This window comes from Arthrobacter sp. 001422645, assembly GCF_059816125.1.
On record NZ_JCBANT010000001.1, the window covers coordinates 56,923 to 114,593 of the forward strand.

The following is a 57,671-nucleotide window of genomic DNA, read 5'->3' on the forward strand; positions in this document are numbered from 1 at the left end:
TGGAACACCTGCTTGCCGCGGACTGGCTGCAGCAGGGGTCGACGGCGGAACGGCGCGCCATCGCCCACAAGATCCTGAGGGTGCACGGCATCGGGGCCTTGCTCCGGCGCGCGGATGCGCCCGACTCCCCCGGCCGCGCCCCGTTGTGGGATCTCGGGGAAAGCCTGTACTGGCGCGGACTGGCCGCAAGGGTCCTGTCTTTGGCCGGCGGTTCCATTCCCAGCATCAGCCGGCGTGACGCCACCCTTATCCAGGCGGCCGGCTCGGCCGGCGACCTTCGGCAGCTGCGGGTCCTGGCGGCGGAATACCGGGCTTCCGGCCGGAGCGGGGAGCTGCTCACCCCACGGATGCTGGACTCGCTGTCCGGCGATTCGATCATTCGCCACTACGTCAGCGAGCGACTGCGGGCCGCGACCGGCGTTTTCCGGGCACCGCCCGCCGCGCCTTAATGACGGCACCCCCGCCGCCGTGCCGCCCGCTGCCGGAGTCGCCCGGGCGCAAGGGCACCGGCCCGGCTTGCTAGACTCAAGTCGGTAATTCGGACGGGCAGGAGCATTAATGAACTGGTGGCAGGCGTTTCCCGCTATCGCCGTGGCCGCACTCCTGCTCTTCTTTCCCGGGCTAATTCTTGCGCGGGCACTCGGCACCAAGGGCTTCGCGTCCGCGGCGATGGCACCCCTGGCGTCCTGCGGGCTCATCGGGCTTGCCGGCGTTGTCGGAGGTCTGCTCCGGCTGGACTGGGGGATTCTCAGCTACCTGCTGGTGACAGCCGTGTGCACCGGCCTGGCATTCCTGCTTCGGCGGTTCTTCACTGGCCGGGTTGCCGCAGTCGCGCCGGCCTCGGCGGCGCCCGTCGTCCAATGGGCGGCAATCCTGGGTGGCATGGCTGCGGGCTCCGCCCTCATCGTCAGCCGCTTGTGGCCGGCCGTCGGCAAGCCGGGAAACTTCGCCCAGGTGTACGACAACATTTTTCACCTCAACGCGATCCGGTACATCCTCGAAACCGGGAGCGCGTCGTCGCTGACGTTGGGCCGGATGCTCAACCCGGATGCCGGGATCGCCATCTACCCCTCCGTGTGGCATTCCCTGGCTGCCCTCGTTTCCCAACTGACCAACAACGACGTTTTCGTCAGCCAGAACGCCGTGATCGTGGCGGTCAGCGTGATCTTGTGGCCCTTCGCCTGCATCATGCTGGTCCGGGGCATCATTGGCCCCCGCGTTCTGCCGCTTGTTTTTGCGGGTGCCCTGAGCGGCGGTTTCTGGATGTTCCCGCTGCAATTGCTCCAGTGGGGCCCGCTGTATCCCAACACGCTGGCCTACAGCCTGCTGCCGTTGGCGCTGCTGGTCCTCGTGGGGCTGTTCAATGCCGGGCGCGAACGATTCATGGACAACGTCAGCCTGTGGTCCTTCCTGCTCATTTCGGTTGCGGCGTTGTTCTTGTCGCAGCCCAACGGTGTCACGGCGCTCCTGGCATTCTCCGTCCCGCTCATTGCCGCCGCGTGGTTCGCCCAGCTCCGCGCCCGCATCCGCGCCAAAGCGGGCGCCCGGGCAATCGGACTCGTGGTCCTCTGGGGGTTCGCCGCGGCTGCAGCCTTCCTCGTCGTCTGGCAGGCTTTGCTCCTCAGCTTTGACAACTGGAAACCCAGCCGGACGCTGGCCCAGGCGGTGGAAGACGTGGCGACGGGCACGCTCCTTGGCGGCAGCGCGACAATGGTCGCCTCCGTAGCGGCCCTCTTGGGAATCGTCACCATCATCGTGCGGCGGCGTGGTGGTTGGATGATCGCCTGTGCCCTGATCGCCGCCGCCCTCTACATCGTCGCGGTCTTCATGTATCAGGGCCGCTTCCGGCACTTCACCATCGGCAGCTGGTACCAGGACCCCTACCGGCTCGCGGCTTTGGTGCCCCTGTTTATGATTGTGCTCGCCAGCGTCGGCGCTGACGGCCTGGTGTCCGCCGTCAGGGGATGGCTTGGGCGCATGGCCGAGCGGCGATCTCCCGGCCGGCGTCTTGGCCTGCCGCAGTTCCGGGGATCCGGAAGCCTGTACGCCGTCGCGGCGGCGGCCATTCTTGCCCTTGCCTTTTCCACCCTGGTGGGACGCGTCCATGATCCCGGGCTGACCGCCGTGTCCACCAAAATCCGCGACACCTATTCATTCGTCCCGGGCTGGGCGGTTTCCAATGATGAATTCGCCCTGATGTCCCGGCTTGGCACGACTGTCCCGGAAGACGCCGTCATCGGCGTCAATCCGTTCAATGGCGGGGCGCTGGCCTACGCCGTCTCCGGCCGCCACGTTACGCAGTACCATCTTGCGCCGGGACCCGATGCCGAACTGCGCAAGATCGCGAAGGATATCACAACGGCGCAGACCGGATCTGAAACCTGCCAGCTCGCAGGGAAAGAGCACGTCCGGTACATCCTCGACTTCGGCCACTTCTACATGCTCAACTTCCCGGAGGCCAGGTCCTACCCCGCGTTCGTCGACGTCGCCACTGCCGCGGGAGCCAAGGTGGAACTTGTGGACAAGCAGGGCGCGGCCAAACTCTACAGGGTCACCGCGTGCTGACCGGGCACGGCCTGCTAGGTCCGGTGGGCCGGATCACAGCTGCCAAGGCCGGGCGCGGCTTTCGCCTAAGCTAGGACCATGCGTATTCTCAGCGTCGTCGGCGCAAGACCACAGTTCGTAAAGCTCGCACCGATCGCATCAGCCATTTCCGGCCGGGCAGAACACCTCATCGCCCACACAGGCCAGCACTATGACGAGCTCATGAGTGATGTCTTCTTCCGGGACCTGGGTATCCCCGCCCCCGACTTCAACCTCGGGGTGGGATCCGGCAAGCACGGGGCACAGACGGGCGCGATGCTCGGAGGCCTTGAGGAAATCCTGGAAGAGGCCAAGCCGGACTGTGTCCTGGTCTACGGCGACACCAACTCCACACTGGCCGCGGCCATCGCCGCGGTCAAGATGCACATTCCGCTGGCCCACCTCGAAGCGGGGCTGCGTTCCTTCAACCGGCGCATGCCGGAAGAACACAACCGTGTCCTGACGGACCACGCGGCGGACCTGCTTTTGGCGCCCACCCAGGTTGCCGTGGACCACCTGGCCAATGAGGGCCTGGCCGGCAAGACGGTCCTCGTCGGCGACGTCATGACCGATGTCCTGTACCAGGTCCGGTCGCTGCTGGAGCGCCGCAACGAGCCCCTGCCCCTTGATATGGAGCCGGGCGGTTACTACGTCAGCACCATTCACCGTCCCGACAACACGGACTCGCCGGCCCGTCTCAAGGCCATCCTTGACTCTTTGGCGTCCCTGGACCGTCCGGTGCTTCTGCTGGCCCACCCGCGCCTGGTCAGCCTGGCCGAACGTCACGGACTGACACTCGAGCAGGGAAGCATCCGGGCCTGCCCGCCGCTGGCCTATCCGCAGCTGGTCAACGCCGTGCGGAACAGTGAAGGCGTCGTCACTGACTCCGGCGGGCTGCAGAAGGAAGCATTCCTGTTGCGGGTGCCATGCACCACCATCCGTCCCGAAACGGAGTGGGTGGAGACCCTCGAATCACGCTGGAATGTCCTGGTCAGCGATGACCTGTCCATCCTGGCCGATACCGTGAAGCGGCCCGCCCCTGAGCCCACGGACGCCGCCCCCTACGGCGACGGCCACGCCGCAGAGAAGATCGTGGACGCGCTGCTGGAGTTCAACACGCAGTCGGGCAGGTAGCAGGACCCGGTACTGCCGGTGAGGGCGGGCGCTGACGGCAGGACGTCAGCGCCCGCCCCTGTTGTTTTTCGGTGCCTGGAGGGGCACCGTAGGGCACGGAGTACGGCTAAAGCAGCGCGGACGCTGCCATGAACCGCACCGGCGCCTCGGGGTCGAGCTGCGCTGTTGGGCTGGATGCAATCATGGTCTGCGGCCGTCCGAACCTGCGGCGCCCCGCGGCTGCCGCCAGCATCTCGGCCAGGGGTCCCGGGGTAAGGATGCTCCGGAGCAGCCGGGCATCCGCCAGGGACAGGGGCCGATCTGCCCCCGGCGCGGCGGCCAGGAGCGTTCGGGTCACCTGTGCGAATTCTGCGCGATCAGCGTCCGTCCAGCCGCCTTGTTCCCCACGCGGGAGAACCACGCCGAAGACGTGGACCCGGAGCAGTTTGGTGACCAGCGCCCGACGATGGGCTAAGGGAAGAGCGACGAACCACGGGTCGGCGACGAGCTCCAGGGCAAAGGCAAACAACTCGCCGATGTCCCGCCGCTGTCCGGTGACCCGGTCCCGCGCGTCGTCGCCCACGACGTACTTGCCTGTCCCGCGGGCATAGTCGATCCGGCCGCCACCGAACCAGAGTTTGGCAGAGAATATCTGGTCCTCCCCCGTGCGCAGGTCCGCGCTGAATTCCAGGCCCAAGCGCTGGATCTCGCTGCGCCTCAGGAGGCCGAGCGGGGCTGTGCGGTAGCTCAGGCGGTCCTTGACCGGGTCCAGTTTGAACCGCCTGCGGACCCGGACCGGCGGGGTCCGCACCGGTGCACCGCCGGCATGGCGCTGGGGCGCGATGACCATCGCGGACGAATGGGTGCGGGCCAGCTCCAGCCATTGGCGCAGGGCGCCGGGCTCCAGGGAATCGTCGCTGCCAAGAATGCAGACAAATTCAGCCGTCGCCCGCGCAAGCCCATAGTTGAACGGCCCGGCCGGGCTGGGTATCCCGTCGCGGAGTTCCAGGAACCTGGTGGCTGAGGCCAGTTCGGGCGGGACGTTCCCCGAAATCTCGTGCGGGGAGATGTTGTGGCACACGACAGTGGCCCGGACTCCATCGGGACCGTTCAGTTCAAGGCCGGCAGCGGCCACCGACGCGAGTGCCCTCGCCACAGGCCGCGTGCTGCTGTGCACAGCGATGACGACGTCCACCGCCGGGACTGCTGCACCGGTTGCATCCTTATCCATGCCTGCTCCCGGTGGCTCCGGTGCCGGCAAGCACGCGGCCGTAGACGTCCTCGAACAGCATGCCAACCGTGCTCCGGCTGAACCTGGCCCGGATGGGCGCGGCAATAGCCGACGGGTCGGCACCGGCGAAGGTCAGCCGGGCCGCCTGGATCGCGGCGGCCAGGGACTCCGGGGACGCGTCGTCCACCAGGACGCCGTTCGCCTGCGTCACGTAGTCGGTGAAGCCGCCGACGCGGGGGACGACGACGGGCCGTCCGGCGGAAAGTGCCTCCGCCGCGGACGTGAAGAAGTTTTCATGGGCCGTCGGAAGGAAGAACAGATGGGCCTGCTCGAAAAACCCGAACACCTCGGCCGGCGGGACCATGCCGACCAGCGTGACGTTCTCCCCGAGCTGCAACCCGGATATCAGGTCTTCGGCTTCCCCACGGAGGGGTCCGTCCCCCACCCAATTGAGGTGCACATCGTGGCCCGCGTCCCTGAGCGCTGCTATGGTCCTGATGGCCAGCAGGGGCCTCTTCCCCGGAACAAGCCCGCCGACAGCGACCAGGCGCAGCCGGTCGCCGCGGGGCAGCGGCTTCAACGGCCGCTCGTTGGCAACAACGCACGGAACCAGCACCGCCGCGTCGGGCCGCGCGAACGCCTGCAGCTTCTCGACCAGTTCCGCCGTCACTCCTGTCACGGCGTGCGGAAGACGCAGCACCCAGCGCAGCCAGGCGAAACGTGGCCACATCCCGGCGACATTCCGCGGGTTCGTGACACCGCTCCAGTGCTCGGAGTGAACCCACGGCTTCCGTGTCAGGACTGCCGGCAGGGCCGCCACGAGTGCCGAGGAAAAGGCCATCGTGTGCAGCACGTCCGACGTCGAGCTTTCCCTCATCAGTGTGCGAAGCACGGAGACGGCCGTCCACGGCCTGCGGGGGTTGAGGGAGACTCGCTGCACGGGGAGGCCGGCATAGGTTTCTGCGGCTGCGGGCAGCCTGCTGCCCAGCCGCACATGCACGACGCTGACATCATGCCGGAGCTGGATTGCTTTCGCGTGTTCCAGATTGAACGGGGCCTGCGCCGGCGAATCGTGGCTGGGGAACCAGGTGGTGACCACAAGGATTCTCATGGTTGGGTCCTCCCCACCGACGCGACGATCGCGGCCGCGGCCTGGCCGGCGGCGGCCAGTGAGGCGTTCTCCCCCACCCACTGCGAGCGGTGTCCCCGGCCGGTGTCTTCCTCTTCGAGCGCGGCGATCATCGCAGCCGCCACGGCATCCGGGTCATGGTCAACAGCGTCGCCAAGGCCGTTGTTGGCCACCACCGCGGCTCCCTCGCCGGGACCGGCGAAGATGACCCGGGCGCCGCAACCTGCTGCCGCGTAGATTTTGGTCGGCTTGGCGAAGTCGTAGCCCTGACCGGGTTTGATGCTGACCAGTGCTGCCACGGCCCCGCGGAGCCAGGCTGCAGCCTCCCGGGGCGGCACGACGCCGCCGAAGACCACGCTGCCGGGAGCGACCTCGTCCGCCAGCGCCCGGAGTGCCGGTTCGTCGGTGCCCTGCCCGAAGAAGCGGATCTCCGCCGTCGGATATTTCCGCTGCACCAGCGGCAACGCCCGGATGAAGACGTCGGCTCCCTGCCATTCCGAAATCGTTCCGGTGTAGGCGAAGTAGGGCCGGTCGCTGTCTGCGGCATCGCCCTGGGGATTGAAGACTGAGGTGTCCACCCCGTTGGCCACGACCTGCACCCGCTCCGCCGGCACGTCGAACCTTGCCACCTGCTCGGCAACCGCGTCGGAAATGGCGATGACGCGGGCGGCGCGCCGCAGGACGAATCCCTCGACACGGCGCATCAGGCTGATGACGAAGCCCGGCACGTCCGTTGCGGACAGCGCCTCACTCCAGACGTCTGCCGCGTAGTAGACGAAGGGCCGGCGGCGCAGCCAGGAGCTCAGGGCCACCATCAGCCCGGTGGTGGGCGGTGGCTCCGACACGACCACATCGGCCCGCTGCAGCAGCAAGCGGAAGAAGGCCGGCACGTCGAAACTCAGGTACTGGACGTAGCCGCGGACGTTGCCGCCGCCGTCGCGCAGCACGGGCCAGCGACTGATCCTGAAGGGAACGTTGCCGGCCGTGGCGCCGCCAGGGGCGCGGGTGGTTACCACCGACACGTCCGCCCCCGCTGCCACCAGCCCGTCCACCAGTGCCTGGAGACGAAAGGCCGCGGCACCCACTTCCGGCGTAAAGAGCCGGGTGGCCACCACAACCCTCAAACGGGGATGCGCCGTCACGAGGCGGCGACTTTGACCATCCGCCCGCTGCGCGCGGACTCCAGCACGGCTTCGGCAACGCGCAGCGTGTCCAGGCCCTCGCGCATGGTCACGACGTCGGTGCGCAGCCCCAGGACCGCGTCGCGGAACGCTTCGTGTTCCGTGCGCAGCGGTTCCGGTTTGGCGATGGCAAGACGGGTCATGTTGCCCTCCGAGACACCACGGAATGCCGCCATGGACTCCCACTCGGTGGCCACGGTGCCGTTCTCGAAGAACGTCAGGTCCGCGGTGACCGTATCGGCCACAAAAGCACCCTTTTCGCCGGTGACGATGGTCAGGCGCTCTTTCATGGGGGAAAGCCAGTTCACCAGGTGGTTCGTGATGACGCCACTTTCCAGCTGCCCGGTCGCTGCAACCATATCCTCGTGCGGGCGGCCGCTGCGCGTGGTGACCTGGGCGAAGATCGAATCGAAACGGCTCTGGGCGAGCCAGGCGGTCAGGTCGATATCGTGCGTCCCCAGGTCCTTGACCACACCGACGTCGGCGATGCGCGACGGGAACGGGCCTTGGCGCCGGGTGGCGATCTGGTAAACGTCGCCGAGTTCGCCGGCTTCGATCCGCTTCCGCAGGGACTGCAGCGCGGGATTGAAACGCTCGATGTGGCCCACGGCCCCCACGAGGTTTTTGGCCTCGAACGCATCCACGAGGCGCTGGCCGGCCTCCGTGCTTGCGGCAATCGGCTTCTCCACGAGGGTGTGGACGCCGGCGTCGGCCAAGGCCAGTCCTACCTCCTCATGCATGCCCGTGGGGACGGCGGCGACCGCCATGTCCAGGCCCTCGGCAATAAGCTCTTCCACCGAGGACAGCACGGTCAGTCCGCCGGCTACTCCGTGCGGATCGCCGTACGCGTCCGCTACGGCCACCAGGTCGACACCGGGCAGCTCGCGGAGGACGCGGGCGTGGTGCCGCCCCATCATCCCCAGCCCGATCAGGCCTACGCGCAGGTTCGCCATGTCAGGCACCGGCCTTGGAGACGGCGTTGACTGCAGCGACGATGCGCTCGAGGTCGTCCTGGCTCAGGGACGGGTGGACCGGCAGGGAGAGCACTTCTTTGGCCGCCGTTTCGGTATTGGGCAGGTCTTCGGTCCGGTTGAAGGACGGAAGGCGATGGTTCGGGACCGGGTAGTACACACCGGTTCCGATGTTGTATTCGTCCCGCAGTGCCTTGGCCAGTCCGTCGCGGTCCTCGGGCACACGGATCGTGTACTGGTGGTAGACGTGGCCTGCCCCGGCCTTGACCAGCGGCGTTCCCACGTTCTCCAGGTTAGCGTCCAGGAACGCAGCGTTCTGCTGGCGCTGCGCGGTCCAGCCCAGCACCTTGGTGAGCTGGACGCGGCCAATGGCGGCGTGCAGGTCGGTCATGCGGGCGTTGAATCCGACGATTTCGTTCTGGTACTGCTTCTCCATGCCCTGGTTGCGCAGCAGCCGCAGCCGGTGCTCGACGGCGGCGTCCGACGTCGTGACCATGCCGCCCTCGCCGGAGGTCATGTTCTTCGTCGGGTACAGGCTGAACATGGCGAAGGTGCCGAAACTGCCGACCTTCTGGCCGTTGAAGCTGGCTCCGTGGGCCTGGGCTGCGTCCTCGTAGAGGTCGATGCCGCGCTCCGCGGCAAGCCTGCCGAGGCCTTCGACGTCGAACGGGTGCCCGTAAAGGTGCACCGGCATGATGCCCTTGGTCTTCTCGGTGATGAGCGACGCGACGTGGTCCGTGTCCAGGGTGTAGTGGTCCAGCTCGATGTCGGCGAAGACGGGAGTGGCTCCGGTCAGCGCGACGGAGTTGCCGGTGGCGGCGAACGTGAACGACGGCACGATCACCTCGTCGCCGGGGCCGACGCCGGCGGCCAGGAGGCCGAGGTGCAGTCCGGAGGTGCCGGAGTTCACGGCAACGGCGGCGCGGCCATCGACCAGCACCGAGGAGAACTCCGTTTCGAAGTCCGCCACCTGCTTGCCTTGGGCCAGCATTCCGGATGCCAGTACGGCGTCGACGGCCGCCCGCTCTTCATCGCCGATGATCGGCTTGGCTGCGGGGATAAAGTCCAGGCTCATGCGTTGTCCTCTGCCTCTTTCAGGAAGTCTTCTTGCTCAACATATTTGGCCCCTGTCTCGGGGCAGACCCAGAACCCGTCCTCCTCGCGCAGCGGGAAGCCGGCCTTGCCGACCCACCCGAGCCGCTTGGCCGGCACTCCCGCCATCAGGGCGAAGGCCGGTACATCCTTCGTGACCACGGCGCCTGCGGCGATGGTCGCCCAGCGTCCGATCGTCACGGGGGCCACACAGACGGCCCGCGCCCCAATGGACGCCCCATCCTCGATGGTGACGCCCACCGGAGTCCAGTCGTGGGCGCTCTTCAGGGATCCGTCGGGGCTGATGGACCGGGGGTAGGTGTCGTTCGTCAGGACCACTGCGGGTCCGATGAAGACGCCGTTTCCCAGCCTGGCGGGTTCGTAGACCAGCGCGTAGTTCTGGATCTTGGTGTTATCGCCAATCTGGACACCGGTGCCGACGTAGGCACCGCGGCCGACGATGCAGTTTTCTCCCAGGGTGGCGTCCTCGCGCACCTGGGCCAGATGCCAGATCTTGGTGCCGGCGCCCAGCACGGCGCGGTCCGAAACATCAGCGCTCGGGGCAATGTTATTCATCGTGGATCTCCTGTCAAAGGGAAAAGTGTTCGGCGCGCGGACTCAGGTCAGGCCTTGCCGATGACACGGTACTCGACGCCGACCCATGCCTCCGGGCTGCTCACCCGGCGGCCGTCGATGAAGACCCGGACACCCGGCAGGTCCTGCGGGCCCAGCGTGCGGTACTCGGCGTGGTCCGCCTGGACCACGGCCGCGTCGACCGGCTCACCCAGATGGTACGGCTGGAAGCCCAGCTTCTGGAGTTCCTCGTCGGTGTACAGCGGGTCATGGACCAGCGCGGCGGCACCACGCTGCTCGAGTGCCCTGACGGCGTCGAAGACGCCGGAAAACGCGGTTTCCTTGACGCCGCCGCGGTAGGCAGCGCCAAGCACCACCACGCGGGCGCCGGCGAGGTCGCCGTAGGCCCCCTCGAGCAGTCCGATGGTGTAGGCAGGCATGTCGGCATTTGCTTCCCGGGCCGCGCGCACTACCGTGGCCGCCGGATCGTTCCAGAGATACAGCCTCGGGTAGACGGGGATGCAGTGGCCGCCGACGGCGATGCCCGGGGTGTGGATGTGGCTGTACGGCTGGGAGTTGGCGGCCTCGATGACCTGGTAGATGTCGATGCCCGCAGTGGCGGCATACCGGGCGAACTGGTTGGCGAGTCCGATGTTCACATCGCGGTAGGTGGTTTCGGCCAGTTTCGCCATCTCGGACGCCTCGGCGGAGCCCAGGTCCCACACGCCGTTCGGGCGTGCCAGATCCGTCCGCTCGTCGAAGTCCAGCACGGCCTGATAAAACTCGACGGCTTTCGCTGCCCCGGCGTCGGACAGTCCGCCCACGAGCTTGGGGTACTTGCGCAGGTCTTCGAAGACCCGGCCGGTGAGGACACGTTCGGGAGAGAACACCAAGTGGAAGTCCCGTCCTTCGACCAGGCCGGAGGCGGATTCCAGGGCGGGCTTCCAGCGGCTCCGGGTGGTTCCGACGGGCAGGGTGGTTTCGTAGGAAACCAGGGTCCCGGGCGTCAGGTGCTTTGCCAGTTCCGCGGTGGCCGCGTCCATCCAGCCGAAGTCGGGGTTCGCTTCGGCATCGACGAACAGCGGCACGACGAGGACAACGACGTCGGCTTCGGGGACCGCGTCCGCGTAGTCGGTGGTGGCCCTGAGCTTCCCTGCCGGCACCAGTTCGGAGAGTTTTTCCTGCAGGTGGGCTTCGCCGGGAAACGGCTCCGTACCGGCGTTGATGAGGTCCACGACCTGCCGGTTAACGTCCACGCCGACGACCTCATGGCCCTTGGAGGCAAACTGGACGGCCAGGGGCAGGCCGATCTTTCCCAACGCAATTACAGCAATCTTCACGATACTCGTGCCTTTTCTCTCATACCTGATGGCGGGGCCAGGGGACCTGTCTCCACACTAGCTGCTGCTTCGCCGCGACGGCGCAGCAGCAGGGTCTGCCGACTAGCTGCGGAGCCTGCTAACGGCCTCGCTGATCGGCCCGTCAAACAAAACATTTCCCTGCTCCAGCAGGACACCGCGGGCGCAGATCCGGGAGACCAGGTCCAGGTCGTGGCTGACGACGACGAGCGTCTTGCCCCGTTCTGCCAGCTCCTGGATCTTGCCGATGCACTTGCGCTGGAACGGTTCGTCGCCCACGGCGAGGATTTCATCGATCAGGAAGACCTCGGGATCCGTGTGGACGGCCACGGAGAATGCCAGCCGCAGGTACATTCCCGAAGAGTAGAACCTGACTTCGGTGTCAATGAACTCGCCGATCTCCGCGAACTCGACGATCGCGTCGAAACGGTCATTGACCTCCTGTTCAGTCATCCCCAGGATGGCACCGTTCAGGTAGACGTTGTCACGGCCGGAAAGGTCGTGGTGGAAGCCTGCGCCGACTTCGATGAGCCCGGCGACCCGTCCCCGGGTCCGTACGGTGCCGGAATCGGGGAGCATCACACCCGAGATGTGCTTCAGAAGCGTGGATTTACCCGACCCGTTGAGGCCAAGCAGTGCCACGGTCTCCCCCGCCTCGACGTCCAGTGACACGTCTTTAAGGGCATGGAATTTCTTGGAAAGATCGCCCCTCCTGCCCTTGGCCAGCCACACAACGGTTTCTTTGATGGAACGGGTATGACGGAGGACAAACTGCTTGCTGATGCCGGAAACTTCGATTGCGTTGGCCACTCAGAGCTCCTGTGCGAAGCGGCCCTCGAGCCGCCGGAAAGTGATTTGCCCCAGGACCAGGACAAGGAACGAGATGACCAGGCCCACCGGAAGCCACAGGCTGAAAAGGTCGGGCGGCATGGGTGAGGAACCGTTCGTCGTCGGGAACCAGAACGCATAGTGGAAGAGCTCGACACCGACCGTGATCGGGTTGGCTTGATAGACCGCGAACGCGACGTCCCCCAGCTGTCGCTGCACCATGGTCCACGCATACAGCACGGGTGAGGCCCACGTGGCGATCATCAGGAGCATGTCCACGATGTTCTCCGAGTCGCGGTAGTACACGTTTGCGGCACCGAAGAGCAGCCCCAGTCCGGCGGCCAGCAGCGCCACGATGGTGAACCCTGCAATCGCCGCAAGCAACTCGAACAATCCGGGGTGCCAGCCGGTAAAGATGCAGGCGATCACCAGAACCACGATCTGCGGGAAGAAGTGCACCGCCGAGACCCACACGGACGCGATCGGGAAGAGCTCCCGAGGGAGATAGATCTTCTTGATCAGGTTCCCGTTGTGCACGATCGACCGCGCAGCATTTCCCAGCGCCTCGGTGAAGAAGTTGATCAGGATGATGCCGGAGAACAGGTACACCGCGTAATTGTTCAGACCGTCCGGATTCCGGGGGCTCTTCTCGAGTCCCAGGAACACGCCCAAGGCGATGTAGAAGACGATGAACTGGACGCCGGGCTTGACGTAGGACCACAGGAGTCCCAAAACAGAACCCCTGTAGCGGACCTTGAGTTCCTTGCGGACCAGCAGTTTCAGCAGAAATCTCGAGCGGGCCACGTCGGCAAGACCTCTGCCAAGCCCCGGTTGTACCAGTTCCTGGGTGGTGGAACTCATCTACCGTCCCTGTCCCCGCTGTTGGCGTCGAACGTCTTCTTCCACGCATCCATGGAGGTGATCTCGGCGAGGGCGCCGCGATACTCCTGCTTCAGGGCGGGCCACCTGCGCAGCACCTCGCCGTAAACCTTCAGCCCTTCGGCCATGAGTTTGCGGACCCGGCTGGGATCCCGCTTGTACCAGGACGCAGCGGTCCCCTCGGCATTGGATACCAGGGCGCTGTCGAACTGCGACACCCGCCACCACTTGTTGTCCTGATGCGCCACGAGGGTCTCGGGATGAGATTTGCTGGACTCCGAGACCGGGAAACCTACTTGCCGGACCACTGTCTTCGCCACCCACGGCAGAAGCTGCAGATAGGACGGCACCGAGACACCTTTACCGCGGCGGGGAACCTTCGTCGACCTCACAGACGGGAAATCGTCAAAGCTCGGCTTGAACTGCGCCTCGGAAAACTGCTGCGCCATGGCCCGGATCTCCGGCAGCTTGGTGGGCAGCATGTCATGCAGGCCGGCCGGTCCCCGAAGCAGGTCCTTCATGGCCTCGATCCGGCCCTGGACGGTGTAGTACTGCATTGAAATGTTGTGCTTGAGGTCCAGCTTGATCGAGTTTTCCACGAGGCCGCCGCCGAACTCGTACGGGCTGTGCAGCAGCGCGTAAATGAAGCGGTTCCGGGTGTGGAAGTACGACTGCCACCCCACGAGGTCGTCCTTGTCGATCCAGGAAACGTGCCAGACGGCCGAACCGGGCAGGGAGACTGTGTTGAAGCCGGCGGCCTTCGCGCGGACGCCGTATTCGGTGTCATCCCATTTGATGAACACGGGCAGGGACAGACCGATCTCTCGGATGACTTCGGTAGGGATCATGCACATCCACCAGCCGTTGTAATCCACGTCCACGCGCCGGTGCATCCACGGAGTGTCCCGCAGGTTCCGCTGCGCGAAGTTGTGGCGCATTTCCTGGTCGGAGTTCGGTTCGGCGGGGCCGATGATGTACGGGTTGACCACCTCGCCGAGGGTGTGGAGGACGTTCCGGTCGTGGAGGTCGAACATGTGGCCTCCCACCAGGGTGGGCTTCTTGCAGTAATCCGCAAAGATGCCCAGCCGGGTGATGCTTTCAGGTTCGATAACGACGTCGTCGTCCAGCAGCAGGACGTAGTCGCTGTTGTTTTCCACGGCCTCGTACATGCCGCGGGCGAAGCCGCCCGATCCGCCGAGGTTGTTCTGGTCGATGATGCGGAGCTTGCCGCCGAGCGCACTCTCGACCTCGGCGAAACCGTCGGCTTCCGCCACTTTTTCGGTGCCTTGGTCGACGACGATGACCTCTTTGACCTGCTCCAGCGCCTCGGGATGCTGTCCCAGGATGCGGAGGTTGTTGATGCAGTAGGCCGTCTTGTTCAGGGTAGTGATTTCGAGGGTAATCGAGCCGGTCAGCCGTCGCTGCGCGTTGGCCTGCCATTCCGCTCCGACAAACTGCATCGCGTCAGTTCCGGCGGTCACGTCGAACCAGTACCAGCCGCCGTCGCCGAAGGGGGCCAGAGACAGGTTGAACTCCGTCTGGGCGTCGCCGACGACCCTTTTGGTCTCCACATGCTGCAGCGAACCGCGGGCGTTGGAGCGGTAGACGCTGACAGTGCCGCGTCCGGAGGTCCGCACGTTGAGGCGGATCTCTTCCACCGTCGTCCAGCGACGCCAGTAGCTTGCGGCGAAGGCGTTGAAGTAGGTGCCGAAGGAGATGCGTTCGCCCGCGCGCACTGAGGCGCTGGTCCGTGACGTCACGTCGTCGGGGTGGGCAGCCCGCGGTGCGTTCAGGACCTTGATCGGAGTTTTCGTCCGGCCAAGCCCGGACAATTCCGAGGAGACATCGGAGCTGCTGCTGACCACTCCGGAGTCCATGTAGAGCGGAAGCGTCTCAAGCCCGCGCTCCCCCGGGAGTATGACGCGCTGGACGGTCTGCCAGCCGGCGTCGTTCCCTGCTGCGGCCGGGACGGTCTCCTTAACTTGCTGGTCTCCGCTCACGCGTCCACTCCTCCGCTTTCAATTTGGGCGCCGGCCTCGAAGTGGGGGCGGATCGTGTTGTCGAACATGGTCAGGGCGGACCCGATGGCCATATGCATGTCCAGGTACTTGTACGTGCCGAGGCGTCCGCCGAACAGGACGTCCTTCTCGGCGGCCGCGAGGTCGCGGTATTTGAGCAGGCGTTCGCGGTCCGCAGCCGTGTTGATGGGGTAGTAGGGCTCGTCGCCCTTCTCCGCGGCGCGGGAGAACTCGCGCATGATGACGGTCTGTTCCGTTTGGTAGTCCCGCTCCGGGTGGAAGTGGCGCGGCTCGATGATGCGGGTGTAGGCCACATCGGCGTCGTTGTAGTTCACCACGGACGTTCCCTGGAAATCGCCGACGTCGAGCACTTCTTCCTCGAAGTCGATGGTGCGCCAGGAAAGATCGCCCTCGGCGAAATCAAAGTAGCGGTCCACGGGGCCGGTGTAGACGACGGGGATGTTTCCGACGACCTTGTTCTTGCTGTACTCGTGCGACTCGTCAAAGAAGTCGGTGTTCAGCCGGACCTCGATGTTCGGGTGTTCCGCCATCTTCTCGATCCACGCGGTGTAACCGTTGGTCGGCAGGCCCTCGTACTTGTCGTTGAAGTAGCGGTTGTCGTAGTTGTAGCGCACCGGGAGGCGCGAGATGATGCCTGCGGGCAGGTCCTTGGGATCCGTCTGCCACTGCTTGCCGGTGTAGTGCTTGATAAACGCCTCGTACAGCGGACGTCCGATGAGCTGGATGCCCTTGTCGTTCAGGTTCTGCGGGTCGGTACCGGCGAGTTCGCCGGCCTGTTCCTTGATCAGTTCCTGCGCCTGGCCGGGAGTCAGGTTGGCTCGGAAGAACTGGTTGATCGTTGCCAGGTTGATGGGCAGGGAGTAAACCTCGCCCTTGTGGACGCCGTACACCTTGTGCACGTAGTTGGTGAATGTCGTGAAACGGTTGACGTACTCCCAGACACGCTCGTTCGACGTGTGGAAGAGGTGCGCGCCGTAACGGTGCACTTCGATGCCGGTCTGTTCGTCCTTCTCGCTGTAAGCATTGCCGCCGATGTGGTGGCGGCGGTCGATGACAACGACCTTCAAGCCCAGCTCCGTGGCGGCCTGTTCTGCGATTGTCAGGCCGAAAAAGCCTGAGCCTACGATGACAAGGTCAGCGGTCACAAAATCTCCTGGTTCGAATGTGGGCAGCCCAACGTTGTGCATTGTCTGCTGGTCCAGCCTACCCGAGACAAGGCCCGAACCCGCGAATCGGGGTCCCCGGCCGGGCACGCCGCAGGCCCCGCAATTTGATTGTTCTCCGAGGTCAGCACCGCTTTCCACATAGCAGCATTTCCCTGTCGCCAGCCACCGCAGCCAAGCCCTAGCGTTGGATCCAAGCGGCGCCGCGGGAAAGGACCCTCAGCCGATGATGCTGCACTGCTCCCTCGTTCCGGCGCCGGGATCTTCCCTCCCTTCCGGCGTTCTGGAATTAGCCATCGAGGTGCCGCCCACGTGCCCCGGGCCGGAGCTGCAGTCGGCCATCTCCCGGCGCTACCGGACCGGGGAGCTGACCGTGGACCGCGTTCCGGTCGCTGCATGCACCGTCGGCGAGCGCCCCCTCGTCCACGGCGCGGTCTTGGTGGACGGGGCAGTGCCGACGGGGGGCGCAGTACTGACGGGCGGCGCGGTGCCGCTCGTGCTCGCCGTGCACAGCGGGCCGGGCGCCGGCCTGATCGTTCCCCTGCGGCGAGGCCGGTTCCGGATCGGACGCGGCGGCACGGAGATCGACATTCCGGACCCCGAGTTATCCCACGAACATGCGCAACTGGACGTCTCCGACTCCGCCGTCACCCTCCTCGACCTCGGCAGCGCCAACGGGATCACCGTCGACGGCCGGAAGGTGCAGGCGGCCACCATATCTACCGACGCCCTGATCGGGTGCGGGGGTTCGTCGATGTCGCTGGTTTTCGGTGCGCCGCTGGACTCCGGCGCCCTGCGCTCCGCCGGTTCCGACGTTTCGGCGCCTCTCGTGGTCAGCAACCCTGCGGCGAACAGCAACAGGGCGGCGCTCTTCCTGGCGGCCGGACTGCCCCTGGCCATCGGGACCGGCCTGGCCGCTGTGACCGGAATGTGGATTTTCCTGGCCTTCACCGCCGTCTCCGCGGTGTCGGTCCTGGTGCCGGTCGTGTCCGGCAGACGGCAACGCCGCGAACTCAGGGCGGCCGTCGCGGCGGCCGTCCTCGCGGACACGGATCGACGGCGGCGGGCCGCACCGTCCGCGGGCGAATTGTCCCTGCGGGGTTTGTCCGCGGCACCCGGCCCCGGCGAGGTTTCCACGACGCCGGGCCCTGTCTGGTTGCGGCTCGGACAGGCACAGAGCGCCGCGAACATCCGGCTGGAACCGCCGGACCCGGGTTTCCGGCCACCATCGCTGGGTATGGTCCCCGTAACTCTGGACCCGGCGACGGCGGTGACGAGCCTCCGCGGCCCGGAACCTGCTGTCGCCGGGCTGCTCAGATCTTTCGTGCTGCAGCTTGCCTCCTACCCCGCGGCACTGCGGACCAGGATCCTCATTCATGGGCCTACCCCTTGGCTCCTGCCGGCACGCTTCCTGGCCACGGCAACTCTCTCGGCGCATGAGGCCACTACCTTGGAAATTCTCGCGGACTGCCCGGACGGGGACTTTGAGCGCGGGCTGCTGATCATTGCTGACGCTACCGCCTCCCGAACACTGCGCGCGGTGGCGGCCGGCCGCGGCTGGCAGGTGGTCGACTGCACCGGCGAACCGGACGCCGGCGCGGCAATCACCCTCACTGAGCGCACCGGACGGCTTTCAACCGCCCGCTCCTCGCTGGAGTTCACTCCCGATCTTGTTCCGGCCGGCGTCTTCGACCGCAACTGCCGCCGCCTTGGGGCCAGGGCACCCTTGTCGGCTCCCCGGACGGGAATCCCGGGCGCTTGCCCACTCAGCGGGCTTCTCCCGTTTTCAGCGCGGGACATTTCCCGGCGCTGGAGCGGCTCGGCAGGCACGCCGGGGCTTCGGGTGGTGGTCGGCGTCGGACGTTCCGGTCCTCTGCAGCTGGATCTGCAGGCGGACGGTCCCCACGTCCTCGTGGCGGGCACCACAGGTTCAGGCAAATCAGAGTTCCTCCGGACCCTGGCGGCTGCGCTGGCGGCCGCCCATTCCCCCGGGCGGGTCAATCTGCTGTTCATTGATTTCAAGGGCGGCTCCGGCCTGCGGCCGCTGGCCGGTCTCGCCCACTGCGTTGGGCTCCTCACGGACCTCGATACGCCTGAGGTGGCGCGCACCCTGGTCTCCCTGGCGGCCGAAGTGCGCCGCCGGGAGGAACTCCTGGCCGCGTTCCGGGCCGCCGACCTCACGGCCTACGAGTTGCTTGATCCATCCGGGCCGCCGCTGCCCCGCCTGGTCCTCATCATCGACGAATTCAGGATGCTCGTGGACGAGGCCCCTGCTGCCCTGGCCGAGCTTATGCGGATTGCCGCCATCGGCCGCTCCCTCGGCGTGCACCTCGTGATGGCAACCCAGCGTCCCCAAGGCGCCGTGTCTGCCGATATCCGTGCGAACGTGACCAGCTGCATCGCTTTGAGGGTCCAATCGGACATGGAGTCCCTCGACGTCATCAATTCCCGGGTGGCGGCAGGCATCCCGATCACCCGCCCCGGGCGCGCCTACCTGGTCCGCGGAAACGGGGAGCCGGAGGAGTTTCAGACGGCCACCGTCACCCCACCCGGGCAAGGGACAGCCCTCGGCCCGCATGTGATGGAGGTGATGGAATTCCTCAACCGCCGGACAGCGGACCGGTCCACCCTCCCGGCGGAAGACCCCGCTGCACCATTCGCGTCAGCGGCGGCCCGGCTGACCGACGAAGTACGCGCCCTCTGGGCGTCGTCAGGCGGCGGCCCCCTGCGACGGCCGGTAGCAGCGCCCCTCCCCAAGCAGCCGGCCTTTCCCGTGGATGGTCGCCTCGACCGGATCAGGCTCGGGCTGTTGGACATCCCCGAAGAGCAACGGGTCACTGAGTTCGGGTGGGTTCCGGGCACACACGGCCATCTGGGACTGATCTCGGGCAGCACCGGCGGTAGCGACGCCGCGCTGCGGCTCATCGTGGATCAGCTCCTGAGCTGCGGGGACGAATCCCACCTGTATCTGCTGGACGCTGCCGGTGCGTTCAGCGCTGCGGTCACCTCGCCCAGGGTGGGGGCCGTTGTGGGCCTGCACGAACTCCGCCGGGCCGTGCGCGTCCTGGAGCGGATCTCGGAAGAAATGACCCGGCGCCTTAGCGCCGCGGACACGACCCACGCACCCGCGCTCGTCCTCGCACTGTGCGGCTGGGGAACGTGGGTATCGTCGATTCGGGCCAGCCCCTTGGCCTGGGCCGAGGACATCGTCCAGGACCTGATGCGCGACGGCGCCAGGGCCGCGATCACGGTGCTTGTGGCAGGTGAACGCGAGCTGGTGACCGCACGGTTCTTCGCCGCGATCCCCAACCGGATCTTCCTGCCTGCCGGATCGACGGACGAGGCCCTGCTCGCCTGGCCGCGGCTGCCCGACATCGACGCCGCCGCGGGCCGCGTGGTGGTTCTTGGGCCCGTGTCGCCTGCTGCCTCTACTGAGGGTCACGTGGGACAGCTCTTCGGGACCCTGCCCCCTGCCCTCCGGGACGGGGCTGTGACACCGGGGACCCGGCCCTTCCGGGTCGAGCCTCTCCCCGGGCTGGTTTCGGTCGCTGACGTCCGATCCCGGGCACCAGGCCGTCCTCCCCCGCCCGGCCCCCTGTGGCTTGGAGTCGGAGGCGACGAGCTCCTCCCGGCAGGCATTCACCTGCCTCGGGGCGCTGTCCTCGCCGTCCTCGGCGGCCACGCCTCCGGAAAGAGCTCGCTGCTTCGCGCCCTACCCGGCCTCAACCCTGAAGTCAGCTGGGTTCACGCTCCGCCCGTCACGGATCCGGAGCGGCACTGGTCCAGGACCCACGACGCCGCGCTCGCCGGCACACTGGATCCGGCAGCGGTTCTCTTGGCGGACGACCTCGATCTGCAGTCGTCCGAAACCAACAGCCGGCTGCTCCTGTTGAACAGCCTCGGATGGCGGGTGGTCCTCACGGCCGGCTACAACCCGGGCATCCGGCAACGTGTTCCACTGGTTCAGAACGCGGCCGCCCAGGGGCGGGGCGTGTTGATCGCACCGCGGGGACTAATGGACGGAGAACTGTTTGGAGTCCGGTACGAACCCGAGCCGAGTCCTCCGCCGGGGCGCGCGGTCGTGATTGCGGATGGGCGCTCCCGGGTGGTCCAGCTGGCGTTCGATCCTGCGGCAGACCTCAGCGGGTGAGGACCGTGAGGCGCGGGTTACAGGGCGGGAGGAGCTCCACCGGGGCGTGATGCGAACGCGATGACGCGTTTGTCAAACAGCAGCACGATGGCGAGGGCCGCCGGCACCAGCATGGCCAGGCCCGCCAGAGGGTATCCGCCCGACATAGTGGGAAAGCCGATGGTAAGGGTGAAGAGCTGCGCCACCAGCGCACCTGCCCGCGGCCACCGGTATCCGCGGAACAGGAAGGTGGCCACCGCAAAGAGCCAGGCGGAGAAGGCCACCAGGAGCACCATGGTGAACACCGCACCCCAGAAGGAGAGCACCGGGGCGCCGGTCAGCAGCTGGCTTCCGTACCAGATGGCCGCAACCAGCAGCGCCGCCGCCTCCAGCGCCACGACGATCGCAATCACCAGGATGCCGGCGGGCCGGGCGGGAATGCCGGGGCCTGCAGGAACAGGCTCGGAGGGGTTTTCAGAGGCTCTTGACACACTGGCACAGTACCGGACATAGTCGTCTAAATGTGAGGGCGCCGCCTGCTGATGTGATGCATCGCTCACGATCCCGAGGCATATTGAAGCGGGTTATCCCTTGTTTACGCAGCGTTAACATGACACGCTTTAAACCAGATGACCGAGGGGGCCCCAGAGGGCCCCTTTCTTATGAAGCCTCTAGTGAATAGTTTCACAAAGGCATTTAACGAGTGCCCAGGAAATGGAGTGACTGATAAGCATGGATTGGCGTAACCGCGCAGCGTGCCTTGACAAGGACCCGGAACTTTTCTTCCCCGTAGGAAACACCGGCCCTGCCCTCCTGCAGATCGAGGAAGCCAAAAGTGTGTGCCGGCGTTGCCCTGTTGTCGACACCTGCCTGCAGTGGGCGCTGGAGTCCGGCCAGGACGCCGGCGTCTGGGGCGGCATGAGCGAAGACGAACGCCGCGCCCTGAAGCGCCGCGCGGCCCGGGCCCGCCGCGCCTCCTAGGACCGGGTTCCTGACGCCGGCGCACCCGGCGGTTCGCTGGCAGCGACAGGACAGCAATGGCCGCAGACCTCAGTCTGCGGCCATTCGCGGTTTAACCGCCGCTAAACCCTGCGGCCGGCTACCGTTTGGCCAGGCTCAGGACAATCTGGACGGCCGTGCCGCCGCCTTCCCTGGCCTTCCACTGAATAGTCCCGCCCAGTTCGCTCATCACGAGGGTGCGCACGATCTGCAGGCCGAGGCCCTCCACATACGGTGTGGCCGGGATGCCAACGCCGTCATCCGCGACGGTCACGGTGAGCAGCTCTTCGCTGTCCTCGCTTTCGGAGCGGTCCGCGATCAGCCAGACAGTTCCGGTCCGGCCCTCGAGACCGTGCTCGACGGCGTTCGTCACCAGCTCGTTGATCACCAGTGCCAGCGGGGTGGCAAAATCGCTGGGCAGCTCGCCGAAGAGTCCCGAACGCGCCGTCTTCACCTGCTGCGACGGGGAGGCGACCTCGGCCGAGAGCCGGAACTGGCGGCCAATGAGCTCATCGAAGTCGACGCTCTGGGTGAGGCCCTGCGACAGCGTCTCGTGCACAAGGGCAATGGTGGCCACCCGTCGCATCGCCTGCTCAAGTCCCTGCTTGGCCTCATCGCTGACCATGCGCCGTGACTGCATCCGCAGCAGCGCAGCCACGGTCTGCAGATTGTTCTTCACCCGGTGGTGGATCTCGCGGATCGTGGCGTCCTTGGTGACGAGTTCCATCTCCCGCCGCCGCAGCTCGGAGACATCACGGCACAGCACCAGGGCACCGAAGCGCTGCTGTTCGTCACGCAGGGGAATCGCCCGCAGCGACAGGCTGACGCCGCGGGACTCGATTTCGCTGCGCCACGGCATGCGCCCCGTAACAACGAGCGGCAGGGTCTCATCCACCATGCGGCGGTCCTTGAGCAGTCCTGCGGTCACTTCGGCCAGGCTCCTGCCCTCAAGCGACTCGCCGTCGCCCAGCCGGCGGAACGCTGAGACTCCGTTGGGGCTGGCGTATTGGACGATGCCCTCGGCGTCGAGCCTGATGAGACCGTCACCGACGCGGGGCGCGCCGCGCCGGGAACCCGTGGGCGAGGCGAAGTCCGGCCACAGCCCGAGCGTCCCCATCCGCAGCAGATCGTAGGCGCACTGCCGGTAGGTCAGCTCAAGCCGTGACGGCATCCGGGAGCTGGAAAGGTCCATGTGGGTCGTCACGATCGCCAGCGTCCGGCCGTTGCGGACCATCGGCACAGCCTCGACCCGGAGGGCCATGTCGCTGCTCCAGTTGGTCTCGTTGGAGCGCTCGATCGTGCGGCTCTCCCATGCCTTGTCGACCAGGGGCTTCAGGTCCGAGCGGATCCCCTCCCCCACGAAGTCGGCATGAAACACCGTGTGCGTGGTGGAGGGGCGGACGTGGGCCAGCGCCACGTAGCCGAACTCCGGGTGCGGAAACCACAGCGCCAGGTCCGCGAACGCCAGGTCCGCGACCATCTGCCAGTCGCCGACGAGGAGGTGCAGCCACTCGGCATCCCCCGGCCCGAAATCAGCGTGCTCCCTGATGGGGTCCGTAAAGATTGCCACTACACCTCCAGTTGCGACGCCGGCAGTTGGCTAGCGTCGGACGATTGACCTCAAGAGCCTCAATGCTACCGACAGCGAGGCCATGTCATCGGCCTCGAGGGCGTTCACTTCGTCAAACATGCTCTTCGCCCTGCCCAGCTGCTCAACATTCTGGCTCTCCCAGGCCGCGAGCCGTTCCTCCGCGGGCATTCCCGGAGTGGTCGCCTCCAGCACCGCCGTCGTCATATCCGAGACGGTTGAGTAGAGATCGTCACGGAGGGCGGCGCGGGCCAGGGCCTGCCAGCGGTCCTCCCTGGGCAGCTTTGTGATGCGCTCAAGCAGGGAGTCGGCATGGAACCGGTTGAACACCGTGTAGTAGACGTGTGCGATGTTCTCGACGGGTTCCGGGCTGACGTGCACAATCTTGGCGATGTCCAGCAGCACGAAGCTCTCGAACAGTTCCGCCCAGCGGTGGGCCAGGTCCTCGGGGAGTTCCCAGCCGCGCGCCTTTTCGAGCCATTCGGTCACCCGGGCACGGTCGTCGCCGCGCAGGTAATCCAGCAGGCGTGCCCGCATCGGATCCATCAGCGGCTTGAACTCGCCCACGATCTCGGCAATGGGCCGGGCCGCGTTGCCCTGGCTCAGGACCCAGCGCACGGCCCGGTCCAGGAGCCGGCGGATGTCCAGGTGGACGGTGCTCCAGTGTTCCGTCGGGAAGGACGCGGGCAGCTCGTTGAGTTCCCCGACCATGATGTCCAGTTCGTAGACTTCACGGAGCGCCACGAACGCCTTGGCGACGGCGGCCTCGGTGGCCGAGGTCTCCTCCATGGCGCGGAACGCAAAGGTGATCCCGCCCATGTTGATCATGTCGTTCGCCACGACGGTCGCGATGATCTCGCGCCGCAGCGGGTGGGTGTCTAGTTCGGCGTCGAACCTGTCCCGCAGCTGCTGCGGGAAGTAGGCCCGCAGGGTATCCCGGAACCACGGATCTTCGGCCAGGTCGCTGTCCCGCAGCGCCGAGGCGAGTTCGATCTTGGCGTAGGCGGCCAGCACGGACAATTCGGGCGAGGTCAGGCCCTGGCCCTGTTCAAGCCGCTCCCGCAGCGTGTCCGTGGTCGGCAGGGCTTCAAGGTCCCGCTTCAGCCCGGCGTGGGTCTCCAGCCAGTCCATCAACCGTTCGTAGCTGGGGCTCCATTCGGAAACCCGCATCCGGTCGTTGAGCAGCAGGATGTTCTGGTCAATGTTGTCCTCGAGCACCAGGCGGCCGACTTCGTCGGTCATCGAGGCCAGGAACTCCGAGCGCTCCGCAGGATCCAGCTTGCCTGCGGCGACCATCCGGTCCACGAAGATCTTGATGTTGACCTCATGGTCGGAGCAGTCGACGCCGGCGGAGTTGTCGATCGCGTCGGTGTTCAGGATGACGCCCTGGAGGGCGGCCTCAATGCGGCCCCGCTGCGTCATGCCCAGGTTGCCGCCTTCACCGACCACCTTCACACGCAGTTCCCGCCCGTCGACGCGGATCGAGTCATTGGCCTTGTCGCCGACCACGGCATTCGTTTCCGTGCTGGCCTTGACGTACGTGCCAATGCCGCCGTTGTACAGCAGGTCGGCGGGGGCAAGCAGGATCGCGCGCAACAGTTCGGGCGGGCTGAGCCGGGTGGTTCCGTCGGGCAGCCCGAGCGCGGACCGGACCTGGGCCGAAACCGGGATGGACTTCGCCTGGCGGGCAAACACACCCCCGCCTTCGCTGATCAGTTCCTTGTTGTAGTCGTCCCAGGAGGAACGGGGCAGCTCGAAAAGGCGTTGGCGCTCGGCGAAGGAGACGGCCTCGTCCGGGGTGGGGTCCAGGAAGATGTGCCGGTGGTCGAAGGCCGCGAGCAGGCGGATGTGCTTCGAGAGCAGCATGCCGTTGCCGAACACGTCGCCTGACATGTCGCCGACGCCGACCACCGTGAAGGGCTCGGACTGCGTGTCCAGGTCCAGCTCGCTGAAGTGGCGCTTGACCGACTCCCAGGCACCGCGGGCGGTGATGCCCATGGCCTTGTGGTCGTAGCCGACCGAGCCGCCGGAGGCGAAGGCGTCTCCCAGCCAGAAACCGTACTCCGCGGCCAGGCCGTTGGCGATGTCCGAGAATGACGCCGTCCCCTTGTCGGCCGCGACCACGAGGTAGGAATCGTCGTCGTCATGCCGTACGACGTCGGCGGGCGGCACCAGCCGCTCGCCTTCCGGCGACGTGACGAGGTTGTCGGTGACATCCAGGAGGCCGCGGATGAACGTTTTGTAGCTTTCGACGCCCTCGGCCATCCAGGCGCTGCGGTCCGCGGCGGGATCCGGTAGCTGCTTGGCGTAGAACCCGCCCTTGGCCCCGGTGGGCACGATCACGGCGTTTTTGACCGTCTGGGCCTTGACCAGGCCAAGGATTTCCGTGCGGAAATCCTCGCGGCGGTCAGACCAGCGCAGGCCGCCGCGGGCCACCTTGCCGAATCGCAGGTGCACACCCTCGACGCGGGGCGAGTAGACCCAGATCTCGAACATCGGAGTGGGGAACGGGAGGCCATCGATGGCGGCCGGGTCCAGCTTGAAACTGAGGTGCGGCTTGTTCTGGTAGTAGTTGGTCCGCAGCGTCGCCAGGATCAGGTTCTTGAAGGTGCGCAGCACACGGTCGGCGTCGAGGGTTGCGACCTGTTCGATCGCCGCGTCCAGTCCGGCGAGGACCTCCTTCTGCCGGAGCCGGCGCTCGTCCTCGCCCAGCGAAGGATCGAAGCGGGCCTCGAACAGGGCGCTGAGCCCGCGGTTGACATCAGGGTTGGCCAGCAGCGTGTCAGCCAGGAACCCGTAGGAGTTGGTGTTGCCCATCTGCCGCATGTACTTGGCGTAGGCGCGCAACACAACCACCTGGCGCCAGTGCATCCCCTCGCGCAGAACCAGCCGGTCGAAGCTGTCCGATTCCACGGCGCCGGACACCGCGGCACCAAAGGAATCCGCCAGCAGCTGCCCCGTTTTGATCGGGTCCACCCCTGCCGGGTACTTCAGGCCCAGGTCGTAGAGGAAGAAGTCGCGGTGGTCCGACGTCTCGATCTCGAACGGGCGCTCGTCCAGGACCTCCAGGCCCAGGTTGTGGAAGAAAGGCAGGATCTGGCTCAGACTCTTGGGGTCCAGCATGTAGAGCTTGACCCGCGCGTCCTCTTCGAGCGTCGCACCGGCGCCCTGGGGCAGATAGACGTGGACGCCGGGCTGTTCCTCAACAGTCTCCCCGGCCCGCTCTGCGGCGGCTCCGTACTTCTCGAAGCGGGCGATGTCCTCCAGGGCATCCTCCACCTCATAGTCCACCCGGTAGGTCGCGGGGAAGGCCTCGGCCCACACGGCGGCAAGCTCCTGGGCGCCGTCGTCCTGAACGCCCTCGGCACGGGCATGCAGGACCTCGGCGATGCCCTCGCTCCACGAGCGGGCCGCCCGGACCAGGCGCTTTTCAAGGTCGTCGCTGTTGACGTTGCTGACATCGGCATTCTTGGGAAGCCGGATCCGGAAGAAGAGCCGGGCCAGGGCGGACTCCGTCATCCGCGCCTCGTAGTCGATGGACACGGCGTCGAAGGTCTCGCGCAGCTCTTCCTCGATGCGCAGGCGCACATTCGTGGTGTACCGGTCACGCGGAAGATAGACGAGGGCTGACATAAAACGTCCATAGATGTCCGGGCGGAGGAACAGTCGGGTCCGGCGCCGTTCCTGCAGCCGCTGGATACCCGTCGCGATCGCGGCCAGATCAGGGATTTCGATCTGGAACAGCTCGTCACGCGGGTAGGTTTCGAGGATGCCCAGCAGATCCTTGCCGGAGTGCGAGTCCGGCGGGAAGCCCGCGTCACTCAGGACGGCGGCGACCTTTTCGCGGACCACCGGAATGTCGCGGACGGATCCGGCGTACGCGGTGGTGGCGAAGAGCCCGATGAAGCGGCGTTCGCCGTTGACGTTGCCGGCGGCGTCGAAGCTTTTGACGCCGATGTAGTCCAGGTACGCGGAGCGGTGAACGGTGGAGCGGGAGTTGGCCTTGGTGATGACGAGGGCGCGCTTTTCGCGGGCCTTCCTCCGTCCGGCCTCGGTGAGGTGCTGGATCTGGTGCGGGGTGTCGGCTCCGCCGCGCAGCAGGCCGAGGCCGCTCTCTTCCCGGGGTTCCAGGACGTCCTCGCCGGATTCGTTCTTGAGGTCATACTCGCGGTAGCCGAGGAACGTGAAGTTCCCGTCATCCAGCCAGCGGAGCAGCTCCTGGGCCTGGCGGAGTTCGGCGATCTGCGCAGGGTTGGCCAGCTTGTCGAGGTCCTCCGCGATCTGGAGTGCCTTGTGCCGCATTTTCGGCCAGTCTTCGACGGCGGCCCGCACTCCGTCGAGCACCCGGCCGATGCCCTCCACCAGCGCCGCGCGCTTCGCGTCGTCGACGCGGTCGATTTCGACAGCGATCCAGGATTCCATGTGCGAGGCGTTGTCGCCCTGGGCGATCAGGTGCGAGAGATTCGGCATGGCCGCCGTGTCGCCACTGGAGATGCCCAGATGTGAGGGAACCCGTGCGACCTTGACGAGTTCCCCGCTCTCGCGGTTGCGGGTCACGACGAACAGCGGGTGCATCACGAGGTGGATGGGGGACTTCTGCCGGACCAGTTCGGCGTTGACCGAGTCCACGAGGAAGGGCATATCGTCGGTGACGATATAGACGACACTGCGGTCTGCCTCGTCGGCGATGGTGATGTTGGCGATACCCGGGAACCGCTGCGCCGCCGTGTCGCGGTGCGTCTGCGCCCGTGCGGCGAGCAGCTCCGCCGGGTAGGCGCGGGCATCCTCTTCAGCAAGGTGCTCGTAGTAGTCCTTCAGGTAGCCTGCTCCGGCACCGATCGAAACGGGTTGATCCTCCACGCTGGACCCAGACGACATCGACAAACGCCTCCATAAAGAAAATTCACGGCCGCTTCGTTGCGGCCCTCATGGCGAGCCTAGTCCTTTGGGCGGCGCTTCGCTGTGGAAGAAAATACAGAGGATCCGCGGTTTCGCTGGGCGGGTGCACAAACCAAGGCAGCGATACCCCGTCGGAGGGGCGAATCCGGCGCAGTCTCCAGTAAGAGGGACCCTGACAGCAGTGCCGCATCGGTCGAGACCGGATCCGCCGGGAGGAACCCCGAAACCGGGACGGCAGGGCCGTACCTCTCCCACGCATCGCGGAGTTGCCGCTCCGGGGAGCGACCTACCGCGGACTGGCGGACCTTGTTCAGCACCACCTGCGGACACACGTGCGGAACGGCCACTTCCAGCTCGGCGAGGCCACGGACCAGCCTCGGAACGCCAATCGAGTCCGCCGCCCCGACGGCGAACACCGTGTCCGCCAGCTCAAGACTCCTCAGCGTCGCGGCGTTCCGGCGCGGCGCCATGGTGTCGAAGCTCAGCTCTTCGTCGGATTCAAGGCAGAAGCCCGTATCGATGACAATAACCTCAGCTACCTGCCGGGCCCTGGCCAGCACAAGCGAAAGCGCCGCGGCGCGGAGCTCAGTCCAGCGGTCCGCACGGGTGATTCCGGTCAGCACGTGGAAAATTCCTGTTTTGGTGACCACCGGCACCGCCACCCTGAGCAGGGCCTCCCCGTCGAGAAGACCCTGGTCCGCCAGGCGGCAGGCCTGCGCGAGCCCGGCCGCCTCATCCAGCAGACCAAGCATGGCAGCAATGCTGGCACCGTAGCTGTCGGCATCCACCAACAGCACCGATTTTCCCTCGGCTGCCAGTTCTGCCGCCATGTTGGCCGCGAGCATGGTCCGGCCGGGCGAACCGGCAGGGCCCCACACGGCAATGATCCGCCCCTCGGCGGACCGCTCCGCCGCTTCCCCTGCTGTCCCGCCTGACCTTCCGGCGGCAGTGCTGCCGACGGCCTGTACGGCGTTGTCCCCCTGGCGGAGCCGCGGGTCTGCCGCCAGCAATGCGACAGCCGCTTCGATCCGGTTGGCCAGCGCCGCGGCGTCCACTCCGGTCAGTTCGGCGGCCACACCGATGCCCCGGAGCCGGGCCGTTTCCTCCGGTCTGTCGGTCAACGCAACGACGACGACGCCGACGGCGGACAGCCGGTCGACCAGCGACGCCGTCAGTTCCTCGCTGCCCTCAGCCACAACGGCGGCACGGGCCAGCCCGCCTTGGCAGGCCGCCAAGAGTTCCGCCAGTTCGCTGCACCGCCGCACCACGGATACCGGCCCGTGGAGCCGCTCGAGCCGGCCGACGAGGTCTTCGCGCGAGTCTCCGACGGTGACGACCGGGATGCTCACCGGCCCGCCCCTCCCGGGTTCCAGACCACGGAGATCTTTGCCTTGTTGGCCTGCGCTCCCAGCAGCTTCGGCATCTGCTCGTCCGCAACCAGCACCATGACGACGGTGGACCGGGCGGACCCCAGGGCGCTGCTGCCCGGCGTAATCTGGGCAATTTCTGCGCTGGGCAACAGCAGGGTGGGCTGGCTGAACCCGTTCCGGGTGTCGGGCAGTGCCACCCAGACGTCCACGCGGGAGCCCGCCACCGCCTGGGCCGGCAGTGCCTCATCGATGGTGACCGCGACCGGCTTCCGGTCCAGGCCGTCCGGCTGCCCGAAGCTCTCGCGGGGCACCAGCTGGTCCTTGCCGATTCTCTGGGCGGCAACGAGTCCTTCAGCCACACCGGTCGCCGGCGTCAGATAGTGCTGTTCGACGTCGCCCAGGCGGACCCGGACGCGGTTCAGTTTGTCCACGGTCAACGTTTCCCCCACTGCGATCGCTTCCCGTGCGGTGTACGCCTCGGCGGTCTGGTCCGCGGCTCCGACCAGGGAAATGACCCCCACAACGGAGGCGAGGACGAGCAAAATGCCAACAAGGAGCTTGGGATCTTTCCACGATGGTTTCTTCAGCCGCGCCCCGCCAGCCACCGTGCTCGCACTCATGCGCCCGCTCCCCCCGTAGTCGCCGCCCGACACTGGCCGGGCATGATCATTGTTACGCCTTCGTGCCCTGACGGGAAGCCTCGGGAACAAAGAAGTGCAAACTGTGGATAAAGGCCTCAGATGGAGCCATCGGTGGCAAAATGGTGTCATGCCCCGATTCCTGACCCTTGCCGACGTCGCAGAGCAGCTCCAGATCAATGCCCCGGCAGCTTACGCACTGGTACGCAGCGGCGAGCTGAAGGCCATCCAGGTGGGCGGACGGGGCCAGTGGCGTGTCGAGGAGAAGATGCTCGAGCAGTACATTGAGGAGCGGTATGCGGAAGCAAGCCGGATGATCGAAGAGGCCAAGTCCAAGACCCGCTGAGCCGGACGCGCCGCAGGCGGCGGTCCCGCCATTGCCCGGCTGCCTAACAGCCGGCTGCCAAGGAGCCCGGAGTCCGGGCCGACCTGATTCCCGCCAGCGCGGCTAGGGGAATGGTCGCCAGCTGCCGGACGTTGGCCGCCCTTCGCTCCTCGCCATCCCCGGTGACCGCCAAATCGAGGTAGTCGCGCCCGACCCGGTCAATCACGCCGTGGAGCGTCGTCTCCCCTGCCGGGCCACCCGAAATCAGCACCGCCAGGGCCGCGCGGTCCCGGGCCAGGCCGCGCAGGGCGCTGGCCAGGCCGAGCCGTTGCCGGACTCTGGACGGCTCGGGAACGGCCAGCCGGGAAAGTCCGAGGTAACGGACTGCCGACGCGTACGGAACCAGCACCTGATGCCGCGGTTCATCCAGCACCAGTGCCTGGCTCCCCGCGTGACTCAGAGTCCCCTCGAACGTCGACCCGGACGCCAGCCGGACCGTAATAGGCAGACCGAGCGAGCCGCGAAGCCTGTCCGCGAGCTCCACCGCCGCCTCCTCCGTCCGGGTGCGCTCCGTGATTTCCGCGTCGAGATCCAGCCGCTCTCCGGCGGCCAGTTGAGTCTCCAGATCGTCAAAGAGGGCATCCCAGCGCATGGCGTCAGCGTAGGCGAGCCGGTCTTAGCGGGTCAACCGCATCCGCTCGGATCAACTGTAGACAAAATAAGCCAAAGGGGATCAAACTACTTACAACAGCACCAAACAGCACCAAACACTAACCAAGTGCAGTCACGTCGATGTGAGGCAGGCACAACATGAGAGCAGCGGTAACCCCGGGATCCACGCCCCGGCAGGTGCTTCGAGCAGACGCGGCCATGGCCATCGTCGTGTTGTTGCTGGGATTGTTCCTCGCCGGTACGGGCAGCAGCATGGTGCAACGCTGGCGGATCTCCTCGGCACGCCACGAGTCCCTCGGGTTCGAAGACCAGCTGGGCCTCGTGGCGAACACGGCCGGCCTGATCGTGACGGTCTGGTGGGCCATGTCCCTGGTCATTGCTGTTACCGCGGCGCTCCTGGAACGGTCCGGGAAGGTACGTGCCGCCTCGGCTACCGGGAAGTTCGCCCCCGGATTCATGCGCCGCCTCGCCTTGGCCGCCGTCGGACTCCAGCTGCTCACCGCACCGCTGGCCACGGCATCACCCGCGCCGTCCATGTCGACAGCGTCGTCGCTCCCTGTTGCAGCCTCCCCCGCCCCCTCGGCGTCTGCCGCGTGGACCCGGACGCCGGACCCGGCCGCGACTGGCGCTCCGCCCGGCGCGCCCGCCGTTGCCCATCCGCAGTGGCGCCCGCTCCCCCCGGTCATTGAACCCGGCCCGTTGGCGGGCGGGCCGCGGCGCCTCCAGCAGCCCGCCGGCCGGGGGGTTGAGGTGACAGTACGCTCAGGGGATTCGCTGTGGGGCCTGTCCGCGGCCCGGCTGGGACCCTACGCCTCCGACGTCGACATCGCCTTGGACTGGCCCCGGATCTACCGGGCCAACAGGGACGTCATCGGCGACAACCCCCATCTCCTGCGGCCCGGCCAGGTACTCCGGGTTCCGCCGGCGCCCTAAACCCGATAGCTGCCAGCGCCACCATGAACCACCGTGATCCGCACCAGCCACCCACAACAGCAAAGGAAGCCCCATGAGCGCCATGCCCCGCCCCCGCGCCGCCGCGGAACCCCTACTCTCCGCGTCATCCCCCGTGCGCCTGGTCCCTGGCAGCGAAGCTCCGGCGGACCGCCCGGACACTCGGCCCGTTGCGCCGCCACTTCTGCACGCGGCCGTCGAAGAACGGGAGATCTGTGCCATTTCCCGTAGCACGGTTCAGGCCGCCATCGAGGTGCTGGCGGGCATCCGGCCGGCGCAGCAGCTTGCCCGCAGGCTTGACGAGCGCTGTCTCGCGGCCCTGCAGCACCGGGCAGCACTGACCCGCAGGGTCCCGTGCGGGGCGTCGCCCACCGCAGGACGGCTGCACCGCAATCCTTCCGTCCGCTCGGTCCGGGCCTGCCAGGTATCCGCGGATGTCTATGAAGCCAGCGCCGTTGTGGCTGAGGACTTGCGGGTCCGGGCGGTCGCTTTGAGGCTGGAGCGCAGCAGGCTTGCCTGGCGGGTCACTGTGCTGGAAATCGGGTGACCGCAAACGCACGCGTCACCGGAAGCACGCTGGGGGCTGACTGACCGAAGCGACGGAAGGAGGAGACAGCAGCAATGAAAGAGGACCGGAACATGTTCCGGTCCTCTTTCACGGTGACTCTCACTGCGGCGGCCGTCTGGCCTCGCGTCAGCGAAACAGCCCGCAGGCGGCCGGCTAGCGCCGCTTCTTCTTGTTCGCGCGGCGGGGGGCGTCCTGCGCCGCGGCCTTGGCGGGGTTGCCGGAGCGTCCGGAGGCCTTCGCCTCGACACGGGTTTGTGCGGAACCGTCCTCGCCGGGGGCCGTGTACTGCAGCTGGGCCGGCTTTTCGGGTGCTTCCAGTCCCGCCGCCCGGATCTGCGGTTCGTGATGTTCGGTGTGCTGGCCCGATTCGTCTGCCACCACAACGTCCTCGGCGGGGGTCACTTCAACCTCAAGGTTGAACAGGAAGCCGACGCTTTCCTCCCGGATTGCCTCCATCATGGCCTGGAACATGATGAAGCCCTCGCGCTGGTACTCCACCAGCGGATCGCGCTGCGCCATCGCCCGCAGGCCGATACCTTCCTTCAGGTAGTCCATCTCATAGAGGTGTTCCTGCCACTTGCGGCCAATGACCGAAAGGACCACGCGCCGCTCGAGCTCGCGCATGCTCTCCTGCCCAATGGCATCTTCGCGCTCCTTGTAGACCAGGCGCGCATCGGAGAGGATCTCTTCCTTGAGGAAGTCCACGGTGATCCGCGACTTTCCACCGGCCTCGTCGATGAGGTCCCGTGGCGTGACGCTCACGGGGTAGAGGGTCTTGAGGTTGGACCAGAGCAGGTTGAAGTCCCAGTCGTCTCCGGTGCCCTCGGCCGTGGCCTCGTCGATAAACGCAGTGATCGTGTCTTCCAGGAAGTACTGGACCTTCTCGTGGAGGTCGTCGCCTTCGAGGATGCGGCGGCGGTCGCCGTAGATGGCTTCGCGCTGGCGGTTCAGGACGTCGTCGTACTTGAGGACGTTCTTGCGCTGTTCGGCGTTGCGGCCCTCCACCTGGCCCTGGGCCGAGGCGATGGCGCGCGAGACGAGCTTGGATTCTAGCGCCACATCGTCCGGCACGGAGCTGTTCATCAGCCGTTCTGCCGCGCCGGAGTTGAACAGGCGCATCAGGTCGTCGGTCAGGGACAGGTAGAACCGGGACTCGCCGGGGTCGCCTTGGCGGCCGGAACGGCCGCGAAGCTGGTTGTCGATCCGGCGTGATTCGTGCCGTTCGGTGCCCAGCACGTACAGGCCGCCGAGGCCCAGGACTTCCTCATGCTCGTCCTTGACGGACTGCTTCGCGGCTTCGAAGGCCTCGGGCCACGCGGCCTCGTATTCTTCGGAGTTCTCTTCCGGGTCCAGTCCGCGCTTGGCCAGTTCCGCGACGGCGGTGAACTCGGCGTTGCCGCCGAGCATGATGTCGGTACCGCGGCCGGCCATGTTGGTCGCCACGGTCACGGCGCCCTTTCGCCCGGCCTGCGCCACGATGGCGGCTTCACGGGCGTGGTTCTTCGCGTTGAGGACCTCGTGCCGGACGCCCTCCTTGGCGAGCAGCCGGGAGAGGTATTCGCTCTTCTCGACGCTGGTGGTGCCCACCAGAATCGGCTGGCCCTCCGCGTGCCGCTCGGCAATATCCTTGACCACCGCGTCGAACTTGACGGCCTCGTTCTTGTACACCAGGTCCGGCTGGTCGATCCGCTGCATGTCGCGGTTGGTGGGGATGGCAACGACGCCGAGCTTGTAGGTGCTCATGAACTCGGCGGCTTCGGTCTCGGCGGTACCCGTCATGCCGGCCAGCTTGTCGTACATGCGGAAGTAGTTCTGCAGCGTGACCGTGGCCAGCGTCTGGTTCTCGGCCTTGATCTCAACGCCTTCCTTGGCCTCGATCGCCTGGTGCATGCCCTCGTTGTAGCGCCGGCCCGCAAGGATGCGGCCGGTGTGCTCGTCGACGATGAGCACCTCGCCGTCGAGGATGACGTAGTCCTTGTCCCGCTTGAAGAGTTCCTTGGCCTTGATGGCGTTGTTAAGGAACCCGATCAACGGGGTGTTGGCGGACTCGTAGAGATTGTGGATCCCCAGGTAGTCCTCAACCTTTTCAATGCCTGCCTCGAGCACGCCGACGGTGCGTTTCTTTTCGTCGACTTCGTAGTCTTCCTCGGGCTTGAGCCGGGTGACCACCTTGGCGAATTCGCTGTACCAGCGGTTGGTGTCGCCCTGGGCGGGGCCGGAGATGATGAGCGGGGTTCGCGCCTCGTCGATGAGGATGGAGTCGACTTCATCGACGATGGCGAAGTTGTGGCCGCGCTGGACGAGTTCCGACTTGTCCCATGCCATGTTGTCGCGCAGGTAATCGAAGCCGAATTCGTTGTTGGTGCCGTAGGTGATGTCGGCGGCGTACTGCTCGCGGCGCAGGGCGGGGTCCTGGTTGGAGAGGATGCAGCCGCTGGTCAGTCCCAGGAACCGGTAGACGCGGCCCATGAGGTCCGACTGGTATTCCGCCAGGTAGTCGTTGACGGTGATGACATGCACACCGTTGCCGGCGAGGGCGTTCAGGTAGGCCGGGGCGGTGGCTACGAGCGTTTTACCTTCACCGGTCTTCATTTCGGCGATGTTGCCCAGGTGCAGGGCGGCCCCGCCCATCAGCTGGACGTCGAAGTGGCGCATGCCCAGGGTGCGGGAGGAGGCTTCGCGGACGGCGGCGAACGCCTCGGGCAGGAGGTCGTCCAGCGTCTCGCCGTCAACGTGGCGTGCGCGGAGACGGTCGGTCTCCTCGCGCAGTTCAGCGTCGGTGAAGGTCTGGAAGGAGCTTTCAAGGGCATTGATGGAATCGGCATAGTTCCGCAGTTGCCTCAGGGTTTTTTTGTCACCCGTGCGGAGAAGTTTTTCGATAAGTGATGCCACGTGAAGTTGCTCCCAGTCTCAAGCTGCCGAATTCTGGCGTGTTTAGTCTACGGGAGAGACGCAGGGCCGGTTACGCCTGTTCCCTCAGAGCGGATACACCGCTTCCTGCCTTGGACACAGCGTCCGCGAGCGCCGGCGCCAGGTCCCCTTTCGGGGACACAATAACCCCGTCCAGTTGCAGCCACTCTGCCATGAGCTGCAGTTCCGCGGCGAGTTCGACGGCGGTGTCGTCCGGAGCGCCGGGCTCCGCGTGGGCTGCCCTGGCCAGCAGGAGGCCGTTGGCCCGGTCGGCCTTGAGGTCGACGCGGGCCACAATCCCGTCGCGCAGCAGGAACGGCAGCACGTAGTAGCCGAAACGGCGCTTCGGCTCCGGGGTGTAGATCTCTATGCGGTAGTGAAAGCCGAACAAGTCCTCAAGACGCCGCCGCTCGAAGACCAGCGAGTCGAAGGGGCTCAGCAGTGCCCGGCCCGTGGCCGCGCGCGGGAGTTTGGCCTCAGCGTGCCGGTAGACGGGTTTGTTCCAGCCCCGAACGGTGACGGGTCGCAGCCGGCCGGCGTTGACGAGGTGTTCCACGGCAACGGCCGACGCGCGCATGGGCGTCCGGAAGTAGTCCGCAAAGCACCGCAGCGTACCGATTCCGTGGGCGCGGGCAGCGGCATCAATGAGGCGAACCAGTGCGGCCGCCTGGTCCTGCCCGGTGTCCGCATTGGCTGCAGCGCCGGAATCATCGTCCGGCCGTTCGGGCAGGACCCTTGCGGTGAGGGTGTAGCGCCGTTCGAAGGATTCCGTGCGGGACGAGGCCGAGATGAGGCCCGCCTCGAAGAGGTGTTCCAGGACCCGCTTGACGACGTTCCAGTTCCACCCCCAGTTGTCCTGCTGCATGTCCTCCACATGGCCCAGGCGGACGGTGAGTTCGGCGGCGGTCATCGGGCGGCCGGCGGCAAGCGCCTCGAGCACCCTGGCGGCGACACCGCTGCGCAGCTCGGGGTCCATGGCGTGTGCCCCCACCCATTTCCGGCTCTGCCACAGGACCAGGTCCTGGAAGTGGTCCGGGCGGATGAAACTGGCCTCGTGGGCCCAGTACTCCATCATGCGGCGCGGGTGGGTGCCGGCCATTCGCTGGAGGATGGAGCGGTCGTAGTTCCCGAGGCGGGAAAAGAACGGCAGGTAGTGGCTCCGTGACAACACATTGACGGAGTCGATCTGCACCAGCTGCAGGCGGGCAAAGGTACGGCCCACCGCCCGTGCGGTGACGGGTCCGGCGGGCCGTACTTTGTCTAGTCCCTGGGCTGCCAGTGCGATCCGCCGGGCCTGCGGGAGGCTCAGCACTTCCTGCACGTCAGTCCTTTCGTTGAATGGTCAGCACCAGCTTAGGCGGTGGCCGGCACATCCTCGGAGCGGTAGGCGAGGATCTTCTCTTCCAGGGCAGACTCCCCGGGCTCGCAGGTCTGGTCCAGGGAGATCACTCCATAGGTCCACCCGTCGCGGCGGTACACGACAGACGGCGCCTTGGTCTCCTTGTCTACGAAGAGGTAGAAGTCGTGGCCCACGAGTTCCATGTTGTCGACGGCGTCGTCGAGCGTGAGGGACGACGCGGGGAAGACCTTCCGGCGGATGAGCACGGGTGAGTCTCCGGCCGGGATATCGTTCTCGACCTCGTAGGGCGATTTTTCGGCGGGAGCCTCTTTGGGCTCCAGCCAGTGGTTCGCCTCTTTGTATATGGGCTCGCTGGTGCTCGCGGGCTCAAGTGTTGCCGTCGCCTCGGTGACGGACTTGGGGGTGTGCCTGCCGTGGTGGACCTTCTTGCGGTCCTTCGCCCGGCGCAGGCGCTCAAGAAGCTTGTTGTAAGCAAGATCGAACGCGGCGAATTTGTCTGCGGCGCTGGCTTCGGCACGAATCACGGGGCCACGGCCCAGGACAGTCAGCTCAACCGTGAGCATCTCGTCGGTCTGCCGGGCCTTGGTCTCCTTGGAAACCTTCGCGTCCACCCTCTGGACTTTGTCCCCCAGCGACGCGATCTTCGAGACCTTCTCGTCGGCGTACTCGCGGAACCGGTCTGAGACCGTCAAATTGCGTCCGCTGATCATGAACTCCATGGTGCCCTCCAAATGACTTCGGTGACACGACGGCGGCACTTCCTGGGGCTGGTCTGACTGACAGTCGAGCCCCTTTCCGAGCCGCTATCGACAGGTACATCTGTTCTTGGTACCCATCTTCGACGTTAGTTCATAGACACCTCTTATTCATCCTTTTTTGGTTTATTTTTTTCCTTGACGGGCCCGTTCCCTGCCATCTCGGGGTCAGCCGGGCCGAAGTCCAGCGCGACCGGCGGGCGTGTCGCAGCAAGGACGACGGCGCCCCTCACCAGCGCCCCGGCCGCACGCAGCGCCCGGGCCGCCTCGGCCAGCGTGGCGCCGGTGGTGAGGACATCGTCAACGATGATGCAGGGCTGTCCGTGCACCACTGGCGCCAGGACTCCGCGGCGGACCCGCATGGATCCTCGCACCCGCTGCGCACGCTCCCCGCGGCCCAGTGCCTTCTGTCCCCCGGCACCTCCGAGCGGTCCGGGCAGACGGCAGCGGGCACCGGCTGTAAGCACGGGCACCGTCAGCTGCGGCACTGCAGTCACCGGTACAGCCGCCTGCCCGGCCCGTGCGGAGGCGGACCCCAGGCGGGTCGTCCGGAGAGCGTGGGCAGTGGACAGACCTGATGGCCGGCCCGCTCCCGGCACCCGGTGCAGCCCGGCCCTGCCGAGCAGCACATGGACTGGACTGAACCCCCTCCTCCGGTAGGCGCTGCCGCTGGTTGGAACCGGTACGATCAGCAGTCCCGGAGACTCCCCCGCGGCGGCCCGGATGGCCTCCGCCAGGCCCTTCGACAACACTCCGGCGAGCTGCCTCTGGCCGTGTTTTTTGAAGGAGAGCAACGCCTGCGCCAGCTCCGCGCGGTAGGCGCCGGCAGCCACGACCGGCAGGAGCACCGAGCCGTCCACGGCCACCAGGGCGGGGGCCTGCGCTTCTGCCCGGAACGGTGTGCGCATCAGCAGCCGGAGCTGCCGTTCGCAACCGCCGCAGAGCGCGAGGTCCTCAGCCCCGCAGCACACGCAGTCCACCGGCGCGGCGAGCGCCAAAACTTCGGCCGCGGCTGCGGCGGTCAGGTCGGCCACGCGTGCCAGCGGCCGCCGGTAGGCACCACGGTGTCTTGCTGCAGCCGTGGCCGCCGGAGTCAGATCAGGGTCCGCAGCCCGCTGTGGCAGGGGCCGTCCGGTGTCCCGCCCGGCCGTTGAATCCGCCTGGGCCGGACCGGAACCAGGACCAGGACCAGGACCGGCATCGGTCCCGCCGTGCACAACGTCGCGCAGTTGTCTGGAAATCACCACATGACAAGGTTCTCCCGGCGCGGCCCGCGGCGGGAGGCCCGGGAACGCCATGTGGAGAACCGCAGGCCCCGTCCGGACAGGCCACGCCCGGACAGGCTCCGCCCGGACACCGCAACCCGTCAGTCCCGACCGGGCCTCGACATTCCGCTATCCCGGATAGGACGGATCGATCGGTCCCTTGATTTGCGGGGACCAGCCGTTGCCGAGCCGCTGGAAGATGCCTTCCGTTGACTGGGCGTAGATTTCGTCCGCGCCGTTGCCCGCGCTGAGGGCTGTCAGGCCGGGCCAGGGTGCCAGCTGCTGGGGCTGGGACGAGGTGAGGAACAGTAGCTCGGGAGTCACTGTTGCGTTGGAGGAGCCCTTCATCACGGCCACTGTGGTGTCGTCCACCCACACGCCCTGATCCGGGTTGCTCGTCGCCAGAAGTGTCATCGGCTCGGTCAGGTCTTTGGGCGTGCCGTCTGCAGCCCGGACAATGCCCGCAACCTGGACCCGGCTCTTGCCGCCCTGTTCCGTGATGATGAGGGCGCGGGTGCCCTCGCGTGAGACTTTGAACTCCTTGACTGACCGCCCGGCAAGCCACGCCGGCGACACGGTCACGTTGGGCACGCCCGCTCCTATGGCCACGCCGACGGGCCGGAAGGCGATCAGCTCCGTCTCGCCCTTGGCTCCCGGCCCGGCTGTCCAGACCCAGTCGTACCGGTCGAAGGAGGGCCGCGTGAGGGTGGCGCGGCTGGTCAGCGCCCTGGCGGGCTGGCCGGGCACGATGGAGTACAGCGTGCCGCCGCCGGCGTTGAGGAAGGCCGCTGATTGTGAGACCGGGGACTCCGCCGGTGACCGGGGCGCCAGTGCCACGACGGACCGGATGTCCGGAAGCGGCGAGATCCTGTTGTTCTCATACCGGACAAGGCCGTTGTTGTTCACCGCGATCTGGCGGTCCGGCACGTTCTTGTCCCGGACCGGCGGGAGCACCGAACCGTTGTCCTCCACGCGCACGAGGTCCTGGTTGGCCCGGAGCTCGACGTTGATGACATCGGGCTGGCTGCGGAAGGTGAGGGCAAGCTGGGTCTGCATCCGCAGCCTGTCCTCGTTGGAGGCCTCCACGAGGTCCTTGGCCGTGAGGTCAACCTGGGCGGCCCCGGAAACCACAGGGACCGACTCGCGGGCCAGCTTGATGCCGGAGGGGAAGGCGCTCACGACGGCGCCCTTGAGATAAGGGGCCGGACCGCCGAGCAGCGCGCTGGTCATGGCCTTGACAGTTTTCTTCTTGATGAACCACCGGACATCGGGCACCGCGTAGGTGAAGGTGGGGTCGTAAAAATAGATCGGGTACGCGCCGTAGATGACCTTGAAGGTTTCTTCCGGGATCGCCGTTCCGTCCGGGAGCTCCGCAATCCGCCACTCCCCGTCCACTTGGGTCAGCGTCGCGGGAATGTTCTCCTTGGTTCCTTCCGGCAGCTGGGTGGCAACCCCATCCGCGTCGACGGAGTAGGACACGTCCAGTTCGTAGTTGAAGACGTTTTCGACGCCGGTCGGCACCACGCGCGCGGAGCGGAAGACGAGCACCCGCTGGTCCGGTTTCCAGGTGACCGACGACGCCTGCGTCAGGTACTGGCGTGCCACCGCGTAGTCGTCCTCGTAGCCGCTGCCGGCGAGATAGAAGTCCTCGATTACCGCTTCCGGGCTGGCCCCCGCACGCGGCGCGGTCGGAAAGAACACAGGAGCGTTTTTGGGGTTCCCCGCGCTCTCGTCCGTGCTTTTCCCCACCGGGCCCGAACGCGGGATCTGCGCGCACGAGGTCAGCAGGAACAGCAGCACCGCCAGCAGCGCTGCCGCGGCGCGCCTGGCCTTCCCTGTGGGACCGCTCATGAGCCCTCCTTCGTTCCGGTTCCCGCCGTGCCGGGGTCCGTCGCGCCGGGGCCGGACCCGTCGCCGGGGCCCTGGAACGCGCTGTCGGCGCGGGGGGCCGGCGAGTGGTCCAGCAGCAGCATGGTCCGCGCGCTCCCCCCGCTGTGAAGTCCGACGTCGACCGGCTCCAGCTGGAGGGGGGATTTCGTGATGGACTCACCCTGGCGCAACGGGAGGGTGAGGCGGAAGTTGGCACCGCTGCCCTTGCTGCCCCACGCCTGGAGCCAGCCATTATGGAGTTTTGTGTCCTCGGCGGCGATGGACAGTCCGAGGCCGCTGCCTCCGGTGGTGCGCGCACGCGCCGGATCGGCGCGCCAGAACCGGTCGAATACCCGTGCCGCTTCCGCGGGGGTCATGCCGATGCCATGGTCCCGGACGGCCACCGCAACGGCGTTGTCATTGGCGGCCACGGAGATGTTCACCGGGCGGCCTTCACCGTGCTCCAGGGCGTTCAGGATGAGGTTGCGCAGGATCCGGTCGATCCGGCGGTCATCCATGTCCACGATGATGCTGTCCGGCGGCGCGTTGAGGCTCACCACTGAACCGTACTCGGCAGCCACCGGGGCAACGCCCTCCATCACATGCGACACGAGCTGCCCGATATCGCCCGGTTCGGCGTCGAGCGTTGCCACGCCGGCGTCGAAGCGGGAGATCTCCAGCAGATCGGCCAGGAGGGACTGGAAACGCTCCACCTGGTTGTAGAGCAGTTCCGCGGAACGCTTGTTGATGGGATCGAAATCCTCGCGTGCGTCGTAGAGCACTTCTGCAGCCATCCGCACGGTGGTGAGCGGGGTCCGCAGCTCATGGGAGACGTCCGAGACGAACCGCTGCTGCATTTGGGACAGGGTGGCCAGCTGGGTGATCTGTTCCTGCAGGCTGGCGGCCATGTGATTGAAGGAGGCCCCGAGCCGGGCCACCTCGTCCTCGCCCTTGACCACCATGCGTTCCTGCAGTTGCCCCGCCGCGAGTTTCTCGGACACAACTGCCGCATGGCTGACCGGGCTGACGACGTTCCGGGTCACATACCAGGCCACGGCACCAATCAGCAGCGCCAGTACGGCGCCGCCGGCCAGCAGCACGTTCTGGATCTCGTCGAGCGTCTTTTGTGCCGTATTCAGGTCGTAAATTAAGTACAGCTCATAGACCGTGCCGTTGAAGGTGACCTTGTTGCCGACGGCTATCCCGGGCCGGTCTTCGGTGCCCACGGGGAACTCCGTGGAGGCCCAGAACTGCTCCTTGCCGGAATCCTGCACGGACTTGCGCAGTTCCGGCGGGATAACGCTGATGGTGAGCTGGTCCGAGGCCCGCGACTCGACCCAGCGGTTGCGGGGTTTGGTCTGCTCCGGCATCGCCTCAAAGACGTAGCGTCGCTGGATGACGGAGCCGCGGCCTTCGACCGCGTTCAGTGTGTCGTAAACGAGCGTGATGACGCTGGACTGATCGGTGACCTGGGCGCCGTCAAAGGTGTCCTGGACCTGCTTGACGTTGTAGCGCGTCTCCGACTCGGCCTGGACGAGCCGTTCCTGGAAGAGGTTGTGGGCGATCTGGTTCGACAGGTACGCGCCGACCACGGCGAAGGACGTGATCGCCAGCAGAAGCGTGGTCAGCACCGTTCGGAACTGCAATGACCGCCGCCATTTGCGGTGCAATGAGCGGAGCAGGTAGCGCAGGCCCGGGAGCAGGCCGGCGGCTCCGATCCGGACCAGCCTCGCCACTCGCACGCCTACAATCCGGGCGCGCTTCACCCAGAGCCGGGTGCGGAAGCGGGTGGCATGCCAGCGGGCGGCCGGACCGTTCCGGCGGGGGCCGGGTGCCGCCGTGCCGGGTTCGACCGTGCCGGGTTCGACGGCGGCGGGTTCCACGGCGTCGGGCGCGACCGTGCCGGGTTCGACCGTGCCGGGTTCCACGGCGTCGGGCGCGACCGTGCCGGGTTCGACGGCGTCGGGCGCGACCGTGCCGGGTTCGACGGCGTCGGGCGCGACGGCGTCGGGTTCGACGGCGTCGGGTTCGACGGCAGCGGGCGCCGCCTTGCCCGGCTCGCGGAGATCAACCGAAGTGCGGGCGGCGTTCTCGGCAGCGGCCCCGTCCACGGGGGCCCTCACCGGCCCCGGACCTCTTCCAAGGGGGCCGTCCGACGGTTCAGGACCCTGCTTTATAGCCGACACCACGGACCGTCAATACAACTTCGGGGGCTTCCGGGTCGCGTTCGATCTTCGACCTCAGCCGCTGGACGTGGACGTTGACCAGCCGCGTGTCGGCAGCGTGCCGGTAGCCCCAGACCTGCTCCAGGAGGAGTTCCCGGGTGAAGACCTGCCAGGGTTTACGGGCCAGGGCCACCAGCAGGTCGAATTCCAGCGGTGTCAGCGAAATGCGCTCGGTGCCCCGGCTGACGAGGTGTCCGGCAACGTCGATGGTGACATCGGCGATACGCAGCGTCTCCGGCGCCTTCTGGTCGCCGGGCCGGAGCCGGGCCCGGACCCGGGCGACGAGCTCGGCCGGTTTAAACGGCTTCGGCACGTAGTCATCGGCCCCGGACTCGAGGCCGCGGACCACATCGGAGGTGTCTGCCTTGGCGGTGAGCATCACGATCGGCACATCGGAGTCGGCACGGATCTGTCGGCAGACTTCAATGCCGTCCATGCCCGGGAGCATCAGATCCAGCAGCACGAGATCCGGCTTGGCGGAGCGGAACACGTCCATCGCCTGCGCGCCGTCAGCGCAGAAGACGGGCTCGAACCCGTCATTGCGCAACACAATACCGATCATCTCGGCCAGCGCCTCGTCATCGTCCACTACCAGAATGCGTGCCTTCATATGTATATATTCCCCTATTGAAATGGCTTTGTCGTATTCACCGGTGCCCGGGCATGGCGCCGACCGTGTCCGGAGCACTCCCGGTGCCGCCCGCGGGGGCGCTGTGACAAACTGCCGCCAGTACCGCATGCTGGCAGGAGCCCGCCAACCGGCCAGCAACCCAGGAGGATTCTGTGAGCACCCCAATCTACGAGCGTGCGCTCGGCGCTGACTTTGCCCGGTTGCAGCCGCAGCTGCAGGAGTACTTCGCGCTGGCTCCGGGTTCCGGCCGCTACGGCGTCGGCGAAGGAGTGTTCGAGGTGGTTGGCTGCCGGCAGAAGTGGCTCCGCCCGCTGCTGCGCCTGGCCAGCGGCGAGGAGTCCTTTTTCCCGGAGTACGGCGAGGGCGTCCGGTTCCGGATCGAGAACCACGCCCACGTGGACCCGTTCGGCCGCTCCAGCCTCACCGCCCGGCGCGAGATCTTTTTCCCGGACATTACCCGGTTGTTCCACGACACCACCAGCTTCGATGAATCCAGCACCCGCCACGGCCTGGTGGACTACGTCGGGCGTTACCGGCGGCTTGTCACGGACCTCAACCTCAGCGTCACCGCCGGGGGCAGGCTCCGGGGAGTGTCAGAGGCCTCGCGTCTCTTCCTGGGACCGCTGCGGATTCCCCTGCCGGCCGCCCTGGACGCCAAGGCCTACGCCGAACAGTGGTGGTCGCCGGACGAGGGCGCGGCAGGAAAGCACAGGATCCAGGTGAAGGTGATCCAGCCGCAGCTGGGGCTGGTCCTGGTCTATGCCGGGCACTTCGACTATCGGCTGGAACCGTACCCCGGCGGCCTGTCGGCCCCGGGGTACCTTCCGGACCGCGCCAGGCCGGACCGCTGGGAAGGGCGCAGCTAAGGCGGTGCCGCCCCTGCCCTAGCCAAGCGCGAGCTGGTTGAGGCCGTCGGCGACCTGGGTCAGCCGCGTCAGCACAGCCGTCGCGGACGACGGCGAATGGCCGGCCAGCCCGCCCGAGGGCGTGACCCGCAGGGCACTGAGGGTCGAGGCCGGCAGGCCCAGTTGGCGCCAGGGCCGCCAGACGGTCTCCACGACGTCGGCGACGCGGGGCGGCGCAGCAGTGACGTCGGAGACATCGACAGCACCGGCCCACAGCCGTTTGCCCGCCTCCACCGCGCCGGCGAGGGTTTCCCACTGGCGCGAGGTCAGCGCGCGCAGGGGCACGGCGATCCCGTCCGCCCCGGCCGCCAGGATCCGGTCGAAGGGCGCCTCGACTTCCGGGACGGCGACCACCACCTCGACGGCGCCGGCCGCCCGCAGGGCATCGATGACCAGCTGCCACGCATCGGTGGCTTCCCTGCCCGGCACGGAGCGCAGGGTCCGGTAGCCGCTGGACGTGGGAATGGTGCCGGCCAGCACCGAGGCGATCTCCGGCTCGTCGATCTGGACCACGATGCGGGCCCCGGGGGCCGCGGCAGCGACGCGGCTGAGGTAGCCGCCGGCACCCGCCGCCAGGGAGGCCGCGAGGTCGCGCCGGGCACCGTGGTCGATCAGGGCACGCTCGCCGTTGTGCAGATGCAGGCCCGCGGCGAGACTGAGCGGGCCCCGGAGCTGGACTTTGATGTCCAGCGCCGGGGTGTCCTCGGCGCCGATCACGTCTGCGAGGATGTTGATGTCGGTGGACAGTGCCGAGCGTGCCCGCCTGAAGTCCTTGCCGGGCCGGTCCACGATCCGCCAGCCGTAGGGCTGCACGTCCACGGAGAGGTCCACCAGCAGGGAAGCGGTCCGGCCCAGCGCATCGGAACCGACGCCCCGGTCCGGCAGTTCCGCAAGGAAGGGCAGGTGCGGGCTGCCAAGCTCACCACGGATGATGCGCGCGGCCTCAACCGGGTCCTCGCCGGGCCAGGGGCCCAGTGCGGTGGCGGTAACCTGCTCCGGCTGCGCTGTCTGAGGTGCGGCCACGGCTAGGCGGTGGCGGAGATGGTCGGGCCGGCGGGGCCGGTTGCTTCACCGGCGGGCCGGGGGCGCAAGGACTGCGTGGCCGGGTGATCGGCGGCCAGTGCCGCCTCGTGGCCTTCGGCGATGGCTTCGTGGTGCCGGATGACCTCGCCGATGATGAAATTGAGGAACTTCTCAGCAAAGGCCGGGTCCAGGTGGGCCTCGGCAGCGAGGCGCCGCAGCCGTGCGATCTGCGCCGTCTCCCTGCCCGGGTCTCCAGCGGGAAGCTTGTGGGTGGCTTTCAGGAATCCGACCTTCTGGGTCGCCTTGAAGCGCTCGGCCAGCAGGTAGACAAGGGTGGCATCGATGTTGTCGATGCTGGAGCGGATCGACAACAGCTCCGCCATCACCGCGGGGTCCACCTGACCGGCCAGCGAACTGGCCTCGGGGTCATAGGAATCGGCTTCAGGATGAGTCTGGTTCTGCTCGGTCATTGACCCAGTCTAGGGGCACCTGCGCTAATCACTTCTGCTGTTAAGCGCCGCCTGGGCGGCTGCCCGGGGAACCTTCCTGTGCCCTTTCCCTACCTGCACAAAGGGACATGCCCACCGTTCGCAGCGAACGGCGGGCATGTCCCTTCAGGCAGTTGCCGGAGCGGCCTAGCCGTGAAGGACGGCGCGGAATTCCTCGCGGCGCCGGGCCTGCTCGTCCGGATCCGGTACCGGCAGGGAGGCAATGAGCTTCTTCGTGTACTCGTGCTGCGGGTTGCCCATCACTTGGTTACCGAGGCCCTGTTCCACCATTTTGCCCTTGTAGAGCACCCCGACCCAGTGGGACAGGATATCCACGACAGCGAGGTCGTGGCTGATGAACAGTGCGGCGAAGCCGAATTCGGCCTGGATGTCCTTGAACAGCTCCAGCACCACGGCCTGCACCGACACGTCCAGGGCCGACGTCGGCTCGTCGGCGATCAGCAGCTTCGGGTTCAGGATGAGCGCCCGTGCGAGCGAGGCGCGCTGCCGCTGACCGCCGGAGAGCTCATGCGGGAACCGGTCGGCGTAAGCTGCCGGCAGCTGGACGGCTTCCAGCAGTTCCCGGGTACGTTGCCGGGCCTGGGCCGGGGTCGGGTTGGTGTGGATGATCAGGGGTTCGGCAATGCAGTCCCCGATGGTCAGCTGCGGGTTGAAGGACGCGGCCGGGTCCTGGAACACGAACCCGATCTCCTTGCGCAGCGGCTTGAACGTGCGCTCCTTCAGGTTGAGCATCTCGTAGCCCAGGACTTTCAGGCTGCCGCCGGTGGTCCGGTTGAGTCCGGCGATGGCCCGCCCGATCGTCGTCTTGCCGGAGCCGGACTCCCCCACGAGGCCGAAGACCTCCCCCTCGGACAGGGTGAAGTTGACCCCGTCCACGGCTTTGAAAGCGGGGCTTCCCAGCCGGCCGGGGTATTCGATGGTCAGGTTCTTGGCCTCGACCAGCACCTTGCCGCCCTGGTGGGCGCGCTCGGTCATGCCGGCCGAGGCGGAGTTCCGGCCCAGGTGCGGGACCGCGGCCAAAAGCTTCTTGGTGTAATCCTGCTTCGGCTCGGCGAACAGCACCCGCGAGGACGCCTCTTCGACGACGTCGCCCCGGTACATCACGACGACACGGTCGGCGAGGTCCGCCACGACACCCATGTTGTGCGTGATGAGCACGATCGAGGTGCCGTACTGGTCCCGGAGATCCCGCAGGAGTTCGAGGATTTCGGCCTGCACCGTGACGTCCAGGGCAGTGGTCGGCTCGTCGGCCACGATGAGCCCCGGGTTAAGAGCCAGTGCCGCGGCGATGACGACGCGCTGTTTCTGCCCGCCGGAGAACTGGTGCGGATAGTAGTTGACGCGGGTTTCCGGGTCTGGGATGCCCACCTTGCGGAGCGCTTCGATGGCGCGGGTCTTGGCTTCCTTGGCGCTGACCCGCGCACCTCCCCCGTGGCCGGCATGGGAGCGGATGCCTTCGGCGATCTGCCAGCCGACCGTGAAGACCGGGTTCAGGGCGGTGGACGGTTCCTGGAAGACCATGGCCACGTCCCGGCCCCGGATCTCCCGGAGCTTCGCCGGGCTGACGCTGATGACGTTGCTGCCGTTGATCAGCACCGCGCCGGAGCTGATAGCGGTTTCCGGCAGCAGGCCAAGGATGGTCTTGGCGGTGACGGTCTTCCCGGAGCCTGATTCGCCCACGATCGCCACGACCTCGCCGGGGTTGACCTGCAGGCTGACGTCCTTGACGGCGTACACGTCACCGGCGTCGGTGGCGAAGGTGACCTTGAGGTGGTCGATGTCGAGGACCGGGCCGGCGCCTGTGCCGGGCTTGTCGATGTTGATGGTCATGAACTTCTCACTTCTGCGTCGAGTGCAGCCTGGGCGCCGGTGGTGGAATCCGGGCCGCCCTTGCCGGAGACAGCCTTCTTGCGGCCCCGCAGGCGGGGGTCGTTGAGGTCGTTGATGCTCTCGCCGACCAGGGTCAGCCCGAGGACGGTCAGCACAATGGCAAGGCCGGGGTACACGCCGGTCCACCAGATACCGGATGTGGTGTCCGCGAGGGCCTTGTTGAGGTCGAAGCCCCACTCCGCGGCCGACGTCGGCTCAATGCCGAAGCCCAGGAAGCCCAGGCCGGCGAGGGTGAGGATGGCCTCGGAGGCGTTGAGGGTGAAGATCAGGGGCAGGGTGCGGGTGGCGTTCTTGAAGACATGGAGGCGCATGATCCGGATGTTGGAGGCGCCCACAACCTTCGCCGATTCCACGAACGGTTCGGCCTTGAGCCGGATGGTCTCGGCCCGGATGACACGGAAGTACTGCGGGATGAAGACGACCGTGATGGAAATCGCCGCCGCGAGGATGCCGCCCCAGAGGCTGGACCGGCCACCGCTGATGGCAATCGCCATGACGATGGCCACGAGCAGGGGCGGGAAGGCGTAGATGGCGTCCGCAATCACCACGAGGGTCCGGTCCAGCCCGCCGCCGATATAGCCGCTGACCAGGCCCAGGATCACACCGATGAAGATCGACATGACCACGGCCACAACAATCACGAGGACAGCCGTCTGGGCCCCCCACACGACCCGGGAGAAGACGTCATAGCTGCCGACGGTGGTGCCCCAGAGATGTTTCCCGCCCGGTGGCTGCTGCGACGGGAAGTTGCCTTCCGCGTCAGAAATCTGGGAGAAGCCGAAGGGCGCGATCAAGGGCGCGAAGATCGCGGTCAGCAGGAAGAGCGCGGTCAGGACGAGCCCTCCCACGAGCATGCCCCGCTGCAGTCCGACGCTCTTGTTGAACTGCGAGATGATCGGCAGGCGCCGGAACCAAGGTCCTCGGGGGTCCTTGACGGGTTCATTGACAGCAGTGGTGCTCATATCAGTACCTCACGCGGGGGTCGATCAGCGCGGCGACAATGTCCACGAAGAAGTTGGTCACGGCCACGATCACGGCAAGGAGGACCACGATGCCTTGGACAGCCACGAAGTCGCGGGCTGTCAGGTAGGTCGCGAGCTGGAAGCCCAGGCCTTTCCATTCGAACGTTGTCTCGGTCAGCACCGCGCCGCCCAGCAGCACGGCGATCTGGAGCCCCATCACGGTGATGATGGGAATGAGGGCCGGTTTGTAGGCGTGCTTGGTGAGGAGACGGTATTCGCTGACACCGCGGGAGCGGCCGGCCTCGACGTAGTCCTTGCCGAGCGTGCCGATCACGTTGGTCCGGACCAGGCGCAGGAAGATGCCGGCGGTCAGCAGGCCGAGGGCGAGGGCAGGCAGGATGGCATGTGCCATGACGTCGGCCAGGGCTGCCATGTTGCCGCTGCGGATGGCGTCCAGCCAGTAAATACCCGTGGGGGCCTCAAGCGAGGTCAGGGCGAGCTCGGTGGCGGGCGTCGCGCGTCCGGCGACCGGCAGCCAGCCCAGCCAGACCGAAAAGGTCAGCTTGAACAGCAGGCCCGAGAAGAAGACCGGCGTGGCGTAGCAGAGGATCGCGAAGACGCGCAGGCCGGCGTCCGGGCCCTTGTCGCGCCGGTGTGCGGCGATCAGTCCCAGCGGGATGCCCACAACCAGGGCGACCAGCAGGGCGTTGATGGTCAGTTCCAGGGTGGCTGCGCCATATGTGACGAGCATCTCCGCGACCGGGCGGTTGTCAGAAAGGGTGGTACCGAAGTTGCCCGTAAGGAGCTGGGACAGGTACTCGAAGTACTGCACGAATATGGGCCGGTCGTAGCCGGCCGCGGTGATTCTCTCCGCGAGCTGTTCTGGCGGGAGCCTGCCGCCCAGGGCGGCGGTAATCGGATCGCCGGTGGTGCGCATCAGGAAGAACACCATGGTGACCAGGATGAGGATGGTCGGGAAAATCAGGAAGAACCGGATGAAGATGTATCGGCCCAGTCCCCCGCCGGTCGATTTCTTCTTCATCGGCAGGAGGCCTTCGCCGTCGGTTGGCGGCGCCTCGATAAGTGTTGTCATTGGTACCTAAATGTGTGTTCCGCGAACCTTGTGGGCCACGGAATCGGTTGTCCTGTATCAGCACCAGAGGCGGGACGCCGTGAGGGCGCCCCGCCTCGTTGGCTGGTCAGAACCGGATGGGGATTGACCTACTTGGAGATAACACCAAGGCGGGTCTTGAAGGAAGCATCCAGAGTCTGGTCAACGCCCTTGACGTCCTTGCCGGCGACCATCAGCTGGGCGCCCTGCAGCAGCGGCAGCGTGGACAGGTCCTTGGCGACGGCGGTCTGGGCCTCGCCCAGGACCTTTTCACGCTCGGCCTTGTCGACGGTGGTCAGCTGCTTGTTGATCAGGTCCGTGACAGCCGGGTTTTCGTAGTGGTTCTTCAGGAAGTTGCCGGGGACGAAGAACGGCGTGAGGTAGTTGTCGGCGTCGGAGTAATCCGGGAACCAGCCGAGCTGGTAGACCGGGTAGACGTCCTTGGTGCGGTCCTTGTTGTACGTGACCCACTCGGTGGACTGCAGCTCAACCTTGAACAGGCCCGACTTCTCCAGCTGTTCCTTGACCATGGCGTACTCGTCGCCCGAAGACTTGCCGTAGTGGTCCGGGTTGTACTGGAGCTTGATGGTGACCGGCGCGGTGACTCCGGCGTCAGCGAAGACCTGCTTGGCCTTGTCGAGGCTGGGCTTGCCGCTTCCGTCGCCGTACATTTCCTTGAGCGGCTGGATGGCACCGACGAAGCCGTCAGGAACGACGGAGTAGGCCGGCACGTACGTGTCCTTGTAGACCTGGCTGGCGATCGCGTCGCGGTCGACGACGTGTGCCATGGCCTGCCGGACGGCAAGAGCCTTCGCGGGATCGGCGTCGGCGCTCTTGGCGCCGAACGGCATGGTGTCGAAGTTGAACACGATGTAGCGCAACTCGCCGCCCGGACCCTTGTGGACCTTGACCTTGGAGTCCTTTTCGAGGTCCGCGGCGTCGGTGGCCGTCAGGCTGCGGCCCGCGACGTCGATGTTGCCCTGCTGGACGTCCAGCTTGAGGTTGTTCGAATCGGCGTAGTACTTGATCGTGGCGCCGCCGTTGGCCGGCTTGCCCAGCAGGCCCTGGTAGTCCGGGTTGACTTTGAGGCCGACGAGCTCGTTCTTCTTGTAGCTCTCGATCGTGTAGGGGCCTGCGAAGGGCTTGCCCTTGACGATTTCGTCGTCGGTCATCAGCTTGTCCGCCGGGAAGACCTCTTCGTCGATGATCGGCCCGGCGTTGGCTGCGAGGACGCCCGGGAAGACCTGGTCATTGCCGGCCTTGAGCTTGAAGACCACCGTGGTGTCGTCCTTGACGGTGACCGAGTCGAGGTTGCCCAGTAGCGAGGCCGGGCCGTTGTCATCCGCGATGCTGACCACGCGGTCGATCGAGAACTTCACGTCGGAGGACGTCAGTGCGTGGCCATTGGCGAACTTGAGGCCGGGCTTGAGCTTGACGGTGTATTCGGTGGGGCTCGTGAAGGAAGCCGACTCGGCAATGTCCGGAGTGGAGTCAGCAGTGCCTGGCTTGGAGTTGAGCAGGAACGGATAGATCTGGTTCATCACCATAAAAGAACCGGCGTCGTACGAGCCGGCCGGGTCGAGGGTAACAACCTTGTCGGTTGTGCCGTACGTAATGGTGCCTCCGCCGGCCGCGCTGCCGGACGCCGTTCCGCCGCCGGAAGGTCCGGTGCAGGCGGTCAGTGCGAAGGCGGATACCCCGGCGAGCGCGATGGCGCTCTGCAGGGCCTTTTTGTTCATTGCCATCTGTGAACTTTCTGTTCGATGAGTACTGGTGCTCGCCCTGACGTACTTGAGACGACTCGGAGGGCGGCACGCTGTCCTGATCCCTCGATTCAACCAGACGACCAACAGGTGAATCGTTACATCTTGTGAGATGAGACACAAAATTTACACGAACGGGCGGAACTCATCATTATCTTCTGGAATCCCGCGTGAATTTCGGCAGAGTGCCGGGGGCTGCCGCGCGGCTCAGGCACTGCGCGGCCCAGGCGCTGCGAACCGACGAAAAGAGGCCGCGCACCAGCGGTGCGCGGCCTCTTTCGATGGGCCATGGGATGGCCTGCGGCGGTGTCATCCGATAACGGGTGGCCTAGAGGGCCGCCCGCTGCAGCGAACGCGCCGCGTCGATGGTGGCCTGGCCCAGCACCCGGCTGCCCTGGTACAGCACCACGGTCTGGCCGGGGGCCACCCCGCGCAGGGGCTCCGTCAGGGTGACGACAAGGCTGCCGGACTCCATATGCGCCGTGGCGGGTACGGGGTCACCGTGTGCCCGGACCTGGGCATAGCAGTCGAATTCCTCGCCGGTGTGTACCTCGGCGATGGGCAGCCCCGCCCAGGAGACCTTGATGCCGCGGATCTCGTCGATGGCCAGGAGCGCCTCGGGCCCCACCACCACCTTGTTTTCCTTGGGGCGGATTTCCAGCACAAAGCGCGGCTTGCCGTCGGCGGCCGGGGTGCCGAGCTTCAAACCGCGGCGCTGGCCGACCGTGAACGCATTGGCCCCGGGGTGCTCGCCCACCTTGGCACCGGACTCGTCCACAATGTCGCCGGTGGTCATCTCGATCTTCTCGGCCAGCCATCCGGCGGTGTCGCCGTCGGGGATGAAGCAGATGTCATGGCTGTCCGGCTTGTTGGCCACGGACAGGCCGCGGCGCTCCGCTTCGGCGCGGACCTCGGCCTTGGACGGCGTATCCGCGAGCGGGAACATCGAGTGCTTGAGCTGTTCGTGCGTGAGGACACCCAGGACATAGCTCTGGTCCTTGGCCCAGTCCGCGGCGCGGTGCAGCTCGGGGTTGCCCTCGGCATCGTTGATGACCTTGGCATAGTGGCCGGTGCAGACGGCGTCGAACCCCAGGGCGATCGCCTTCTCCAGCAGCGCGGCGAACTTGATCCGTTCGTTGCAGCGCATGCACGGGTTCGGCGTGCGCCCCGCGGCGTATTCATCGATGAAGTCCTGGACCACGTCCTCCTTGAAGCGCTCCGAGAAGTCCCACACGTAGTAGGGAATCCCGAGCACGTCGCAGGCCCGCCAGGCGTCGCGGGAATCCTCGATGGTGCAGCAGCCTCGGCTGCCGGTGCGCAGGGTTCCGGGCATCCTGGACAGCGCCAGGTGGACCCCGACGACGTCGTGTCCCGCCTCGACGGCGCGGGCTGCGGCAACGGCGGAATCGACGCCGCCACTCATGGCTGCAAGAACTCGCATACTGACTTTCTCTGGGGTTCAGGGGGTTGTTGCCGGCCCGGGCGGCTGCTGGACGCAGAAATAGCACAATGCCGGCCGACCCATTCTATCGCCACGCCGAATCCTCACCCAAAAGGCCTTGACGGCCCTCCGGCGTGATTCTAAAGTCAAAAGTGACAGTTTTAGATACCATTCCCGCGACAGGCGGCCCCGGGCGTGCCGGCGGCCGCAGGAATCGAGCACACTGTGGCCTCCTCCGAAAACATCGTGATCGTGGGCGGCGGCCTCGCCGGCGCCACCGCGGCCAAGACCCTCCGCGCGGAAGGTCACGGCGGGCCGGTGATCCTGCTGGCGGAGGAGCGGCACCACCCTTACCTGCGACCGCCGCTGTCCAAGGACTACCTCCTAGCCAAAGTCGACGACGACGCCCTGCCCGTCGTGCCGGCGGACTGGTACGCGGAGAACGGGGTGGACCTGCGGCTGGGCGCCGCCGTCACGCGGATTGATCCGGCAGCCCGCTGCGTGATTCTTCCGGACGGCCGCACGCTGGGCTACTCCTCGCTGCTGCTGGCCACCGGGGCACGTCCCCGGCACATTCCGCTGCCCGGCAGCGACCTGGAGGGGGTCAGCACGTTCCGCACCGTGGAGGACAGCCGCCGGCTGCGCGCTGCCCTGGCCGACGGCGGCCTCAACGTCGTGATGATCGGTTCGGGCTGGATCGGGATGGAGTTGGCCGCGGCGGCGAGCGCCTACGGGAATTCCGTCACGCTGCTGGGGCTGGAGGAGGTGCCGCTCAGTGCGGCGATCGGGCCGGAACTGGGCGGCTTCTTCCGTTCGCTGCACGAAGCGAACGGCGTCCGCTTCCGGCTTCCCGCCTCGGCCGCCGGGATCAGCGGCCAGTCGGGCCGGGTCACCGGCGTGGTCACGGATGCCGGGGACGTCCTGCCCGCGGACCTGGTGATCATTGCCGTGGGGGTGGTTCCCGAGGTGTCGCTCGCCGAGGCGGCGGGGATCGCGCTGGAGAACGGCATCCTCGCTGATGCCTCGCTGCGGACCTCAGTGCCCGGAATCTTTGCCGCCGGGGACGTCGCGAACGCCCTGCACCCCTTCACCGGCCAGCACCACCGCAGCGAACACTGGTCCAATGCCCTCAACGGCGGCAAAGTGGCGGCCAGGGCGATGCTCGGGCGGGACGCCTCCCTGGACACGGTCCCCTACTTCTACACCGACCAGTTCGACGTCAGCATGGAGTACTCCGGCTTCCCGGCACTCGTCTCGGGGCCGCCCACCATCCGGGGTTCGCTCGAGGGCAAGGAGTTCCTCGCCTTCTGGCAGCGCGATGGCCGGGTGGTGGCTGGCATGAGCGTGAACTGGCCTCGCTCCGGCAAGCCGCAAAAGCTGATCAAGCAGCTCATCTCGGCGAAAACCGCCGTGAGCCCTGCCGCCCTGGCCGATCCGGACATCCCGCTCGACGGGCTCCTGCCGCACGCCTAGTCCGTGGCGGCGGCCTGTCGGGCGACGGTGCCCGCGGTCTGGATGCTGGACTCGTGGCCGGCCATGCCGGCCTGCCGCGCGCGGGCGTAGGCCCCGGGCAGTGCCGCCAGCAGCGCGTCGACGTCGGCCTCGGTGGAGGAATGACCCAGGCTGAACCGCTGGGCGCCGCGGGCCGTGTCCTCATCCAGTCCCATGGCCAGCAGCACGTGGGACGGCCGGGGGACCCCGGCCGTGCAGGCCGACCCGGTGGAGGATTCGATCCCGGCCAGATCGAGCAGGAACAACAGTGAGTCGCCTTCGCATCCGGGGAAGGTGAAGTGGGCGTTGCCCGGCAGCCGCCCGTGGCCTGGGGTCCCGCGCAGCACAGCGTCGGGCACCGCTGCCAGGACGCCGTCGATCAGCCGGTCCCGGAGGGCCGCAATGCGTGCCGCTTCCTTCGGAAGGTTGGCGGCCACGGCTTCCGCCGCCGCGGCAAAGGCTGCAATGGAGGCGGTGTCCAGGGTCCCGGAGCGGACGTCCCGTTCCTGTCCCCCGCCGTGCTGCACCGGGGTCAGCTTCACTGCCCGGCCCAACATCAGCGCCCCGACGCCGACCGGGCCGCCGATCTTGTGCCCCGAGATGGACATGGCGTCCAGCCCGGAGGCGCGGAAATCCACAGGCACGGAGCCGAAGGCCTGGACGGCGTCCGAGTGGACCGGAACGCCGGCCCGGTGCGCCAGCTCGACGATCTCCGCCACGGGCTGGATGCTGCCGACTTCGTTGTTGGCCCACATCACCGTGACCAGGGCGATCGAGGCGGGGTCCCGGGACAGCTCGGCCGCCAGCACGGCCAGGTCCACGACGCCGTCCGCATCCACCGGCAGCCAAGTCACCTCGGCGCCCTCGTGCCGCTCGAGCCATTCGACGGTGTCCAGCACGGCGTGGTGCTCGACGGCGGAGCACAGGATCCGCGTGCGCTGCGGGTTCCCGGCGTGCCGGGCCCAGTACAGGCCTTTCACGGCCAGGTTGTCGGCTTCGGTTCCGCCCGAGGTAAAGATGACTTCGGAGGGGTGCGCCCCGGCCGCGGCAGCCAGCACCTCGCGGGCATCCTCGACGGCGCGGCGGGCGCGGCGGCCCGATCCGTGGAGTGAGGACGGGTTGCCGGTGCGGGCCAGCTCACGGGTCAGCGCCGCCAAGGCCTCCGGGGCCAGGGTGGTGGTGGCGGCATGGTCAAGGTATACGGGCACAGGCCAATTCTACCCGCGGTCCCGGCACGGCCCTGGTGTACATTCGAGCGGTGAAAGCGTCCGTGTACCTCGTCCTGGCCACACTCTTCTGGTCCGGGAATTTCATTGTCGCCCAGGCCGCCGTCGCCTCAATGACGCCCCTGGACCTGACGTTCTGGCGCTGGACGCTGGCCGCCGTACCGCTGGTGCTGCTGGCCCACTTCGTGGAGAAGCCGGACTGGCGCGCGGTGCTGCGCCGCTGGCCGGTGCTCCTCCTTCTCAGCGTGCTGGGCATGAGCGGCTACACGCTTTTGCTGTACGGCGCCCTCGGCCACACCTCGGCAATGAACGCGTCGCTGATCACGGCGGCCAACCCGGCTCTGATCGTTGTGCTGGCGATGGTCCTGACCGGCGAGAAGACCACGCGGCGCGGCTGGTTCGGCATCACCCTCGGCCTTCTTGGCGTCCTGCTGGTGTTGACCCGGGGCGAGCTGCAGCGGGTAGTCAGCCTGTCCCTGAATATCGGTGAAGTCATGATGATCGGGGCGATCCTCGTCTGGGGCTGCTACACGATCATCGCCCGCAGGCTGGACGTGCCGGCCATAACGGCCACCGCGACGCAGGTGGTGATCGCCGGCGTGACGCTGGCGCCCTTGGCCGTCGCCGCGAACGTGCAGCTTCCCGAGACGCCGGCCGAGGCGTGGTCTCTGGCCTACATCGTGGTCTTCCCGTCCCTGGGCGCCTACCTCCTGTGGAACCTTGCCCTGAAGACCACAGCGCCGGGTACCGCCGGGAACTACCTCAACCTGATTGTGGTCTTCACGGCGGTGATCACAGTGGTGCTGGGGACGCCGCTCACCATCGTTCAGATCATGGGCGGCCTGTTGGTAATCGCAGGGGTGCTGCTGACCGGGACGAAGGGGCGGTCAAAGTCCCCGGCGCCCGCCGTCCCGACGCCGGCCTCCGACCCCGCCCCGACGGGCCGCCACACACCCTAAGGCCGGATCCGGGCGCAGCACTGCGCCGGCTGCGCGGCGCCCTGGGCGCGAAGCTCGTCGATGGCGAGAGCCTGCACCCGGTCCGGATCGACTCCGCACCCCGCCGCGGCCCCTCCCAGAAACGCGCCGTTCATGGCACAGACCACATCGGTGTGGCCCTCGGCGATCCGGTGGAAAGGACAGTTGAGCAGCACCAGGCCGCCCTCGCCGTCGTCCTCCGGACGGTAGCCCTCCGCCGCGAGGAACCCGGCAAAGTCGGTGCCCGCCGCTGCCGCCCGGGCATCGTCCTGTTCCGTCAAGTCGGCCCTGGCATGGGCTGCCGCCACCCCCCTGGCGTAGGCGGTCCGCACCAGCGCTTCGCGGGCGGAACCGCCGTCGGCCGCCGACTCCTCGATGGCCGCGACCATCAGTTCGGCGGCCAGGTCGTAGTTACGGTCCGGCACCGACGCAGCAACTTCCCGGACGGCGGCCAGATACAGCTTTGCCGGCCGGCCCGACCCGGGCCCGCCCCTGCCCCCAAGCTTCCGGAATTCCACGGCCAGGAGCCCGTCCTGCACCAGCCGGTCCAGCTGGAAGGACGCCGTGCTCCGGGGCAGGCCGAGGGCTCCGGCGGCGTCGTCGCGACTGACGGCACGCCCGGCCGAGGCGACGAAATCGAACAGCTTCCGGCGGCTTTCGTCCCGCAGGGACGCGACGGCCGCAATCCTGCGGTTCCAAGGGGATCGGATCATGAAATCAGCCTAGCTCTAAAAACAAGATTCATTGCTTAATCGCTGGTTCCATTCTAAAATCAAGTCATCCACTTTTAGAAGGAGTCGTGATGAAATCCTCTGCATCCATCGCCGCGCCCGCCCGCCCACTGGCCGCGGCTCCCGAGCGGCAGGCCTTCCTGCTGCTCCGGACGGTGTTCACCGTTGCGCCGGTAGTCTTCGGCCTCGACAAGTTCACGAACCTGCTCACCGACTGGACCATGTATCTGGCTCCCGTGGTCACCGATGTTGTGCCGGTGCCTGCCCAGACCATCATGTACATCGTTGGCGTCGTGGAGATCGCCGCCGGCCTGGCGGTTGCGCTGAAACCGCGCTTCGGCTCGCTGC

Annotated in this window: 45 protein-coding genes (2 of these 45 only partly in view); 12 read left to right on the forward strand and 33 right to left on the reverse strand. The window is 66.9% G+C overall.

From position 1 onward, the window contains the following. From AC6EUH_RS00290 to wecB, 3 genes are all read left to right on the forward strand, one after another. Window positions 1–449, forward strand: partial view of a glycosyltransferase family A protein gene (locus tag AC6EUH_RS00290; RefSeq protein WP_056425899.1) — the final stretch only. Its footprint begins 697 nt before the window's first position; the window shows 449 of its 1,146 coding nt (coding positions 698–1,146); its start codon lies beyond the left edge, outside the window; it ends in the stop codon at window positions 447–449. Between the two features lie 109 nt (window positions 450–558). Next, the gene (locus AC6EUH_RS00295) at window positions 559–2,565 is read left to right on the forward strand and encodes a DUF6541 family protein (protein WP_056425897.1); all 2,007 of its coding nucleotides are present in this window, start codon (window positions 559–561) and stop codon (window positions 2,563–2,565) included. A gap of 78 nt (window positions 2,566–2,643) precedes the next feature. Further along, window positions 2,644–3,717, forward strand: a complete 1,074-nt coding sequence (wecB, locus tag AC6EUH_RS00300; RefSeq protein ID WP_056425894.1) for a non-hydrolyzing UDP-N-acetylglucosamine 2-epimerase — start codon at window positions 2,644–2,646, stop codon at window positions 3,715–3,717. A 106-nt stretch (window positions 3,718–3,823) separates the two neighbouring features. On the opposite strand, the gene AC6EUH_RS00305 is transcribed toward wecB, so the two are convergent. The 11 genes from AC6EUH_RS00305 to glf all read right to left on the reverse strand — a co-directional run bounded on the left by AC6EUH_RS00305 (window position 3,824) and on the right by glf (window position 16,122). Further along, a complete protein-coding gene (locus AC6EUH_RS00305) occupies window positions 3,824–4,927 on the reverse strand; it encodes a glycosyltransferase (protein ID WP_499737489.1) in 1,104 nt (367 codons plus the stop codon). After that, window positions 4,920–6,038, reverse strand: a complete 1,119-nt coding sequence (locus AC6EUH_RS00310) for a glycosyltransferase family 4 protein (RefSeq protein ID WP_499737490.1) — start codon at window positions 6,036–6,038, stop codon at window positions 4,920–4,922. Before AC6EUH_RS00310 ends, AC6EUH_RS00305 begins: the two co-directional genes overlap by 8 nt. Next, window positions 6,035–7,198: a glycosyltransferase family 4 protein gene (locus tag AC6EUH_RS00315; RefSeq protein ID WP_056425885.1), complete on the reverse strand. Its 1,164-nt coding sequence runs from the start codon at window positions 7,196–7,198 to the stop codon at window positions 6,035–6,037. The genes AC6EUH_RS00310 and AC6EUH_RS00315 overlap by 4 nt, the downstream gene beginning before the upstream one ends. Next, window positions 7,195–8,190 (reverse strand): Gfo/Idh/MocA family protein, encoded by a 996-nt coding sequence (locus AC6EUH_RS00320; protein ID WP_056425884.1) that lies wholly within the window; start codon window positions 8,188–8,190, stop codon window positions 7,195–7,197. Before AC6EUH_RS00320 ends, AC6EUH_RS00315 begins: the two co-directional genes overlap by 4 nt. Window position 8,191: 1 nt before the next feature. Then, window positions 8,192–9,283: a DegT/DnrJ/EryC1/StrS family aminotransferase gene (locus tag AC6EUH_RS00325; RefSeq protein WP_056425881.1), complete on the reverse strand. Its 1,092-nt coding sequence runs from the start codon at window positions 9,281–9,283 to the stop codon at window positions 8,192–8,194. Further along, window positions 9,280–9,876: an acyltransferase gene (locus tag AC6EUH_RS00330; protein ID WP_056425878.1), complete on the reverse strand. Its 597-nt coding sequence runs from the start codon at window positions 9,874–9,876 to the stop codon at window positions 9,280–9,282. Before AC6EUH_RS00330 ends, AC6EUH_RS00325 begins: the two co-directional genes overlap by 4 nt. Before the next feature lie 47 nt (window positions 9,877–9,923). Next, a complete protein-coding gene (locus AC6EUH_RS00335; RefSeq protein WP_056425875.1) occupies window positions 9,924–11,213 on the reverse strand; it encodes a nucleotide sugar dehydrogenase in 1,290 nt (429 codons plus the stop codon). Between the two features lie 102 nt (window positions 11,214–11,315). Continuing rightward, window positions 11,316–12,041 carry an ABC transporter ATP-binding protein gene (locus tag AC6EUH_RS00340; protein ID WP_056425872.1) on the reverse strand — a complete coding sequence of 242 codons (726 nt, stop codon included), beginning with the start codon at window positions 12,039–12,041 and terminating at the stop codon, window positions 11,316–11,318. Further along, on the reverse strand, window positions 12,042–12,920 hold the full coding sequence (locus AC6EUH_RS00345; RefSeq protein ID WP_056425869.1) for an ABC transporter permease: 879 nt from the start codon (window positions 12,918–12,920) through the stop codon (window positions 12,042–12,044). Continuing rightward, window positions 12,917–14,938, reverse strand: a complete 2,022-nt coding sequence (locus tag AC6EUH_RS00350; RefSeq protein ID WP_499737491.1) for a glycosyltransferase — start codon at window positions 14,936–14,938, stop codon at window positions 12,917–12,919. The genes AC6EUH_RS00345 and AC6EUH_RS00350 overlap by 4 nt, the downstream gene beginning before the upstream one ends. Then, window positions 14,935–16,122 (reverse strand): UDP-galactopyranose mutase, encoded by a 1,188-nt coding sequence (gene glf / locus AC6EUH_RS00355; RefSeq protein ID WP_056425866.1) that lies wholly within the window; start codon window positions 16,120–16,122, stop codon window positions 14,935–14,937. The genes AC6EUH_RS00350 and glf overlap by 4 nt, the downstream gene beginning before the upstream one ends. A gap of 244 nt (window positions 16,123–16,366) precedes the next feature. Between glf and AC6EUH_RS00360 the strand changes: the two genes are divergently transcribed. Then, window positions 16,367–20,290, forward strand: coding sequence for a type VII secretion EssC family protein (locus AC6EUH_RS00360; RefSeq protein ID WP_499737492.1), 3,924 nt, complete (start codon window positions 16,367–16,369; stop codon window positions 20,288–20,290). Between the two features lie 17 nt (window positions 20,291–20,307). Here AC6EUH_RS00360 and AC6EUH_RS00365 read toward each other — a convergent pair whose 3' ends face one another. Beyond that, complete coding sequence (locus AC6EUH_RS00365; RefSeq protein ID WP_499737493.1) at window positions 20,308–20,760, reverse strand: hypothetical protein; 453 nt, start codon at window positions 20,758–20,760, stop codon at window positions 20,308–20,310. 241 nt (window positions 20,761–21,001) lie between these two features. On the opposite strand from AC6EUH_RS00365, the gene AC6EUH_RS00370 reads away from it, so the two are divergent. Then, on the forward strand, window positions 21,002–21,250 hold the full coding sequence (locus AC6EUH_RS00370; RefSeq protein ID WP_003804966.1) for a WhiB family transcriptional regulator: 249 nt from the start codon (window positions 21,002–21,004) through the stop codon (window positions 21,248–21,250). A gap of 118 nt (window positions 21,251–21,368) precedes the next feature. On the opposite strand, the gene AC6EUH_RS00375 is transcribed toward AC6EUH_RS00370, so the two are convergent. From AC6EUH_RS00375 to AC6EUH_RS00390, 4 genes are read right to left on the reverse strand one after another with little or no spacing between them, the layout of a single operon-like run. After that, window positions 21,369–22,838, reverse strand: a complete 1,470-nt coding sequence (locus tag AC6EUH_RS00375) for a sensor histidine kinase (RefSeq protein WP_056425862.1) — start codon at window positions 22,836–22,838, stop codon at window positions 21,369–21,371. A 30-nt stretch (window positions 22,839–22,868) separates the two neighbouring features. After that, a complete protein-coding gene (locus AC6EUH_RS00380) occupies window positions 22,869–27,734 on the reverse strand; it encodes an NAD-glutamate dehydrogenase (RefSeq protein ID WP_499737494.1) in 4,866 nt (1,621 codons plus the stop codon). A 59-nt stretch (window positions 27,735–27,793) separates the two neighbouring features. After that, entirely contained in the window at window positions 27,794–29,104 is a 1,311-nt protein-coding gene (locus AC6EUH_RS00385) for a CpaE/TadZ family protein (protein WP_499737495.1), read from the reverse strand. Further along, window positions 29,101–29,745, reverse strand: coding sequence for a CpaB family protein (locus AC6EUH_RS00390; RefSeq protein WP_499737496.1), 645 nt, complete (start codon window positions 29,743–29,745; stop codon window positions 29,101–29,103). Before AC6EUH_RS00390 ends, AC6EUH_RS00385 begins: the two co-directional genes overlap by 4 nt. Window positions 29,746–29,893: 148 nt before the next feature. Here AC6EUH_RS00390 and AC6EUH_RS00395 point away from each other — a divergent pair, with 148 nt between their 5' ends. Beyond that, window positions 29,894–30,109, forward strand: a complete 216-nt coding sequence (locus AC6EUH_RS00395) for a helix-turn-helix domain-containing protein (protein ID WP_056425852.1) — start codon at window positions 29,894–29,896, stop codon at window positions 30,107–30,109. Between the two features lie 43 nt (window positions 30,110–30,152). Here the strand turns inward: AC6EUH_RS00395 and AC6EUH_RS00400 are convergent, their stop codons facing one another. Beyond that, entirely contained in the window at window positions 30,153–30,740 is a 588-nt protein-coding gene (locus AC6EUH_RS00400) for a hypothetical protein (protein ID WP_056425850.1), read from the reverse strand. Window positions 30,741–30,898: 158 nt separating this feature from the next. Here AC6EUH_RS00400 and AC6EUH_RS00405 point away from each other — a divergent pair, with 158 nt between their 5' ends. Together AC6EUH_RS00405 and AC6EUH_RS00410 are read left to right on the forward strand one after the other, a co-directional pair. Beyond that, complete coding sequence (locus tag AC6EUH_RS00405) at window positions 30,899–31,693, forward strand: LysM peptidoglycan-binding domain-containing protein (protein WP_499737497.1); 795 nt, start codon at window positions 30,899–30,901, stop codon at window positions 31,691–31,693. Between the two features lie 73 nt (window positions 31,694–31,766). Continuing rightward, on the forward strand, window positions 31,767–32,258 hold the full coding sequence (locus AC6EUH_RS00410; protein WP_499737498.1) for an Rv3235 family protein: 492 nt from the start codon (window positions 31,767–31,769) through the stop codon (window positions 32,256–32,258). A gap of 174 nt (window positions 32,259–32,432) precedes the next feature. Here AC6EUH_RS00410 and secA read toward each other — a convergent pair whose 3' ends face one another. The 7 genes from secA to mtrA form a co-directional block, all read right to left on the reverse strand. After that, a complete protein-coding gene (gene secA / locus AC6EUH_RS00415; protein WP_056425842.1) occupies window positions 32,433–35,171 on the reverse strand; it encodes a preprotein translocase subunit SecA in 2,739 nt (912 codons plus the stop codon). 70 nt (window positions 35,172–35,241) lie between these two features. Beyond that, complete coding sequence (locus tag AC6EUH_RS00420; RefSeq protein WP_499737499.1) at window positions 35,242–36,510, reverse strand: winged helix-turn-helix domain-containing protein; 1,269 nt, start codon at window positions 36,508–36,510, stop codon at window positions 35,242–35,244. A gap of 32 nt (window positions 36,511–36,542) precedes the next feature. Next, a complete protein-coding gene (gene hpf / locus AC6EUH_RS00425) occupies window positions 36,543–37,268 on the reverse strand; it encodes a ribosome hibernation-promoting factor, HPF/YfiA family (RefSeq protein ID WP_499737500.1) in 726 nt (241 codons plus the stop codon). 143 nt (window positions 37,269–37,411) lie between these two features. Further along, window positions 37,412–38,338: a ComF family protein gene (locus AC6EUH_RS00430; RefSeq protein WP_499737501.1), complete on the reverse strand. Its 927-nt coding sequence runs from the start codon at window positions 38,336–38,338 to the stop codon at window positions 37,412–37,414. 360 nt (window positions 38,339–38,698) lie between these two features. Further along, entirely contained in the window at window positions 38,699–40,420 is a 1,722-nt protein-coding gene (locus tag AC6EUH_RS00435) for an LpqB family beta-propeller domain-containing protein (protein ID WP_056425834.1), read from the reverse strand. After that, window positions 40,417–42,204 carry an MtrAB system histidine kinase MtrB gene (gene mtrB / locus AC6EUH_RS00440; RefSeq protein ID WP_235500117.1) on the reverse strand — a complete coding sequence of 596 codons (1,788 nt, stop codon included), beginning with the start codon at window positions 42,202–42,204 and terminating at the stop codon, window positions 40,417–40,419. Before mtrB ends, AC6EUH_RS00435 begins: the two co-directional genes overlap by 4 nt. Window positions 42,205–42,598: 394 nt before the next feature. After that, window positions 42,599–43,273, reverse strand: coding sequence for an MtrAB system response regulator MtrA (gene mtrA / locus AC6EUH_RS00445; protein ID WP_056425831.1), 675 nt, complete (start codon window positions 43,271–43,273; stop codon window positions 42,599–42,601). A 173-nt stretch (window positions 43,274–43,446) separates the two neighbouring features. On the opposite strand from mtrA, the gene AC6EUH_RS00450 reads away from it, so the two are divergent. Continuing rightward, the gene (locus tag AC6EUH_RS00450) at window positions 43,447–44,160 is read left to right on the forward strand and encodes a DUF4166 domain-containing protein (protein WP_056425828.1); all 714 of its coding nucleotides are present in this window, start codon (window positions 43,447–43,449) and stop codon (window positions 44,158–44,160) included. An 18-nt stretch (window positions 44,161–44,178) separates the two neighbouring features. Here the strand turns inward: AC6EUH_RS00450 and AC6EUH_RS00455 are convergent, their stop codons facing one another. From AC6EUH_RS00455 to mnmA, 7 genes are all read right to left on the reverse strand, one after another. After that, the gene (locus AC6EUH_RS00455; protein ID WP_056425825.1) at window positions 44,179–45,222 is read right to left on the reverse strand and encodes a uroporphyrinogen decarboxylase/cobalamine-independent methonine synthase family protein; all 1,044 of its coding nucleotides are present in this window, start codon (window positions 45,220–45,222) and stop codon (window positions 44,179–44,181) included. Window positions 45,223–45,224: 2 nt separating this feature from the next. Beyond that, on the reverse strand, window positions 45,225–45,692 hold the full coding sequence (locus AC6EUH_RS00460) for a chorismate mutase (protein ID WP_499737502.1): 468 nt from the start codon (window positions 45,690–45,692) through the stop codon (window positions 45,225–45,227). A 165-nt stretch (window positions 45,693–45,857) separates the two neighbouring features. Then, the gene (locus tag AC6EUH_RS00465; protein WP_499737503.1) at window positions 45,858–47,561 is read right to left on the reverse strand and encodes an ABC transporter ATP-binding protein; all 1,704 of its coding nucleotides are present in this window, start codon (window positions 47,559–47,561) and stop codon (window positions 45,858–45,860) included. Then, window positions 47,558–48,583 carry an ABC transporter permease gene (locus AC6EUH_RS00470; RefSeq protein ID WP_056425816.1) on the reverse strand — a complete coding sequence of 342 codons (1,026 nt, stop codon included), beginning with the start codon at window positions 48,581–48,583 and terminating at the stop codon, window positions 47,558–47,560. The genes AC6EUH_RS00465 and AC6EUH_RS00470 overlap by 4 nt, the downstream gene beginning before the upstream one ends. A 1-nt stretch (window position 48,584) precedes the next feature. Next, window positions 48,585–49,676: an ABC transporter permease gene (locus tag AC6EUH_RS00475; protein WP_499737504.1), complete on the reverse strand. Its 1,092-nt coding sequence runs from the start codon at window positions 49,674–49,676 to the stop codon at window positions 48,585–48,587. 128 nt (window positions 49,677–49,804) lie between these two features. Continuing rightward, on the reverse strand, window positions 49,805–51,439 hold the full coding sequence (locus AC6EUH_RS00480) for an ABC transporter substrate-binding protein (protein ID WP_056425811.1): 1,635 nt from the start codon (window positions 51,437–51,439) through the stop codon (window positions 49,805–49,807). A 346-nt stretch (window positions 51,440–51,785) separates the two neighbouring features. Next, complete coding sequence (gene mnmA / locus AC6EUH_RS00485; RefSeq protein WP_499737505.1) at window positions 51,786–52,898, reverse strand: tRNA 2-thiouridine(34) synthase MnmA; 1,113 nt, start codon at window positions 52,896–52,898, stop codon at window positions 51,786–51,788. A 225-nt stretch (window positions 52,899–53,123) separates the two neighbouring features. Between mnmA and AC6EUH_RS00490 the strand changes: the two genes are divergently transcribed. Next, window positions 53,124–54,371 carry an NAD(P)/FAD-dependent oxidoreductase gene (locus AC6EUH_RS00490; RefSeq protein WP_499737506.1) on the forward strand — a complete coding sequence of 416 codons (1,248 nt, stop codon included), beginning with the start codon at window positions 53,124–53,126 and terminating at the stop codon, window positions 54,369–54,371. Here the strand turns inward: AC6EUH_RS00490 and AC6EUH_RS00495 are convergent. Next, complete coding sequence (locus tag AC6EUH_RS00495) at window positions 54,368–55,597, reverse strand: cysteine desulfurase family protein (protein WP_499737507.1); 1,230 nt, start codon at window positions 55,595–55,597, stop codon at window positions 54,368–54,370. The genes AC6EUH_RS00490 and AC6EUH_RS00495 overlap by 4 nt on opposite strands. Window positions 55,598–55,647: 50 nt before the next feature. Between AC6EUH_RS00495 and AC6EUH_RS00500 the strand changes: the two genes are divergently transcribed. Then, window positions 55,648–56,574 (forward strand): DMT family transporter, encoded by a 927-nt coding sequence (locus AC6EUH_RS00500; protein ID WP_499737508.1) that lies wholly within the window; start codon window positions 55,648–55,650, stop codon window positions 56,572–56,574. Here AC6EUH_RS00500 and AC6EUH_RS00505 read toward each other — a convergent pair. Next, on the reverse strand, window positions 56,571–57,305 hold the full coding sequence (locus AC6EUH_RS00505; protein WP_499737509.1) for a helix-turn-helix domain-containing protein: 735 nt from the start codon (window positions 57,303–57,305) through the stop codon (window positions 56,571–56,573). The two genes, AC6EUH_RS00500 and AC6EUH_RS00505, sit on opposite strands and share 4 nt — an antisense overlap. Before the next feature lie 89 nt (window positions 57,306–57,394). On the opposite strand from AC6EUH_RS00505, the gene AC6EUH_RS00510 reads away from it, so the two are divergent. Beyond that, on the forward strand, window positions 57,395–57,671 hold the 5' portion of the coding sequence (locus tag AC6EUH_RS00510) for a hypothetical protein (RefSeq protein ID WP_499737510.1). The gene runs 149 nt beyond the window's last position; 277 of the gene's 426 nt are visible here — the first part of the coding sequence; its start codon is at window positions 57,395–57,397; its stop codon lies off the right edge, out of view.

Bases quoted from the DNA above. Each gene is read 5' to 3' on its own strand.
- AC6EUH_RS00295 (WP_056425897.1), top strand. From the start codon at position 559: ATGAACTGGTGGCAGGCGTTTCCCGCTATCGCCGTGGCCGCACTCCTG.
- wecB (WP_056425894.1), top strand. From the start codon at position 2,644: ATGCGTATTCTCAGCGTCGTCGGCGCAAGACCACAGTTCGTAAAGCTC.
- AC6EUH_RS00305 (WP_499737489.1), bottom strand. From the start codon at position 4,927: ATGGATAAGGATGCAACCGGTGCAGCAGTCCCGGCGGTGGACGTCGTC.
- AC6EUH_RS00310 (WP_499737490.1), bottom strand. From the start codon at position 6,038: ATGAGAATCCTTGTGGTCACCACCTGGTTCCCCAGCCACGATTCGCCG.
- AC6EUH_RS00320 (WP_056425884.1), bottom strand. From the start codon at position 8,190: ATGGCGAACCTGCGCGTAGGCCTGATCGGGCTGGGGATGATGGGGCGG.
- AC6EUH_RS00325 (WP_056425881.1), bottom strand. From the start codon at position 9,283: ATGAGCCTGGACTTTATCCCCGCAGCCAAGCCGATCATCGGCGATGAA.
- AC6EUH_RS00330 (WP_056425878.1), bottom strand. From the start codon at position 9,876: ATGAATAACATTGCCCCGAGCGCTGATGTTTCGGACCGCGCCGTGCTG.
- AC6EUH_RS00345 (WP_056425869.1), bottom strand. From the start codon at position 12,920: ATGAGTTCCACCACCCAGGAACTGGTACAACCGGGGCTTGGCAGAGGT.
- AC6EUH_RS00360 (WP_499737492.1), top strand. From the start codon at position 16,367: ATGATGCTGCACTGCTCCCTCGTTCCGGCGCCGGGATCTTCCCTCCCT.
- AC6EUH_RS00370 (WP_003804966.1), top strand. From the start codon at position 21,002: ATGGATTGGCGTAACCGCGCAGCGTGCCTTGACAAGGACCCGGAACTT.
- AC6EUH_RS00380 (WP_499737494.1), bottom strand. From the start codon at position 27,734: ATGTCGTCTGGGTCCAGCGTGGAGGATCAACCCGTTTCGATCGGTGCC.
- AC6EUH_RS00390 (WP_499737496.1), bottom strand. From the start codon at position 29,745: ATGAGTGCGAGCACGGTGGCTGGCGGGGCGCGGCTGAAGAAACCATCG.
- AC6EUH_RS00395 (WP_056425852.1), top strand. From the start codon at position 29,894: ATGCCCCGATTCCTGACCCTTGCCGACGTCGCAGAGCAGCTCCAGATC.
- AC6EUH_RS00400 (WP_056425850.1), bottom strand. From the start codon at position 30,740: ATGCGCTGGGATGCCCTCTTTGACGATCTGGAGACTCAACTGGCCGCC.
- AC6EUH_RS00405 (WP_499737497.1), top strand. From the start codon at position 30,899: ATGAGAGCAGCGGTAACCCCGGGATCCACGCCCCGGCAGGTGCTTCGA.
- AC6EUH_RS00410 (WP_499737498.1), top strand. From the start codon at position 31,767: ATGAGCGCCATGCCCCGCCCCCGCGCCGCCGCGGAACCCCTACTCTCC.
- hpf (WP_499737500.1), bottom strand. From the start codon at position 37,268: ATGGAGTTCATGATCAGCGGACGCAATTTGACGGTCTCAGACCGGTTC.
- AC6EUH_RS00435 (WP_056425834.1), bottom strand. From the start codon at position 40,420: ATGAGCGGTCCCACAGGGAAGGCCAGGCGCGCCGCGGCAGCGCTGCTG.
- mtrA (WP_056425831.1), bottom strand. From the start codon at position 43,273: ATGAAGGCACGCATTCTGGTAGTGGACGATGACGAGGCGCTGGCCGAG.
- AC6EUH_RS00460 (WP_499737502.1), bottom strand. From the start codon at position 45,692: ATGACCGAGCAGAACCAGACTCATCCTGAAGCCGATTCCTATGACCCC.
- AC6EUH_RS00465 (WP_499737503.1), bottom strand. From the start codon at position 47,561: ATGACCATCAACATCGACAAGCCCGGCACAGGCGCCGGCCCGGTCCTC.
- AC6EUH_RS00470 (WP_056425816.1), bottom strand. From the start codon at position 48,583: ATGAGCACCACTGCTGTCAATGAACCCGTCAAGGACCCCCGAGGACCT.
- AC6EUH_RS00475 (WP_499737504.1), bottom strand. From the start codon at position 49,676: ATGACAACACTTATCGAGGCGCCGCCAACCGACGGCGAAGGCCTCCTG.
- AC6EUH_RS00480 (WP_056425811.1), bottom strand. From the start codon at position 51,439: ATGGCAATGAACAAAAAGGCCCTGCAGAGCGCCATCGCGCTCGCCGGG.
- mnmA (WP_499737505.1), bottom strand. From the start codon at position 52,898: ATGCGAGTTCTTGCAGCCATGAGTGGCGGCGTCGATTCCGCCGTTGCC.
- AC6EUH_RS00505 (WP_499737509.1), bottom strand. From the start codon at position 57,305: ATGATCCGATCCCCTTGGAACCGCAGGATTGCGGCCGTCGCGTCCCTG.